Source organism: Giesbergeria sp. (assembly GCF_028686475.1).
Taxonomy (GTDB): Bacteria; Pseudomonadota; Gammaproteobacteria; order Burkholderiales; family Burkholderiaceae_C; genus Simplicispira.
This window is the reverse complement of the sequence record NZ_JAQUCA010000022.1, coordinates 1-50,255: the sequence shown is the minus strand read 5'-3', so window position 1 is coordinate 50,255 and position 50,255 is coordinate 1. Positions and strand designations below refer to the sequence as shown.

Here is a 50,255-nt window from a genome sequence, read left to right as displayed (position 1 = left end):
CCAGCGGCGCAAGGTTGTTATGGACACACCTAATGCCTTTGCTGCTTCTCCTATACTTATTAATCTGTTCATAATGGATAGATTAGCGTAGATTTGAGTAGATTCATTGAGTTCTGCTGCTAACCCTCAACACCCAAGAGGACATTGCCAACTATCTAACCTTGGTGCTGGAACGAGACGATATGCCAGCGTTTTATCACGCACTTAACGTGGTGGCCCGTGCGCGGGGCATGACGGCAGTGGCGGCGCAATCGGGCCTGACCCGCGAGGCACTGTACAAGGCACTGCGCCCCCAATCACAACCACGCTTTGACACCATTTATCGTATCTGCAAGGCTCTGGGTGTGCGTCTGGTAGGCAAGCCGATTGAAAAATAAGGGAGTATTTTTTGCAAAAGCTCGAAGAACAAGAAGCCCACGAAATCCTCAAAGTGACGCACTATTGCGATGAACCTGAATCCGTGAATTCATGTCAAAAATCTCCAGTTTCCCTATTGAAATCAATAGTTTAGGCTCCAAATACTGTTCACCCAGCAGGTGAATCCCCATGCCCAATTTCATTCTCAAACAGTTGCCCTACGACCTGAGCGCCCAGGCCGGTCTGGCCTTGATTGGCAAGTACCTCCAGCGCATCAACCTCAACCGTCTGGTCGATGCTCAATTTCCGGGCAGTGGCGATGAATCTGCTGCGCCTGATAGGCCAGCACACGCTGCACGAACCCGAAGCGCCGATGCGCCATGAGGCCCAGCGTCGGCGCATTCGTACCGTGATGCAGGAGATGATGTTCAAAGCAGCCCGCATGGTGCACCACGCGCGCCAGTGGGTGCTGGGACTGGGTAAAAACGACGCGGCCTTTACGGTGTTTGAGCGCCACTGGCGGCAACTGGACGACACGGCGTAAGCCAGTCCCACCGATGGAGGGAGCAAGCAAGTAAACAATGTATTCAATCAAACACCGATGCAAAGCGGAGAGCCTCTCCGAGGGGGTCGCCTGCCCGCTTGCGCCCTAGATAGCCAAAATACCCGCTTTGTGGTGCGATTGGAGTGACAAAAAGCACGCGAACAGCGGCGCAGGAGGGCATTAGGGTGCAATGCGGGTGCATATTTGCAGAAAAAATCGGCTGAGGCCGGGGTGGCCGGGAGGTGCTTTTTTTGTCACGGATTCAGGATCTATTCTTCAACAAGCCGTCAGTCAATGCGGCACCACAGGCAGCCCCGCAAAGGCACTGGGCACAAAGGCCGGAAACTCTTCCGGATCAAAGGCTTTATCGCCTGCCGGGTCGGCTACGCCGGTAGCTTGCAGCGCCTTGAAATCAAAATGCCGACTGTCCATAAAGTGCGAGGGCACCAAGTTTTGCAGCGCCACCGCCATATTCTCAATCCGGCCCGGATACTGGCTTTGCCAATCGCGCAGCATTTGGCCCATTTGCTGGCGTTGCAAATTTTCTTGGCTGCCGCACAAGGTACACGGAATAATCGGGAAGGCGCGCAACTGCGCCCAACGGGCCAAATCGGCCTCGGCCACATAAGCGAGCGGGCGAATCACCAAATGGTTGCCCCGGTCGCTTACCACTTTGGGCGGCATACCCTTGAGCTTGCCGCCAAAAAACATATTCAGCAAGAAGGTTTGCAGCATATCGTCGCGGTGGTGGCCCAAGGCAATTTTTTTGCAACCCAACTCATCAGCCAGCCGGTACAAAATGCCCCGGCGCAAGCGCGAACACAGGCTGCACATGGTTTTGCCTTCGGGGATGTGCTTTTTCACCACGCTGTAAGTGTCTTGGGTTTCGATATGGAACGGCACGCCCAAGCGTGTCAGGTACTCGGGCAGCACATGGGCCGGAAAACCGGGCTGTTTTTGGTCTAAGTTGACGGCCACGATGTCAAAGCGTGGCGCGCCCCGGCGTTGCAGTTTGAGCAAAAAATCCAACAGGCCATAGCTGTCTTTGCCGCCCGAGAGGCAAACCATAATGCGGTCGCCGTCTGCAAGCAGGCCAAAATCATTCACCGCTTGGCGCACTTGGCGGTACAGGCGTTTTTCTAGCTTGTGCTGCGCGTGGGAGGGGCTGTCGGAGGCTTGGGATTCGGTGGAAGTGTGCATGGTGATGGGGATGGGCCAACAAAAAAGCCAGCGCGCCTGGCAGGCGGCTGGCTGGCGGCAGGCGCAAGCGCTGGCTATTATTTCAGCAGCGAGAGCACGCCCTGTGGAATCTGGTTGGCTTGCGCCACCATCGCCGTGCCGGCCTGTTGCAGAATTTGCACCCGCGACAGGTTGGCGGTTTCTACCGCAAAATCGGCGTCCATAATGCGCGAACGCGAAGCGGACAGGTTCTCTGAGGTGATATTCAGGTTGTTGATAGCGGTTTCAAAGCGGGCTTGCATAGCACCCAGCTTGGCACGCTCGCTGCTGACAAAAGCCAAGGCCGAATCGACGGTTTTGAGGGCATTGGTGGCGTTTTCAAAAGTGGTGACATCCAAGTCAGAAACACGTTGCAGTCGAGACGCTCCCGCATTCAATACGCCACCGCCATCCGTGACATTGAACGACAGGTTAGAATCTAGCGTAAGGTAACCACTGGTGGTTACAAATTGATCATCACCAATAGTAGGCAATTGTACAGCGGCTCCTGAAAGTGTTGGGTCTCCAGTTCCATCATATGACTGACCATCAGCTCCCAGTTTGTAAATGTCAATGGTCTCAGCATTAGTAATATTGGTGATCGTACCGACTGAAATATCATTACCACTGGCATTGGTCAGAAGCAACTGCTTGCCATCAGAGGATAGGCTAGCGGTGATGCCGGTTTTAGCGGTCTGCTCATTCACAGCTGCCACAGCAGGAGCCAAACGATCGGAACTGGTCGTTCCTTCTAAATTAAAGGCAATGGTTACTGGCTGAGTATTGTTAGAGACCAAACTGAGCGAGAAAGCACCGCTGACTGGATCAGTAACACCATCACTAAACACCAGTGCTGCTTGGGTACGCGCGGTGGCCGTCACCCCAGTCTTATCTGAAATGCCGTTGATCTTGTTGGCAATGCTGGCAGCCGTTTCAGGATCTTCCACAGCCACTCCACTACTGCTAGGCGATCCACTAATCTGAATGGTACCGCCACCTGCAATTCCGTTAGCGGGAGGGAGTAAAGGAACTGCAAGAGGATCATATGCAGCAGGTCCTGCTGGTGGCATGCCAAACCCACTCACTGCCGTATTCTGGTTATTACCATAGGTAGCAGCCCGCATATTGGCGGTGTTGGCAATAATCGTTTGGTTGGCATTGGCCCCCACCTGGAATTGAGCGGTACCAAAAGTGCCATCCAGCAACTTTTTGCCGTTAAATTCGGTGGTCAAGGAGATACGATCCAACTCGGCCACCAATTGGCTTACTTCTTGTTGCAGTGCTTTGCGGTCACTGGCACTGTTAGTAGCATTGGCCGATTGCACCGCCAACTCGCGCACCCGTTGCAAAATATCGCCGGAAGCTTTCAGCGCCCCTTCGGCCACTTGCGACAAAGAAATACCATCGTTGGCATTGCGTGCAGCTTGGTTGGTGCCACGGATTTGGCTGGTAAAACGCTCCGAGATGGCCAAGCCAGCGGCATCGTCTTTAGCGGTGTTGATACGCAGCCCGGAGGACAAGCGGTTGATCGACGTGTTCAGCGACGCTTGGCTGGTGCTCAGATTGCGCTGCGCGGTCAGGGAAGCGACATTGGTGTTGATAGTGGATGCCATCGCATAACTCCTACGGGGGACAGAGGTGTAAACAAATACATCTGCCGGTTTTGCGTAAAGCTGCCCGGCGGACTGGGGTGAAACAATGAAGGTGATTGTGGAGATGCTGGCGCAGCGTGTTCGCTCGATAAGCGCCAGAAACCCGCGCCAATTGCAGGCAACAAACCCGCCAGCGCCCCACAATCACAACCGCCACCGCCACAATTCCACCCATGAGCCACGCCATCACCCTGTCACGCAAAAAGCTTCCCATCGGCATCCAAACCTTCGCGCTGATTCGCCAAGACAACTGCTACTACATGAACTACTCCACGCCTATGCGTTGCAAAGGATGGAGTTTCACGGGAGCCATAAACTCCCGTCTCGGCCAGTTCCTGACCGGATATGGATTCCAAAGCCCAGCGCAACACTACACGCGCTGAAGCCGTATCACTGTTCTCTTGATGCCCGCATTGTTCGCAGCAGTGCATTCTTTGTGAGAGCTGCTTTTTGGCCACATGCCAGCACTGTTCAATGGCCAAGTCTATCTGTTCGAGTTCAAAGTGCTGGAGCTGGTGCCCCAAGGCAAGGCATTGGAGCAAATTCGCCAGCGCGGCTACGCTGATGAATACCGCAGTCGGGGCGAGCCTATCCACCTCATCGGTGTAGAGTTCAGCAAGGAAAAGCGCAGCGTGGTGGGCTTTGAGGTCGAGACCTTGTAATGCCGCCCGATGCCTGCCTTGGCTTGCGGCTACTTTGTGCGCCAATCTTGCAATTTTTCCTTAAGTTTTGGCTGCACTGTCCGAAAATCTCTCTACCAGGATGCAACAGCGTTGTTATCGGAGCGCTAGGCCAGTGCAAGCAGGCCAAAGCCGGTGCATACTGTGGTTTCCTTGTTGGCGGCAACGCCATCTTTCAGTCGTTTCTTTAGGAGATTTGTTATGGCATCCACCATCAATAGCAACATTGCTTCCCTGACCGCGCAGCGCAACCTCAGCACTAGCCAGTCTTCCCTCAACACTTCTATCAGCCGCCTGTCGTCTGGTTTGCGTATCAACAGCGCCAAGGACGACGCTGCTGGCTTGGCCATTTCTGAGCGTTTCACCAGCCAAGTCAAGGGCACCAACCAAGCTATCCGCAACGCAGGCGATGGCATCTCTTTGGCGCAAACCGCCGAAGGCGCGCTCAAGTCTTCTAACGATATTTTGCAGCGCGTGCGTGAACTGGCGGTGCAATCGGCCAACGCCACCAACAGCTCCAGCGACCGCAAGGCCCTGCAAGAAGAAGTCAACCAGCTGGTGTCTGAGTTGGATCGCATCTCGCAAACCACCGAGTTCAACGGTAAAAAGCTGTTGGATGGTTCGTTTGGTAGCCAACAATTCCAAGTGGGTGCCAACGCCAACCAAACCATCGCGGTCGGCACCGCCAACATGCGTACCAGCAGCTACGGTAACAACCAGATGGCTGCCAGTGGTTTGGGCGCACAATCTACTGCTAACAACGGCATGACGCCTGCTACGGCCAAAATTTATGGCAGTGCTGGCAGTGCTACGGTGGACGTTGGTGCCGATGCCACAGCCAGAGATATTGCTGGCTTGGTCAATGCCCAAAGCGATAAGACGGGTGTCACGGCCACCGCTATCACCAAGGCCGAACTTTCTTTTGATACTTCGGGCACCTATTCGCTCAACTTGAAGTCTGACAATGCCACCGCTACACCAGTCAACTTCAATATTTCGGCTACAGGTACTGCCGAAGGTTTGGCTGCTGCTGTCACTGCCATCAACGATGTATCATCCAAAACGGGTGTCACTGCCGCTGTCAACAAGGCAGGTACCGCCATCGAGTTGACCAATTCCTCCGGTAATGATGTACAGGTGGGCAACTCTGGTGCGGCTAATGCGGGTGTTGCTTCCTTGGCCAAGCTGGATCAGTACGGTACCGCAGAAGCCTCTCCAATTGCTGCTACCGATACAGGAGGTGCCTTAGGAACACTGGCTACCGTAGGAGGCATTGTTACTTTGGATTCCAGCAAAGGCTTTACTGTCGCTGACGGTGGTGATGCTTTGGGTGGTAGCGTTGACGATGGTACGGGTACCATCGCGGCCACCACCGGTTCTGCTATGAACACCGTGGCTGATTTAGACATCACCAGCTTTGACGGTGCCACCAAGGCCCTCAAAACCGTAGATTCGGCTATTGCCAACATCAGCAGCGAACGCGCCAAGCTGGGCGCTATGCAATCGCGCTTTGAAACTGCCATCGGCAACCTGAGCAATTCGTCGGAAAACATGTCTGCGGCCAAGTCACGCATCCAAGATGCCGACTTTGCGGTAGAAACCGCCAACCTGTCGCGCGCCCAAATCTTGCAACAGGCTGGCACTGCGATGGTGGCCCAGGCCAACCAGCTGCCGCAAGGCGTGCTGTCACTTTTGCGATAAGCCGCAGGGGCTGGAGGGGAGTTTTTCGGCTGTTGCCACCCTAGGCTCCTCCTCTTCTTTCTCGTCTGAAGCCTACCGCAAAGCGTTGCAACCCGCCGAGTGGCAGAAAAAAGAAAAGAGGGAAGAAGGGGGAAAAAAAGCCAAAGAAACGAAGCAGCACGAAAAAGAAAAAACCCGCTCCGAGAAGGCAAAGGAAGCGCAAGCGCCAAACAAGAAGCCTGCCGATGCCCTCTCGCCCCACGTCCAAACCCGCAGTCCTGCGGGTTTTTCGTTGGAGCAGTCATCCCCTTCAGAGGCAGGCACCATCGACGCCAGCCAAGCGCAGCAGGCAGCCCAGCTGTCGCGCACGCAAATGGTGCGAGGCACCGACGCAGCCCTGACAGCCCAAGCGCGTCGTCTGTCTCCTAACGTGTTGGTTTTGTTGTATTAGTCGATTCGTCGATGCCTTGCAAGTATTTTTTTGCGGCGGTGGCCACGGTGCCGCCGCCTTTTTTATGGCACTTTTGGCCCCAAACAAGGTCAATAGCTTGCGAATTGGCGGGTTTAGGCGTACGTTTACCACGGTTTACGGCGCTGGCGTAGCGCCATAATTTCCCTTGAAATTTCAGGAGTTTTGATATGGCATCCATTTCATCAATCGGTGTAGGTAGTGGGCTGGACGTTAAGTCCATCGTTTCCCAGTTGGTGGAACTGGAAAAGCGGCCACTGCAAAAGCTAGAGCTGCAAGCGGCCACCGTCAATGCCAAAATTTCGGCCTTTGGCCAAGTGAAGTCTTTAGTCTCTACCCTGTCCGACGCGGCCAGCAAGCTTACCAGCGTCACGGGTTGGAATGGTGTGACCACCAGCTCCTCCAGTAGTGAATTTGTCAGTGCTACAGCGGTGGGCGGCACCTTGCCCACCAGCTTTAGTGTCGAAGTAACCCAGCTGGCCAAAGCGCAATCTACGGCTTCTAACTCTATCAGTGGCATTGTCGGCTCGGGCACCATGACGATTGCATTGGGCAAGTGGGATGCAGCTGGCCCCGGCGCTAGCGGTGCTTTTACCGGCAACACGCCAGCATCGTCGGTGGATATTACGGTATCGGCCACCGACACCGTGGCCGATATTGCCAGCAAAATCAACGGTGCTAATGCGGGTGTCACGGCCACTATCCTGACCGATGCCAGCGGCCAACGTTTGCTTTTAAGCGGCAAAAATACTGGCGAAACAGCAGGTTTTAACGTAACCACCACGGGGGGAACTCCGGGTGGGCTTGACCGTTTGGCCACTACCGCCATTGATGCCACGGCTGGAGCCGTACAGGCTGCTGCCAATGCCACGGCCAAGGTCAACGGCCTGACGGTCACCTCTAGCACCAACACTTTTGCCAATACCGTAGCCGGTGTCACTTTCAAGGCCGAAAAAATGCCCGAAACTGGCACCAAGACAGTACAGATTAACGTCACCAAAGACAACAGCGCCGTCAAAGCGAATATCACGGCCTTTGTCGATGCCTACAACGCCGTCAACTCTTACCTGTCCGAGGCCACCAAATACGATGCGGCCACCAAACAGGCCGGTTTGTTCCAAGGGGACTCTACGGCAGTCAGTTTGCAAAACTCCTTGCGGGCAGTGATGCAATCGACCTCCAAAGGTTCTGGTGTCTATAAAACCTTGAGCGATATTGGCGTGGGTGTGCAGCGTGGCGGCAATTTAGAGATTGATTCTGCCAAGCTATCGGCTGCCTTAGAAAACCCCGACGAGCTGAAAAAGATGTTCCGTGGCTCCGATGCCGTGGCCAGCGGCATTGCCGCCGGTATCAAATCATTGGCCACCGACATGCTCAGTACCGATGGTTTCTTCAAAACCAAAGATACCTCGCTGCAACTGTCGCTCAAGCGCAATAGCCAAGACCAAGACCGCGTCAAAGAGAAGGCCAACACCCTAGAAAACCGCCTCAATGCGCGTTACAGCGCTTTGGATTCGAAGATGGCCACGCTCAATGCCCTCAATTCTTACGTCAGCCAGCAAGTCACGGCTTGGAATAAGCAAGGCTCTAACTAAGGCATAGCACTTTAGTTTGAGACCATTTGGCCGATATTTACCACTATTATTCTTCCGTAAGGATTGACAGCATGTTTGGCCCCAATCGCAACCGTGCCGCTTCTGCTTATCAGCGTATCAACGTTGAGACCAGTATGCACACAATGGATCAGCACCAGCTGGTGCATCTGTTGTACCAAGGCGTGCTGGAGGCCATCACCGCAGCGCGGGGTGCCTTGGCGCGCGATGATGTCGCACTCAAATGTAACAGCATTGCCAAAGCAATGCGGATTATTGAAGAAGGGCTGGCCACCGCCCTGGACCGCGAAAACGGTGGCCAAATCGCTCAAAATTTGAGCGATTTGTATGAATATTGTTTGGCCCGCTTGGTGCAGGCCAACATCCACAACGACGATGCTATCTTAGAAGAGGTCGCCCGCATTATTGGGCCGATTGCCCAAGGCTGGAGCGACATGAAAAACCCCGGCGCAGCCAGCTCTGCACCGGACAGCGTGCCGCCAGTCGGCCACACGGTGACAAGCGAGGGTTGAGCCATGCCAGAAATGTTAATCGACTATTACAAAGCCATCGAGGCCAGCAGCGTCAAGATGTTAGAAGCCGCCCAGCACAAAGATTGGGATGGCGTGGTGCGCTACGAGACGGCTTGTGCGGTGCTGATTGAGCAGTTGCGTACCAAAGCCAAACAGCTGGAGCTGCTGCCCGAGCATCGGCACGAAAAAATACGCATCATGCAGCGCATTTTGCACAACGATGCACAAATTCGCTGTCTGGCCGAGCCTTGGCTGACCCAGTTTGAACAGATGTTTGCTGGCCAGCCCCAGCTGATTCACTGACATCACTGTATTGCCTCGCAATGCACTGCGCCGCCAGTCCCTGTTGTTGGGGGCTGGCGGCGCAAGTTTTTGGGGGTTAGATTTTTGCGCGGCTATCGCCTAGCCAACAAAAAGCCCGTCCTGTGGTACACACAGGGCGGGCTTTTTGCAGTGCAAACTGGGAGGGGGGTAGGGGCAAAAAAATGGGTTCAATGGATGGATGCCTCCTCAAGCGTGGCGCAAACGTGCGGCTCACACCTGCATGTTCATGATGTCGGTATAGGCTTGCACCATGCGGTTACGCACATGCAAGGAGGCTTGGAAGCCGATTTGCGCCTTTTGCATGGCCAACATGGTCTCTTCTAAGCTGACGTTGGGGTTTTCTAGCTGCACTTGGCGCTGCAAGTGTGTGGTTTGGTTTTGCGCGGCACTGACCGATTGCAAGGCATCCTTAAAGGCTGTGCTAAACCCTAAGTCCTCAACGTTGCTGCGTTGACCGGTCTCGGGGGTGCGGCGTAGGGGTGCAGTGCTAGGAGATGGCGCGGAGGGAAAGACAGTGCGGATGTCCATGATAGTCTTGCTCTGAAAAGGTGGCGATGGCAGTGATGGTAGGCACAAGTGCAGCGGCTATCCGGGCAAATAACAAGCCAAAGGCCGGGCTTATCCGCCGAGTGCAAGGGCGGCCAGTTCCCATAATCGGACGCACGCAAAGTCCGTGTATCCGGGCGCTGTCCTATTGGAATAAAAAATGTCTGCCATCGCCGAACTCCCTGCCAATGCCAATTCGCCACCTGCTCGGCCTGTCTGGTTGCAGCGTCTGTCTGCGCTAGACAACGGGCAACGCCTGCGCTTAGGGGGCGGTGTCGCCCTGCTGGTGGCGGCGGTGCTGGTGGCCTTGATGCTCAACCGCCAACCCGATTACAAGGTGTTGTTTTCTAACCTGAGTGACAAAGATGGCGGTGCCATCGTGGCGCAGTTGGCGCAGATGAATGTGCCCTACAAATACACCGAGGGCGGCGGAGCGATTTTGATTCCCACCGACCGGGTGCACGATATTCGCCTGCGTTTGGCTTCGCAAGGGCTGCCCAAAGGCTCGGTGTCGGGTTTTGAACTGACCGAAACCAATCGCTTTGGCACCACACAGTTTCAGGAGCGCCTGAACTTTCAGCGCGGCCTAGAGGGCGAGTTGACGCGCTCGATTCAATCTTTGGCATCGGTGCAAAGTGCGCGCGTGCATTTGGCGCTGCCCAACCAAAATGGATTTTTTCGGGAGCAGCAAAAGCCTTCGGCTTCGGTGCTGGTAAGTTTGTATCCGGGGCGCATGTTAGACAAGGCCCAATTGGCTGGCATTGTGCATTTAGTGGCCGCCAGCGTGCCCGAGTTAGAGCCTACCGCCGTGAGTGTGCTGGACGATACTGGCAAGCTGTTGTCCAAATCGCCCGATGGCACGGATGACAAAGGCTTTGATGCCCAGCAGCTGATGTACGTGCAGCAGATTGAGCAGATGTACACCAAGCGCGTGATGGACATTTTGGAGCCGGTGGTGGGGCGTGAAAACGTCAAAGCCCAAGTGACGGCAGAGATTGATTTCAGTCGCACCGAATCCACCCAAGAGCAGCACCGCCCCAACCAAAACGCCGAAGCGGGTGCTATCCGTAGCCAGCAGGTATTAGAGAGCAGCACCAACCAAGCCGACCCTGCCCCCCCTACGGGCATTCCGGGTGCTGCTACCAACCAGCCGCAAGCGCCACAACCGGCGGTTGCCCCCATCAATGGCCCGAATCCCGCCCCCGGCGCTGCCGGTGCAAGCAAAGCCATCAGCAACAGCAAGCGCGAGTCCATCACCAATTACGAAGTGGACAAAACCATCCGCGTCACCCGTGGCAACAGTGGTCAGGTTAAGCGCTTAACGGCAGCGGTGGTGGTCAACTACCAAAACGCCGTGGATGAAAAAGGCGTGCCGATTACCAAAGGCATGACCCCGGAACAAATTGCCCAAATGACCGCCTTGGTGCGCGAATCCATCGGCTTTAACCCCGAGCGTGGCGATTCGGTCAACCTGATGAACACCCCGTTCCAAGCCGACAATGCCAAGGCCGAAGCCTTGCCGCTGTGGAAGCAACCCGAAACCCTGGAGCTGGCACGCAGTTTTGCTTGGCCAGTGGGGATTGCTTTGTTTGCTGGTTTGGTCTTGTTGGGCTTGGTGCGTCCGGCCATCAAGGCACTGGTACCGCCCCCGCCCAATGCCGATGGCAGCCCACAGCAGCCCTTGGATGCGCTAGAAGCTGAAATCCCAGACCGCCCTGCCCTGACCGCACCGGGCGACCTGACACCAGAACAGCATCGCTTAGAAGAGGCGCGCGCCTTGGCCCGCCAAAACCCCATTGCAGTTGCTAACATTGTGAAAGCTTGGGTGAATGGCGAATAAAGCTGGCCCCCTACTTGCATAAGAATGGATTTTTATCATGGATGACCAAGGGCTGAACGACGCTGCCGTGTTTTTGATGTCTCTGGGCGAGGAAGAAGCCTCCGAGGTGTTCAAGCATTTTTCGCCCAAAGAGGTGCAAAAGCTGGGCGAGGCCATTGCGCGGATGCGCTCAGTCTCGCACGACAAAGTCAATGAGGTGGTGCTTAAATTTACCAATGCGGCGGCGGCGCAAAGCCTGTTGGTGTCCGATACCAGCGACTATGTGCGCTCGGTATTGCGCCGCGCTTTGGGTGACGATAAGGCATCCTTGCTGATTGACCGCATCTTGCAAGGCGGTGATGTATCAGGGATTGAAAGCCTCAAGTGGATGGACCCGCTGTCGGTGGCCGAACTGTTGCGCAACGAGCACCCGCAAATCATCGCCGCTATTCTGGTGCATTTGGATTATGAACAGGCCGCTGCGGTACTCAAGCAGTTTACCGACCGCCAGCGTAGCGAGGTGATGCTGCGTGTGGCCACGCTAGAGGGCATCCAGCCGGTAGCCCTGAAAGACTTGAACGAGGTATTGTTCAAAGTGCTGGCCGGGGGCGACAAAATTCGCAAAACCTCGCTCGGTGGCGTTAAAACAGCGGCAGAAATTATCAACCTGCTGGGTTCCAACATCGAGTCTTCGGTGCTGGAGTCCATTAGCAGCCACGACCCGGAGCTGGCACAAAAAATCATGGACAAGATGTTCGTGTTCGAGCACATGGTCAAGCTCGACGACCGTTCTATCCAAGTGGTGCTGCGCGAGGTGGCTTCCGAGACCCTCATCATTGCCCTCAAGGGTGCTTCGGGCGAGTTGATGAACAAGTTTCTCAACAACATGTCCAAGCGTGCCTCGGCGGCGCTCAAAGAAGACTTGGAAGCACGCGGCCCCCTGCGCTTGTCCGAAGTGGAAGAACAACAAAAGGAGATTATCAAAATTGTGCGTCGTCTGGCCGACGAGGGTCAGGTGGTAATCAGCAGTGGTGCCGAAGACAGCTATGTCTAAACCCCGTAGCGTTTATGCCCGCTTCATTCCGCGTGAAGAAGTGGGGCATGTGGTGCCGGTGCAATTTTCTACGATGGAGCAGGGCGGTTTTTCGGCCCTGAGTTTTGGCCTTCCAACTTCTGCCCTAGAGCAAAAAGCCAAAGAAGAAGCCCAGCGCCAGCAGCAGCGCCAGCTAGAGCTAGAGCAGCAAGCCCTGCAACAGCAGCAGCAATACCAACAGGAGCTAGAACAGGCGCGCCAAGAAGCCTACGATTTGGGCGTAGAGCAGGGTTTGGCCGAGGGTCTAGAGCAAGGCAAGCAACAAGGCCAAGCCCAAGCCACGCAAGAATGGCAACAACGCATGGACGACTACGTGCAAGGCCAAGGCAAAGAGGCGGCGGCGCGCTTGGATGCCGTGGTGCGCGAGTTGGATGCCGATTTGCAAGCCATGCAAGGCTATTTGGCCCAACATGTGCTAGAGCTGGCCTGTAGTATTGCGCGCCAAGTGGTGCGCCAAGAGCTGCACATCAACCCCAAAGCCCTAGAGCCAGTGGTGCGCGAAGCGCTGGACATGCTGGTCACCGATGGCCGTCCGGCGACGGTGCGCCTCAACCCCGACGATTACGCGGTGGTGTCCGACGCCTTGCGCGCCGAGTTTGCCGATGGCAGCGTGCAATGGGTGGCCGATGCTGCCGTGGCCGCTGGCGGCTGTATGGTCGAATTGGCGGGTACAGTGATTGATGGCCATTTAGAAAAACGCTGGCAGCGTGCGGTGGCCACGCTGGGGCTAGAGTTGCCTTGGCAGATAGAACCCACCACTGTGCAAGGTCAGCCCCATGACCACTAAAGACCCCCAAGCCCCCCAAGACCGCACCGCCGCTTGGGCGCACTTTATGGACGGTGCCAAAGCGCGCGTCTCTAGCGGCATCACGCTAGAAACCCGTGGCACCCTGACGCGCCTGACCGGCTTGGTGTTAGAAGCCAAAGGCATTCGCGTGCCGGTGGGTTCGCAATGCTTTTTAGAAATGCCTGGCAAAGAGCCGGTACTGGCCGAAGTGGTCGGCTTTGAAGGCGAACGCGCTTTTCTCATGCCCGCTGGCGACATCCACGGCATGTCCAGTGGTGCCAGCGTGGTGCCAGCACCACCCTATGTGCAGGTGCCGCGTTTGGGCGAAGAAATACGCCCGATTAGCGCCGTCAGTATGTTGCGCCTGCCGATGGGCGATGGCCTATTGGGGCGGGTAGTGGACTCGCAAGGCATTCCGCTAGACCACGGTGGCCCGCTGCAACACGTCAGTGCCGAGCCCATGAACCGCCAGCCCATCAACGCGATGGAGCGTGACCCGGTGCGTACACCGCTGGATACCGGCGTGCGCGCTATCAACGCCCTACTGACCGTGGGGCGCGGCCAGCGTCTGGGTTTATTTGCTGGCTCCGGCGTGGGCAAAAGCGTGTTGTTGGGCATGATGGCCCGTTACACCCGCGCCGATGTGATTGTGGTGGGTTTGATTGGCGAACGCGGCCGCGAAGTCAAAGAGTTTGTTGAAGACATTTTGGGTGCCCAAGACCGGGGCCGTGCCGTGGTGGTGGCTGCCCCCGCCGATGCGCCGCCCCTGCTACGGATGCAAGGTGCCGCCTATGCCACCGCCGTGGCCGAGCATTTCCGCGACAAGGGCCAGCATGTGCTGCTGCTGATGGACTCGCTCACCCGTTACGCGATGGCACAGCGCGAGATTGCCCTGGCGATTGGCGAGCCACCCGCCACCAAAGGCTACCCGCCCTCGTGCTTTGCCAAACTGCCCGGCTTGGTCGAGCGCAGTGGCAATGGCTTGCATGGCGTCGGCTCTATCACCGCGTTTTACACCGTGCTGTCGGAAGGCGATGACCAACAAGACCCGATTGCCGATTCGGCGCGCGCGATTTTGGATGGCCACTTTGTGTTGTCGCGCGCACTGGCCGAAATGGGACATTTTCCGGCGATTGACATCGAACAATCGGCCTCGCGCGTGATGAACAACGTGGTCAGCCGTGAGCATTTTGAGCTGGCGCGCCGCTTTCGCGCGGCTTACTCGCGCTACCAAAAGGCGCGCGATTTGATTCAGGTCGGGGCCTACATGAGCGGTTCAGATCCCCAACTGGACGATGCTATTCGGCGCCAGCCAGCGATGGTGGCCTTCTTGCAGCAAGGAATGCACGAAGCCTCCTCCTTAGAAGACAGCTGTGCCATGATGGCGCAAATCCTCCAATAACGGCAGGCAAGGAACACCCATGTCTTCGGCATTGCGCGGCTTGATGGTGGCAGTAGATGCTGCCGAGCGCCAACGCGACGAAGCGCGGCGCTTACTGCAAAACACGCGCAGTGCCCAGATGGCAGCGCAAGGCCAATTAGACCAGCTGCAAGCCTACGCCAACGAGACCGAAGGCCGTTGGGGGATGCGTGCCAATGCCATGATGGCCCCCGAGGTGATGTTTCACCATTACCAATTTATGGACCGTTTAGGCCATGCAATGGGTTTACAAACCACGGTGGTGCAACAACACAGCTACCGGGTAGAGCAAGCGCAACAAGTGTTATTGCAAGCCGAATTGCGCCTGAGCAGTTTGCAAAAATTGGTGGCCAAGCGCCGCCAAGAAATCGAACTGGTCCAAATGCGCCGTGAGCAAAAACAAACTGATGAACGTGCTGCCCAGCAGTACTTTCAGCAACGCAAACCCCTGTAAGGGTCAGGAGCCGAAATCATGGAAAAAATGCACGTAGCGCCCTCTGCCAACCACGCCGCCTCTGGCACCACTGCCGCCAAACAGCGTGCATCCCAAGGTGCGCCAGGCCAAGCGGCAAGTGCCGGTGATTTTTTAGGTTTATTGACTGCTTTGGGCGATAGCCTTTTGTCTGGCAGTGAGACAGATACAGCAGGCCAGGGATTGTTGTCCCAAGCAGACCAGCAGTTGCCTTCAACCCTGGCAACGTCTATAACGTCCAACGCAGAAACCGCTCCCGGTGCGTTAATGTCCTCTTTGTTGGCCTTGCAGGCCGGGTTTACGGGTGCTGCCAATCCAACGCAGCTATCCCAAACCCAAACCCAAGCGCCTGCTGCTCTGCAAAGCATGGCGACCGTGCAATTGGGTGCAGGAAAAAATCACAATCCCTTGTCCACCCTCCCCACTTCAACAGCAACGGCAGGGCTACCACTGGCCACAGGGCAGATGCCAAACGCCATGCAAACCTTCTTGGGTGAAGGGGTTGCCGCCGGTTCGCGTAGCGTAGCGGCGCTCAGCAGCGGCGGCGAACTCGGCCTGGTGGCACAAACGGCTGCCTTAGATGGCGCGCTGGAGAGCGAATCAGCGCAAACGCTTGGTTTGGGCAAAAAAATACCGGGCCGCAATTTTGCCGCTGCCAGCAGCGTCCCTACCACCGAGGCTTGGGCAGGGCGCAGCGCAGCCAGCCAGCGTTTAGATGCGCTAGAGCAGCGCAGCACCGCCCAAATGGCCAATGCAAGCAACGTCGCCCCCACGCTGGTGCAGACGGCCATCAACAACGCGCAACCACAGCCAGCGCACGACTGGCTACCTGCGGGCAACCACCTGCCCAGCACCTTCAATGAAGCGACTGCCGCACCAAGCAGCGAAACGCTAGGGGGCCTGTTGGCCGGGCAAGGCCAAGGCGCAGGGCGTGGCAACGAGGGCGGGCGTGGCACCTCTGCTGGCCAAAACCCCGATGCCCAAGGGGTGTATGGCCTGAGCGGCCCCAGCACCGATGCCGCAACGCTGGCAGAAAACCCGATGTTCGATTTGGCCAACGCCTTACCGACCGAAGACAGCGTGGCCGAGCAGGTGTCTTACTGGGTGCATCAAAATATCCAAAATGCCGAACTCACGGTAGAGCATGACGGGCATCCGGTACAAGTCACGGTCAGCCTGAACGGCAACGAAGCCCATGTAAGTTTTACCAGCGACCAAAACGAAACCCGCGCCCTGCTCGATGCCAGCCAGGCCCAGTTGCGCGCCCTGCTAGAGAGCCAAGGGCTGGTATTGTCGGGCATGAACGTGGGCGAATCTGCCACCCAAGGCCAAGGCAACAACCCCAGCGGCCAGCGCGGTGGCGCGCCCACAGACGCGCGCACCACCACCGTAGAGGCCCACGCTCCAACGCCACGCCCACGCAGCGCCGACATCATCAGCGACAAGGCCGTGGATATTTTTGTTTAAGCTAGGCGATATAGGCCATAGGCTTAGAGAATGCCAAGGCTTTGGCGTTTTAATCTGGCTATTATCCAAGGCTTACTGTGCCCATAATGCACCTCATTTACTGCCGCCAGCCCATGCCCAGCATAGGGCCTAAGCTGGCGTTTGTTGCAAGGAAATTTCATCGTGCCATCTAACCCCCCGGCTGACGACTCTGCCGCCCCGCCTGCCAAGGGCAAGAAAAAACTGCTGATTATTGGCGCTGTTGTGTTCGTGTTGCTGCTCGTCGGTGGCGGCGGTGCTTTTTGGATGATGTCTAAAGGCGCAGCTGGCGAAGAAGGCGAAGCCGCACAGGCCGAATCCAAGGCCACGGTGCCCACCTTCTTACCCCTGGAAAACATGGTGGTCAATTTGGCCGATGCGGGCGGCGAGCGCTTTGTGCAATTGGGCATTACGCTAGAGGTAGGCGACGAAAAAACCGCCGACCAGCTCAAAAAGCTCATGCCCAGCGTGCGTAGCACCATTTTGATGCTGGTATCCCAGCGCACCGCCGAAGACCTGTTGCGCCTAGAAGGCAAAGAAAAGCTGGCCACCGACATCCAACGTGAAGCCGGCAAAGCGCTAGGCTTTAAGCCTCCTGCCGCACGGGCTGCCCCCGAGGAAGAGGAAGAGGCACCACGCCGACGGCAAAATCCGGTGCGCCGCGTGCTGTTCTCCAGCTTTATCATCCAATGATGCCGATAGGGTCGCCGCCATGAGCGAATCATTTCTATCCCAAGAAGAGGTCGATGCCCTTCTGGAGGGCGTAACGGGTGAGAGCCAAAAACATGCCGAAGAAGTGCATGAAGAAGGCGAAGTCCGCCGCTATGACATCTCTAGCCAAGAGCGCATTGTGCGCGGGCGTATGCCGACGATGGAAATCGTCAACGAGCGCTTTGCCCGCAACTTTCGTATTGGCCTGTTCAACTTTATCCGCCGCAGCCCAGAAATCTCGGTTGGCACGGTGGCTGTGCAACGTTACAGCGCTTTTTTGCGTGAGCTGGCCGTACCCACCAACTTCAACATTGTCGCCATTCGGCCCCTGCGCGGCAGTGGCCTGATTGTGTGTGAGCCGTCCATCGTCTTTGGCATCATCGACACCCTGTTTGGCGGGGTTGGCAAGTTCCAAACCCGCATTGAAGGGCGCGATTTTTCGCCCACCGAGCAGCGCATCATCAACCGCTTGGTGGATGTGATTTGTGCCGAATACAAAAAAGCTTGGCATGGCATCTACCCGCTAGAGTTAGAGTACCAACGCTCGGAAATGCAGCCGCAGTTTGCCAACATTGCCACCCCGAGTGAAATTGTGGTCTCAACCGCGTTTCAGTTAGAAATTGGCGACTTGGCCGGGGCCATCCATATCTGTATGCCCTACGCCACGATGGAGCCGATTCGTGATGTGCTGTACTCCTCCACCCAGGGCGACTCGATTGAAGTAGACCGCCGCTGGGTACAGGTATTGACACGCGAAATTCAATCGGCAGAAGTCACGCTGGTGGCCGAGCTGGCCCGGGCCGATGCCACGGTAGAACAATTGTTGGCCATGAAGCCGGGCGACTTTATCGAGTTGGATCGCGAGCCGCGTATCCGTGCCTCGGTGGGTGGCGTGCCGGTGTTCAGCTGCCAATATGGCACCCACAACGCGAAATATGCAATTCGCATCGAAGAATGTCTACGCACCACAGACCTGAGCTGGATGGGAGATAAGAATGGCAAATGAAGAAGAAAACAAGCCCGCAGGCGATGATGCTTTTGCTGGCTGGGCCGAAGCCCTAGAAGAGCAAAAAAAGGTGGACGACAAATCGTCTGGCCTCAACACCGAACAGGGCGGCCCTTTAACCGGCGAGCCTCTGCGGCCTTTTGGCCCGACAGTAGATGCCGCGCCCGCCATCAACGACATCAACATGGTGCTGGATATTCCGGTGCAGTTGTCGGTAGAGTTGGGGCGCACCAAGGTGCCGATTAAATACATTTTGCAACTGGCCCAAGGCTCGGTGGTCGAGTTGGACGCGCTGGCCGGTGAGCCGATGGATGTGCTGGTCAATGGCTACCTGATTGCCCAGGGCGAGGTGGTGGTGGTGAACGACAAGTTCGGTATCCGCCTGACCGATGTGGTCACGCCCTCAGAGCGGCTACGCCGCGTCAGCCGTGGCGGATAGCGGTAGCATCACCCAGACCTTGCTGGTGGTGGTGCTGTTTATTGGCGCAATGGCCAGCGCACCGTGGTTGTTGCGCCAGTGGCAGCAGCGCCATGCCGCCCAAGCCCCAGCCGGGGTAGCAGCCAAGGTGCTATCGGTGGTGGCGGTGGGGCCACAGCAGCGCGTGGTGATGGTAGAAATTGCCACAGAGCAAGAAAAAACCCGCTTAGTGCTGGGTGTCACGGCGCAAAACATCAGTTGTCTGCATGTGCTGCCGCCTTCGGTGGCCCCGGTGTCTTTTGCCCATGCCGTGGCCCAAGCCACGCACGCCACCCCAGCCACGCCAGTTGGCAATGCCAAGGATGCCAGCCATGCCTCAGTCTAGGCATTTCCATTGGCTGGGTGCTGCCAGCGTTTTAGGTTTGCTGGCGCTGCTGGCCTTGCCCAGTCCGGCGCTGGCCCAAGCCGCTGGCAGTTTGCCGGTGTTGGTCGGCTCGGGTGGCTCGGGCACCAGTTTCTCGGTGCCGATTCAGACGCTGCTGTTTTTTACGGCACTGTCTTTTTTGCCCAGCATTTTGCTGATGATGACGGGTTTTACGCGCATTGTGATTGTGTTGTCGCTGATTCGGCAAGCGCTGGGCACGCAATCATCGCCACCGAACCAAGTCATTATTGGCTTGTCGCTGTTTTTAACCATGTTTGTCATGGGGCCGACGCTGGACAAGGTGTACCAAGATGCCTATGTGCCCTATACCACCAACGCTATCAGCTTTGAGCAGGCCGTGGCCAAGGCCGAAGCGCCGATGCGCTCGTTCATGCTGAAACAAACGCGCCAGTCGGACTTTTCTTTGTTTGCCAAGCTGGCCAAACTAGACCCCAGCACCACAGCAGAGACCGCTCCGCTGCGCGTACTCGTGCCCGCCTTTGTCACCAGTGAACTGAAATCGGCCTTTCAAATTGGCTTCATGATTTTTATTCCATTTTTGGTGATTGACATGGTGGTGTCGAGCATTTTGATGTCCTTGGGCATGATGATGCTGTCGCCGGTGTTGGTGGCTTTGCCATTCAAGCTGATGCTGTTTGTGCTGGCCGATGGCTGGAATTTGTTGGTCGGCTCTTTGGCTGCCAGCTTTGTTACCTAGATGGGCGAGAATTTTCCATGACCCCCCAAATGGTTTTGACTATCGGGCGCGAGGCCCTGACCTTGCTGCTGATGATTTCTATGCCGGTGCTGGGTACCGTGCTGGCTGTGGGCCTGCTGGTGAGTATTTTTCAGGCGGTGACGCAAATCCACGAGGCCACATTGGCCTTTGTGCCCAAGCTGGTGGCCGCCATGCTGGTATTTGCGCTGGCTGGCCCGTGGATGCTCAGCACCTTGGTCGATTACATCCGCCGCACGATTGAATCCATTCCTGGCATCATGGGCTAAATGGGTTCTACCGGCCTCATCACCTTTACCGAGGCACAACTGGTCGGCTGGCTGTCGCCGATTTTGTGGCCGTTTTTGCGCGTGCTGGCATTGTTTACGGCGGCACCGCTGTTTTCTATCCGCGTCATTCCCGCACGGGCCAAGGTAGGCTTGGCTTTTTTTATTGCCCTGTGCGCGCAGCCGATGCTGATAGACCAGCCCGTGGTAATGTTCAACGGCCCGGCGGCACTGGGGGCAGTGATGCAGCAATTGGCGATTGGTTTGGCTTTGGGCTTTGCCGTGCGCTTGGTGTTTGCCTCAGTCGAGCTGGCGGGCGAAATTATTGGCCTGCAAATGGGTTTGAATTTTGCCTCGTTTTTTGACCCGAGTAGCAATACCCAAATCAGCGCTGTGGGGCGTTTTTATAGCCAAATCGCGCTGCTGCTGTTTGTGGTGATTAACGGCCATTTGCTGCTGATTATGGCGGTGGTCGAGAGTTTTACGCATTTTCCGGTGGACGGAAACTTTTTGTACGCCCTGGGGCGCATGAAACTGCACGAGCTGGGCGCTTCGCTGTTTTCCAGCGCCATGTGGATTGCCCTGCCGCTGATGGCGCTGCTGTTGTTTGTCAACCTGACGATGGGCATTATTTCGCGCGTGGCCCCGCAAATGAATATTTATGCCGTGGGTTTTCCGGTCACGCTCACGGTGGGTTTGTTGGGCATTACCGCCACCTTGCCGATGTTAGAGCAGCCGATTTTGACGTTGTTACAACAGGCGATTGACCTGTTTGCCAGCAGGCGTTAGTGCCCTTGATGAAAAGAGCCAGTGCAGAATTCGTAGGTTGGGTTGCGTGCAACCCAACATAACCCTGTGCAGTGTAAAAGGGTTTCACTCGTGCCGCAGCGCCTCAATCGGGTCCAGCCGTGCGGCCCGTCGGGCAGGGAAATAACCAAACATCACGCCAATGCCCGCCGAGAATACAAACGACAGCACGTTCACGCCCAAGTTAAACACATAGGGTATGCCCATTACCCCGGCCAAGGCGACCGAAGCCCCGGTGGCCAGCACAATGCCGATGATGCCGCCCAGACAGGCCAGTACCACTGCCTCAATCAAAAATTGCAACAGCACCTCGCGCTCCAAGGCTCCAATGGCCAAGCGCAGACCAATTTCGCGCGTGCGTTCGGTCACGCTCACCAGCATGATGTTCATGATGCCGATACCGCCCACCAGCAAACTGACCGCCGCCACCGCGCCCAGCAGCATCGTCATGACTTTGGTGGTGCCGGACATGGTCTCCGCCAGTTGTTGCGTGTCGAGGATGTTGAAGTTGTTTTCGTCGCTGGCGGCCAGTTTGCGCCGCTCGCGCAGCAATTGCGTCAAACTGGCTTTGACGCGCTCGGGGTCGCTATCGTCTTGCATGGACACCAACAGGGTTTGCACGCGCGTGCTGCCGGTGACGCGCCGTTGCAGCGTTTTGAGCGGTAACAATACCACTTCGTCTTGGTCGTTCCCAAATGCGCCTTGGCCTTTGGCGGCCAGCACGCCGACGATTTCGCACGACATTTGGCGCACGCGCAGTTGCCCGCCCACCGCATCGCCATCGCCAAACAGTTCGCGCCGAATGGTTTCGCCAATCAGGCAGACAGCAGCGCCAGCGCGCAATTCGTCGTCAGAGAATTCTCGGCCCAAGCGCACGCTCCAGTTGCCAGTTTGCAACCAGGCGTTGCTGCTGCCAATCACGCTGCTAGTCCAGTTGCGGCCCCCAGCCACCACGGTGGTGTTGGTGCGCCCTTCGGGGGCCACGGCCAAAATGCCGCCAATTTGTTGCGCGATGGCATCGGCATCCACATCTTTGAACGAGGGCGCGCCGCCCCCACCAGCACCCGGCCCCATGCGCTGGCCGGGGCGTATTTGCAATAAATTGGTGCCCAGCCCAGCAATTTGGTTTTGCACCGCCAGCGTGGCACCATTGCCCAGCGTGACCATCGTAATCACGGCACTGACGCCAATCACGATGCCCAAAATGGTCAGAAAAGAGCGCATCAGGTTGCGCCGAATGGAGCGCAGCGCCAGCAGCAAGGTATTGAACAGCATTAGCCAGCCTCCGCGTTTTTAAGACCCGCCGGGTGCGGGTTCGGGGTGTCGCTGTCCACCAAGCCATCGACAAAATGCACGATGCGCCGGGCATAGGCGGCCATGTCCGGCTCGTGCGTCACCATCAGCACCGTAATCCCCTGCGCGTGGTTGAGCTGCCAGAGCAATTCCATGATTTCATGGCTGCGCTGGGTGTCCAAGTTGCCGGTGGGTTCATCGGCCAGCAACACCGCTGGTTGTGTCACGATGGCGCGCGCAATCGCCACGCGCTGTTGCTGGCCGCCCGAGAGTTCTGCCGGGGTGTGGTGTTCCCAACCCGCCAAGCCCACCGAGGCCAAGGCCTGCCGCGCGGCGGTATGGCGCTGGGCGGCTTTCTCGCCCCGGTAGAGCAAGGGCAACTCAACATTTTCTTGCGCCGAGGTGCGCGCCAGCAGGTTAAAGCCCTGAAAGACAAAACCAAAATACTGCCGCCGCAGCAGGGCGCGCTGGTCGCGCGTGAGGGCTTCGACATGTTCGCCGCGAAACAGGTACTCGCCGCTGGTGGGGCGGTCTAGGCAGCCTAAAGTATTCATGGCGGTGGATTTGCCCGAGCCACTCGGCCCCATGATGGCGACAAAATCGCCTTGGGCAATCGCCAAATCTACCCCTTTGAGCGCCTGAAAGGCCAAAGCCCCTTCGCCATACACCTTGGTAATGCCGCGCAGTTGAATCAGGGGCTGGGCGGTGCTGCTGCTGGCCGTCATGGCGCGGCCTTGTTGCTGCGCTGGTCGGTAATCACGGCCATGCCGGGTTCTAGGCCCTCGGCACTGACTTCTGTCAGGCGGCCATCGCTGATGCCAGCGCGCACCTGTACGGCCTCAGGCGCACCGTTTTTCAGCAACCAAATTTGGCGCATTTTGCCCACGCTGCTACCGGCTTCACCGGCTTTGCGTGTACCTTGTCCGGCAGCGCGTGGCGGGCGCGGCATCAGCTGCGAGACCAAACCACCGCCACTGCTGCCACTGCCAGCGGCTTTGTCGGCGCTCTCGGTGCTGCGCGGCGTAAAGCGCAAGGCGGTATTGGGCACGAGCAAAACTTGGTTGCGTTCGGTGGCGGTGATGGTGGCAGCGGCCGTCATGCCGGGGCGCAAGCTACGGTCTTGGTTGTCCACATCCAGCCAAGTGATGTAGGTGACGACGTTGTCGGTTTTGGTGGAGCCATAGGCCACGCGGGTGATGCTGGCTGGGTACTTGCGCGAGGGGTAGGCACTGACGGTAAAACTGGCTTTTTGGCCTACCTGCACGGCACCTACATCGGCCTCATCCACATTCACTTGCAATTCGAGTTTGCCCAGGTCTTCGGCCAGCGTCATCAAGGTAACGGCTTGCAGCGAGGCGGCCACGGCATTGCCCGGCTCGACCGTGCGCGATAGCACCACGCCATCAATCGGGGAGCGAATCGAGGCTTTGCCCAGATTGGTTTCATCGGTCGAGAGGGCCGCTTTGGCATCTTCGACACTGGCGCGGGCGCTGGTGGCTTCGGCTTGGGCGCGGGCCAACGTGGCGCGGCCCGTGTCGAGTTCGGCCTCGGAAGGAACTTTGCCGCCGGACAGGCGCGCCACTTCTTCTAGGCGGGTCAGATTGGCGCGTGCCTCTTGCACTGTGGCGGCGGCTTGGGCCTGCCGGGCGTGTGCCGAGGCCAAATTGGCGCGCGAGCGCAAGACTTGCGCCGACAGCTTGGCGGTGTCTAATTCCACCAGCAATTGGCCTTTTTTGACTTGGTCGTTCACATCCACCAAGACCCGGCGCACCGTGCCGGATAGTTCACTGCCGATATTGACCGAGCGCGTAGGCTGCAAGGTGCCGTTGGCCGCTACGCTCAAGGTGATGTCGCCCCGGCGCACTTCCTCAGTCACAAAACGCGGTGCGGCTTGGGCTTGCTGGCGTTGCTGCCAGTACTGGTAAGCGGGCACGGTCAGCGCCAGCGTCGCCACACCGGCCCACAGCCACGGGCGTTGCCACCAGCGGCGGCTGCTGGCGTTGGTGCCGAGCAGGGCTTGCAGGCCCGCCGCAGGGGCCGAAGGGGTGGCGGCAGTGTGGGCATCAGGAGCAGTCATGGGAGCATTCAGAAAAAAGAGGCGCTAGGCGCAAACAGACAACAAGGCTCAGGCGTGGTTTAGGCGGGTATCCAGCCACCGCCTAGCGCCTTGTACAGGCGCACATGGTCGGCGGCTACGCTGGCGGCGGTGCTGGCCACGCTGTCTTGGGTGGATAGCAGCGTGCGCTGGGTTTCTAGCACCGCTTGAAAATCAATCAGGCCACTGCGGTAGCGTTGTTGTGCCAACAAGGCGGCGTTTTCTGCCGCTTGGGCAGCGGCTTGCAAGTGCGTTAGCCGTTGGCGGTCGCCTTGCAGGGCGACAAGGGCATCTGCGACTTCTTGCAGTGCCGTTAATACGGTGGCTTGGTAGGCGCTGCGCGCTTGCTCTAGCGCCGCTGCTTGTACCTGCACTTGGGCGCGGGCAGCACCGCCATCCAACAAGGGCACCGAGACACTGGCCAGCAGCGCATTGGCCACGGCAGCACCGGTGCCCAGCGTGCCCAAAGTCAGGGCGCTCAGGCCTATCGAGCCACCTAGCCTGAAGCTGGGATAGCGCGCTGCATCGGCCTGTGCTACGCGCGCCAAAGCAGCGCGAATACGCTCTTCGGCCGCGCGCACATCGGGGCGCTGGCGCAGGGTTTCGGCGGGCAGGGCCACGGCCAAATCGGCGGCGGGTTGTGGTACGGGGCGGGCATCGGCCAGCAGGGCCTCTAAGGCGGTCGGGGCTTGACCCGTGAGTACCGCCAAACGGTGCCTTGCTTGGGCCAAGCTGCTGTGCAGTTGCGGGATTTGCGCTGCGGTTTGCTCCATACTGGCGCGCGCCTGCTCCAGCACCAAGGAGGTACTTAAACCCGCCTGCACGCGCCAATCGGTCAGTTGCCACGTTTCGCGCTGGCTGGCCAAGTTGCGTTGGGCAATCTCCCATCGGGCTTGCAAGCTCCGCAAGCTGATGTATTGCAATGCCACCTCGGCGGCCAGCGTGACTTGGGTTTGCGCCAAGCTGGCTTGGCTGGCTTGGGCATCGGCTTGGCTGGCCTCGATACCGGCGTCTAAGCGGCCCCAAACATCCCACTCCCAACTGGCATCCAAGCCCACCTGAAAACGGTTGCTGCTCTGGTGGTTGGCCCGGTTGCGCTGCGCCGAGGCGCTGGCATCGACACCAGGGGCCAAGTTGGCGGTTTGCACTTGGACTTGGGCGCGCGCTTGGCGCAGTGCGGCTTGGGCTTGGCGCACCGTGGGGCTGGCCTGCAAAGCCTGTTCTATCAGGGCGTGCAAGGGGGCATCGTTCCAATCTTGCCACCACAGCGCTAAGGGGCTGGCGGGGGCCGCCTGCGCTGCTTGTGCCGCTTGTGCCTCGGGCGGCGCATCAGCCCATGATGGCCAGCGGCCAGCAGGACTGGCACAAGCCGTACTCAACAAAGCCACCAGCAGCAAGGGTACGAACCTAGCGGGCGGTGAAGAGCAAGCACGGCGAGAAGAAAGCAGCAGAGACATAGCGCGCACCAACAACCGTTATAGGGAAGCCGATTGTGCCGCCCTTGCTTGTCTGGGGTGTGGCGGCTGCATAAAGTTGCATAAACTGCCCTAGGGCACCACGCGCCAAATGACATCGGCGCTAAAACCGCGTGCAGCTAAAAAACGCATTTGGCGCAAGCGTTCGCGTGGCTCGGTGGCGGCTTGGCCAAAACGCTGTTGCCACAGGGCTTGGGCGCGCTCTTGCTCGCTGCCCTCGGGGCTTTGTTGCAGTTGCGCCAAGGCTTGTTGCACCGCATCGGCATCCACACCTTTGGCACGCAGTTGTTGGCGCAGGCGTAGCGCCCCCATGCGCCCGGCTTTTTGGTGCAGCACCGACTCTATCAGCCGCTCCTCGTTGATAAAGCCCTGTGCCTGCAAATAGTCCAGCAGCGCGGGTAAGTCATCGCCCTCTTGCACATGCGGGGCCAGCTTGCGCTGCAACTCGGCGCGCGAGTGTTCGCGCGCGGCTACATAGCGCAAGGCCCGGCCTTTGAGCGACCAAGGCGGACGCGCCAAGGCCATCAGTCGGCGCTGTTGTTGTTACCGGTGCTGCTGGCAGCGCTATCGACTGGCAGCGCGGCTGCCGCCTTGGCCTCGGCTGCTTTGCGACCACGCGGCGCCGGTGCTGCTACGACATCGGCGCTGCTGTCCGGGTTGCTGGGGGCGCTGCTGGCTGGCAACAGGGCAATGCCCAAGCTGGCGCGTACTTTGTTTTCAATCTCGTAGGCCAGGGCGGGGTTTTCGCGCAAAAATTCACGCGAATTGTCACGGCCTTGGCCGATTTTTTCGCCGTTGTAGGCATACCAAGCACCCGATTTTTCGACCAATTTGGCCGCTACACCCATGTCGATGATTTCGCCCTCGCGCGAGATGCCTTCGCCAAACAAAATATCAAACTCTGCCGTTTTGAACGGGGGCGCGACTTTATTCTTCACTACCTTGACTCTGGTTTCATTGCCCAGCACTTCTTCGCCCTTTTTAATCGAGCCAGTGCGGCGGATGTCCAAGCGCACGCTGGCATAAAACTTGAGCGCGTTGCCGCCGGTGGTGGTCTCTGGGCTGCCAAACATCACGCCAATTTTCATGCGAATTTGGTTGATGAAAATCACGGTGCAGTTGGTTTTTTTGATGCTGGAGGTCAGCTTACGCAGTGCTTGGCTCATCAGGCGCGCTTGCAGGCCGGGCAGGCTGTCACCCATATCGCCTTCCAGTTCGGCCTTGGGCGTGAGCGCGGCCACCGAGTCCACCACAATCAAATCTACCGCGCCCGAGCGCACCAAGCTATCGACAATCTCTAGCGCCTGTTCGCCGGTGTCGGGCTGGCTAATCAGCAGGTCTTCGAGGTGTACGCCCAGTTTTTGCGCGTATTGGATGTCAAGCGCATGTTCGGCATCGACAAACGCACACTGACCGCCAATTTTTTGCATTTCGGCAATCACTTGCAGCGTCAGGGTGGTTTTGCCCGACGATTCGGGGCCGTAAATTTCAATCACCCGGCCACGCGGCAAGCCGCCCACACCCAAGGCAATGTCTAGCCCCAAAGATCCGGTAGAGACGACTTGGATGTCTTCAATGACCTCGCCTTCGTCCAAGCGCATGATGGTGCCCTTGCCAAATTGCTTTTCGATTTGGGCCAAGGCGGCGGCCAAGGCTTTGGCTTTTTCGCTGTCGGCGGGCATACTGCGGGTGGTGGGGTTGCTCATGGACTATCTCCTGAAAAATCAAAGGTTTGGCTGGTAAGCCGGGTTCCAGGGAAACAAAGTGTGGACTGGCTTGAACGCAAGTTTAGCGGATGCTTAGAATAGAAAAACCATTTTTTTAGTCAGTTTGCCTGACTATATCCATGCCTGAAAATTTCTCTCCTCCCCGGCCAGACGACGGTTGGCGACAAACCCACTTGGGCCGCCTGATGGGCCATGCCTTGCGCCGTTTTGATGCGCGCGTGTTAGAACTGATGGCACACGATGCCGAGGTGCCGCTGGCGCTGTCGAACTTGGCCGCGCGCAAGCAAGTCAGTGCCGCGCATATCCACATCACGCGCCATCTGTCTTTGCAGGGCGAGCGTCTGACCGATTTGGCCCAACGGGCGGGCATGAGCAAGCAGGCGATGGCCGATTTGGTGGACCAATGCGCGGCTTGGGGGCTGGTGACGCGCCGCCCTGACCCGCACGATGCCCGCGCGCGGCAGGTGTGCTTTACCCCGGCAGGGCTGGCGTGGTTGCAAGCGTTTCACGATGCAGTCGCCCAAGCCGAAGCCGAATTTCGTGCCGAGGTGGGGCCAGACATTGCTACCGTGGTGGCGCTGGGCTTAGAAGCCTATGCGGGCAGTTATACGCCGCACTAGGCCCCTGTTTAGCGCGGCCACAACACCCACAGGCGCAGGTTCTGCTTCAGCCGCCCAGCAATATCGCCTGCTTGGCTGCCCCAGCCGGTAAAGTAATCGGCACGCACCGCCCCGACAATCGCGCTGCCGGTGTCTTGCGCCAGCACCAAGCGTTGAATGTGGCCGGTGGGGCCACTGGAGGCCATCCACACTGGCGTGCCATAGGGGATGCTTTGCCGGTCCACGGCAATCGAGCGCCCCGGTGTCAAAGCCACCCCTTGCGCCCCTTTGGGGCCAAACTCTTTGTCTAAACCCTGCAAAGGCTCCTCTTTGAAGAACACATAACGCGGGTTGCTCCAGAGCATTTCTTGCACCCGCTGCGGGTTTTGGGCAATCCATGCCTTGATACCGGGCCAAGAGGCATCACGAATCAAGTCTTGGTCTAGCAACCAGCGCCCCACGCTGCGGTAGGGGTGGTCGTTGGTACCGGCAAAAGCCAAACGTACCAAGCGCACCCGGCCATCTGGCTCGGTAATCCGCAAGCGCCCGGAGCCTTGGATGTGCAGCACCAGCGCTTCTATCGGGTCAGATACCCAGGCAATTACGCGGCCTTGCAAAGCGGTTTGGGCTTCGGGCAGGGTATCAATTTGCTGGCGCGAATACCACGGCTTGCGCGCGCCCAAGTTGGCCGGAGGGCTGTAAAGTGGCACGTTGTAACCAGCGCTGGGCAAGCGCGTAGCATTCATTTCTGGCTCGTAATAGCCCGTCAATAGGCCATCGACAGCGCCATTGTTGGTTTCGACCCGGTAGGGCTGCAAACGCTCAAACAAAAAAGCGCGCTGCTCTTGCGGTGTGCCAATGCTCAGGCGGCGCACCTGTGGGCACAGGGTTTGAAAGGCCGGATGTGGGCGCTCGCAACTACGAACCCAAGCATTCCAAGCTTCGTGCAGTGCGTCTTCGCTCAGGCCGGGCAACTCTTGCCAAGGCACGGGCACCCAGCGGCTGGCCGATTGGGTAATGGAGGGCAGGCCCAGCAGCGCGGGCGGTGGCAAAGGGACATAAGCAGGCCCTGGGTAAGGCGGCTCGGGGGATGTGGTAGAACAAGCGGCCAGCATGGCGGCTACCACAGCGGCCATGCCAAGGCGCAAGGATGCGATGGTCATGGGGGGCGATTGTGCTTGAACTGCTTGCGCGCCCGTGCTATTTTGTGCCATCGTTGCACACTATCAATTCAATTGAGAGGAAATTTTTTTATGAATCTGCGTCAACACCTTCTCTTGGGCACCACAATCAGCGCCTTGTTTTTGAGTGGCTGCGTCACCATGTCAGACACCCAACGGCGCACTGCCACCGGGGCAGGCGTAGGGGCCTTGGCGGGTGCCGTGATTAGCTCTTCTACCGGCGGCAAAGCGGGCACCGGTGCCGTGATTGGTGCGGGCGTTGGTGCCTTGGGTACCTATATCTGGTCGCAAAACATGGAGCGCCAAAAGCGCGAAATGGAGCAAGCCACGCAAGGCACCGGTATTGCTGTCTCGCAAACTGCTGACAACCAACTCAAGCTGGACATCCCCAGCGACATCTCTTTTGATGTGGGCCGCTCTAACGTCAAGGGCAACTTTGCCCCAGTGCTAGACCGTTTTGCTGCCAGCTTGCGCGCCAACCAAAGCACCGATGTCCGCATTGTGGGCCACACCGACAACACCGGCAGCGATGCCGTCAACAACCCCCTGTCGTTGGAACGTGCCAACAGCACACGCAGCTACCTGACCACCCGTGGCGTGAGTGGCGCGCGCATCCAAACCGAAGGTCAAGGCTCTTACCAACCGATTGCCAGCAATGCCAGTGCTGATGGCCGGGCGCGCAACCGCCGGGTAGAAATTTTTGTCGGGGAACGTACCGGCAATTAATGTGGCCATTCGTAGGTCGTGGCGTGCGAGGCGGGCTTGCACGCCAGTACCTCGCGTACTCGGCGCATCACCTGGGCAAAATCAACCTTTGAGGGTCTGCTCTAGCACATGCAGTTGTTGATTTAACTCGGTCAGTTGTTGGCGCTCGGCGCTAATTTTGCGGACCGCGTGCAACACGGTGGTGTGGTCACGGCCACCGAACAGCTCGCCAATTTCGGGCAGGCTTTTTTGCGTGAGTTCTTTGGCCAAGTACATGGCAATTTGGCGTGGCCGCGCAATGCTGGCCGGACGCTTTTTGCTGTACATATCGGCCATCTTGATTTTGTAAAAGTCGGCCACGGTCTTTTGGATGTTGTCCACGCTGATTTGCCGGTTTTGAATCGAAAGCAAGTCGCGCAGCGCTTCGCGTGCCAGTTGGATAGAGATTTCTTTGCGGTTGAAGCGTGCATAGGCCATGACTTTACGCAAGGCCCCCTCTAGCTCGCGCACATTGGAGCGCACATTCTTGGCGACAAAGAAAGCCACATCTTCGGCCATTTCGGTGCCTTCGGCGCGCGCTTTGTTGATCAGGATGGCGACGCGCATTTCCAACTCGGGCGGCTCCATCGCTACCGTCAGGCCAGAATCAAAGCGCGACACCAGCCGGGCGTGGATGTCGGCCAAGCCCTTGGGGTAGGTGTCGCTGGTCATGACGATGTGGCTTTTTTTTGCCAGCAGGGCCTCAAAGGCGTTAAAAAATTCTTCTTGCGTGCGGTCTTTGTTGGCAAAGAACTGCACATCGTCAATCAACAATAAATCCAGAGAGTGGTAGCGCTCTTTGAAGTCGTCAAAGGTTTTGCGTTGGTAGGCTTTGACCACATCCGAGACAAATTGCTCGGCGTGGATATACAGCACGCGCGCTTGGGGGCGCTCGGCCAGCAGGTGGTTGCCTACGGCATTCATGAGGTGGGTTTTGCCTAAACCAACACCGCCGTAAATAAACAAGGGGTTGTAGTGCTGGCCCGGCATACTGGCCACATGCAGCGCTGCCGCGCGCGCCATGCGGTTGGCGGTGCCCTCAATCAGGGTGTCAAAGGTGAGGGCCGGATTGAGCCGGTTGCGCTGGGCTGCGCTGTCTGGGGCCAAGGCAGCGGGCGGGGCCGATAGCGATAGCGCCACATCGGCATCCAACGGGGTAAAGCCCGCGCTGGCCGGTGCCGGTGCCAGCGCACGGCGCACTGGGGGTGGGCGCTGCGCCAAAGTGAGTTCCAGGGTGATGGGCTGGTCGCCCTGCAAATCTTGCAACAAGGCGGCAATGCGGCCTGCGTATTGGGCGCGCACCCAATCGAGGGTGAAGCGGTTGGCGACATACAGGGTGATGCGTGAGCAGTCTGGGGCAACTTGGGCCGTAATGGGCCGAATCCAGGTGTTGAACTGCTGCACTGGCAAATCTTGCGCCAGCTGTTCTAGGCAGGTCTGCCACAGCGCCTGACCGGCATCGGCAGGGGTGGGCCGGGCGGTGTTGCGGTGGGGTTCCTCGGTCATGTCGGGGCCATTTTTTTTGTGGATAAGAGGAACAAACTGGGCTACTTATTTTAGCTTATCCCAAGGTTATCCACAATTTTTTTGGCACGAGGGGCCACCAAAAACCGTGGCATCATTGCTTGACCGGCGCAAGCCTGCGATAATTTGCGGTTTCCCTGAATGTGTTTCAGGGCAATTATTTCAACCGTCCCGGCCCACAAACCGCACTTTCATGCGCTTGGGTGGCCGACTGAATCCCCCAAGGAGCCCCCCATGAAACGTACTTACCAACCTTCCAAAACCCGCCGCGCCCGTACCCACGGTTTTCTGGTACGCATGAAGACCCGTGGCGGTCGCGCTGTAATTAACGCGCGCCGTGCCAAGGGCCGTAAGCGCCTGGCCGTCTAATCGGTAAGGTGTTAGAGCGCTCCGCAGTGAGCGGCGCCAAGCGCCCAAGCGGGGTGTTTCTATGCAGCGACTAAAAACGCGGCCTCAGTTCCAAGCGGCGCTGGCCGGTGGCACGCTGGCGCGCACCCCCCATTTCGCCTTGCATTGCTTGCTGCTACCTACCGCAGCAGAGTCTGCTACGCTGGATGCAGCTTCAGGGTCTGTGGGTAATACACAGGCCCTTTTTGCCGTGGCCCCGTTGTGGCTGGGCGCGATGGTGCCCAAGCGCTGGGCGCGCCGTGCCGTGACGCGCAATGCCATCAAGCGGCAAATTTACCATGTTGCCCCCCACTGGCAGGCGGATTTACCCGCCGGTGCTTACGTGGTGCGCCTGCGTACTACGTTTGACCGCCAGCAATTTGTCAGCGCCCAATCGGTGCTGCTCAAGCAAGCCGTGCGCGCCGAGTTGCAACAATTGTTCGCACGCGCGGCGGCCCGCTATGCCCCGCCAGCCCCCAGCACCGGGGGCAGCGCATGATGGTGCAGCGCCTGTTGATCGGGCTGGTCAAGGGCTATCGCTTGTTGCTCAGTCCGTGGCTTGGCTCGGCCTGCCGCTTTGAGCCTACTTGCTCGGCCTACTCCCTGCAAGCCTTGCAGCAGCATGGTGCGGCCAAGGGCAGTTACCTGACCCTTGCCCGCTTGGCACGTTGCCATCCTTGGTGTGATGGTGGCCATGACCCGGTTCCAGCCGATGCGCCGCGTGCCAGCCGCTTGTTTTCACGGTTGATTGCACCAGCCACCTCTTCATCCTCAGCAAAAAAATCTCCATGAACGACATTCGCCGTACCATTTTGTGGGTGATATTTGGCTTTTCTATCATCTTGTTGTGGGACAACTGGCAGGTACACAATGGCAAGCAGGCCACTTTCTTTCCTGCCCCGCCTACTGCCAGCTCCACTGCGGCCAGCGCCAGCCCTGCTGCTGCCACAGCGTCCAACGCCAGCCCTTCTAGTTCTTCGGGTCCTTCCAATCCTTCTAGCGTCCCGACGGCCAGCAGCGCCAGCAGCGCCGGTGTCGGCATGGCAGCAGTGCCCGGACAGGCCACTGCGCCAGCCGCTCCGGCAGCCAAGCCACGCGAGCGCCTAGAAGTCACTACCGATGTTTATCGCTTGGTGTTTGACAGCGAAGGCGGCTCTTTGGTGCAGGCCGAATTGTTGCAACACGCCGACATCGCTGACCGCACGCGCAATTTTGTGCTGTTTGATGAGAGCGCCCAGCGCGTCTATATGGCGCAAACCGGCCTGATTGGCGGCGACTTTGCCACGCACAAAACCCCCATGACGGTAGCCCCCGGCGCGCGCAGTTTGGCCGAAGGCGAGAATGAACTGAAAATTCGCTTTGAATCCGCAGTAGTGGGTGGTTTGCAGTTGCTCAAAACCTGGACGCTCAAGCGCGGTGCCTACGATATGGCCCTGACGCATGAAATTCGCAACACCAGCAGCGCACCACTGACCCCGCAGTTGTATTTGCAACTGCTACGCGACGGCAACAAGCCAGCGGGCGAGTCCTCGTTTTACTCTACCTTCACCGGTCCAGCGGTCTTCACCCAAGAGAAAAAATACCAAAAGGTCGAATTTAAGGACATCGAAAGCGGCAAAGCCGAATATGCCAAAGACAGCGGCGATGGCTATGTCGCGATGGTGCAGCATTACTTTGCCAGCGCTTGGTTGTTGCCCGAAGGCACTAAGCGTGAGATGTTCATGCGTAAAGTGGACAGCAACCTGTACTCGGTCGGCATGATTACCCCCTTAGGCAGCATTGCCCCCGGTGCCAGCCAAACCCTAGAAGCGCGCCTGTTTGCTGGCCCGCAAATCGAAACCAGCCTCGAAACCCTGGCCCCCGGCCTAGAGTTGGTCAAAGACTACGGCTGGTTGACCATTTTGGCCAAACCCCTGTATTGGCTGCTAGACCAATTGCACAAAATGCTGGGCAACTGGGGCTGGGCGATTGTTGGTCTGGTGTTGCTGCTCAAAATCGCTTTTTATTGGCTCAATGCCAAGGCTTATGCCAGCATGGCCAAAATGAAAGCCATCAACCCCAAAGTGATGGAGATGCGCGAGCGCCTCAAAGACAACCCGCAGCAAATGCAGCAAGAGATGATGCGGATTTACCGCGAAGAAAAGGTCAATCCGATGGGTGGCTGCTTCCCCATCATGGTGCAAATTCCGGTTTTCATTGCGCTGTACTGGGTTTTGCTCTCCAGTGTCGAAATGCGTAACGCACCCTGGATTGGCTGGATTCACGACTTATCCACACCCGACCCGCTGTTCATCTTGCCCCTGTTGATGACTTTAAGTTCGCTCTTGCAAACCGCGCTCAACCCAGCGCCGCCCGACCCAATGCAGGCCAAAATGATGTGGTTGATGCCGCTGATTTTCAGCGTGATGTTCTTCTTCTTCCCGGCGGGTTTGGTACTCTACTGGTTGACCAACAACGTGTTGTCGATTGCCCAGCAATGGATTATCAACACCCGTATGGGCGTGCCGCCACAATTTAATCTGCCCAAGTTCAAGTAACCGCTTGCATCGCAGTAGCACCCGAGGCCGCGCAAGCGGCCTTTTTTCCGCGTTTTTTATCTTGCTCGTCCCATGCTGTCACGCCACCACGACCCCATCGCCGCTATTGCCACCGCTCCGGGCCGGGGGGCCGTGGGCATAGTGCGCGTCTCGGGCAAAGGCTTAGCACCGCTGGTGCGTCAACTCTGTGGTCGCCCCCTGAAGCCGCGCGAGGCCACCTATCTGCCCTTTCGGGATGCCCAAGGCCAAGCCATAGACCAAGGGCTGGCGCTGTACTTTCCTGGCCCGCACAGCTACACCGGCGAAGACGTGTTAGAGCTGCAAGCCCACGGCGGCCCCGTAGTGTTGCAACTGCTGCTGGCCCGCTGCCTAGAAGCCGCGCAGACCCCAGACCCGGCCAGCGGCCAAGCCTTGCTGCCCTATTTGCGCTTGGCACAGCCGGGCGAATTTACCGAGCGCGCCTTTCTGAACGACAAAATCGACTTGGCCCAAGCCGAAGCGATTGCCGATTTGATTGATGCCAGCACCGAAGCTGCTGCCCGCAGTGCCAGCCGCTCGCTGGCGGGCGTGTTTTCACAGCAAATTCATACCCTGCGCGATGCCCTGGTTCATCTGCGGATGTTGGTCGAGGCCACCTTAGACTTCCCCGAAGAAGAAATCGACTTTCTGCGCCAAGCCGATGCCGATGGCCAACTGGCCCACCTGCGCCACACCTTGGCCGGGGTGTTGCAACGCGCGCAGCAGGGGGCCTTGCTGCGCGAAGGCATCAAGGTAGTGATTGCAGGCCAACCCAATGCCGGTAAAAGCTCGCTGCTCAATGCCTTGGCCGGGGCTGAATTGGCTATCGTCACGCCCATTGCAGGCACCACGCGCGACAAGGTACAACAAACCATCCAAATTGAAGGCGTACCGCTGCACATCATCGACACCGCTGGCCTGCGCGACAGCAGCGACGAAGTCGAACGCATTGGCATTGAACGCGCTTGGACGGAGATTGCCAGCGCCGACGCAGTGTTGTTTTTACACGACCTGACACGCAGCCCAACCCCAGACTACCAAGCTGCCGATGCTGCCATTGCCGAGACCATGCGCGCCCGCCTACCGGCCAGCGTGCCGGTGTTGAACCTGTGGAATAAAAGCGATTGCTTGCCGCCCGAGCAGCCCTTGCCAGAGGCAGGTATCTTGCTGTCTGCGCGCACCGGGGCCGGCTTAGACAGCCTGCGCCAGCAACTGCTGCAATTGGCCGGTTGGCAAAGTGCGGCGGAAGGGCTATTCATTGCCCGGGCGCGCCATGTGCAAGCCCTGCACAGCGTGCGTGACCATCTGGACAACGCCACGCAGCAACTGCAAGGCCACAGCCCAGCGTTGGACTTGCTGGCCGAAGAACTGCGCTTGGCGCAAAACCACCTCAGTGCCATCACTGGCGAATTTAGCTCGGATGATTTGCTCGGAGTGATTTTTTCTAGCTTTTGTATTGGCAAATAAACTTCACCCAGTGCGCTGGAAGCCTCGGGGTTCAGCCCGAGGTCGAGAGCGCGGATGCCGTAGGCGTCCTAACGCGAAATAAGTAGGAAGACGACCATAGAACCCCTCTGCGTTTAAGCATAATGCACAGCATGGATTGCACCAAAACTCTGCGCCTACGAATTAAAGACAAGCACGCCAAAGTGCTGTCTGCGATGGCGCGTGAGGTCAATCAGGTCTGGAACTTCTGCAACGAAACGAGCCACCGCGCCATCCGTGAGCGCCACCAGTTTCTCAGTGGCTACGACCTGCAAAAGCTAACCAACGGTTTCAGCAAGTGCGATGGCATACACATCGGTTCGCCCACCGTGCAGCAAGTGTGTGAGGACTACGCCAAGGCCCGCAAGCAATTCAAAAAAGCCAAGTTGCGCTGGCGTGTCTCTAACCCCCAAAGCAGCAAATACAGCTTGGGCTGGATTCCTTTCAAGGCGCGGGCCTTGCAATACAAGGCAGGGCAAGTTGCCTTTGCAGGTCAGAAATTCAGCCTCTGGGATAGCTACGGCTTGGCAGACTATGAGCTACGTTCTGGCAGTTTTAGCCAAGACAACTGGGGGCGTTGGTATCTCAATATCGTAGTCAAGGCGCAAGCCAAGCCCACAACGGCAACGGCCAGTGTGGGCATTGACTTGGGCCTGAAAGACTGCGCCACGGCATCAAACGAGAAAAAAGAGCATGGCCGCTGGTATCGCCAGCATGAATTGGAACTGGCTAAAGCACAGCGGGCGCACAAAAAGGACCGGGTCAAAGCCATCCACGCAAAAATTGCCAATCAGCGCAAAGACGCGCTGCATAAATTTAGCACCACGCTGGTGCGAGAAAACGCCGCCATCTTCGTGGGCGACGTAGCCAGCGCAAAGCTGGTGAAAACCAAGATGGCCAAAAGCACGCTGGATGCAGGCTGGGCTATGCTAAAGACGATGTTGGAATACAAGAGCCATCAGGCCGGTATCGTCTTTATGGAAGTGAACGAAGCGTACACAACCCAAACTTGCTCGTGCTGCGGGGTTATCCCCGCCAGCAGTCCGAAAGGTAGGGCGGGTTTGCGAATAAGGGAATGGACGTGCAGCGACTGCGGAGCGGAACACGACCGCGATGTGAACGCAGCACGGAACATTCTTGCGGCGGGGCATCGCCGTCTAGCAGTAGGAATCTTCGGGGTTTAGCCCGGAGAGGATGTCAACACCATTTCACGGCCAAACTGAGCAATACACTCAGTAGCACCGTGCTGGCCAGTGGAATAAACCACTCACGTCCCAATAGCCGAAACGAAAAATCACCCGGCAAGCGCCCCAGCCCCAGCTTACGTAGCCACGGGGCCAAGCCGTTGATGAGTACCAAGGCCAAGAAAATAACGATTAGCCAGCGAATCATAAAACGTTACGCAACACGGTTTCGCCGTTGTTGACGCTGGCCACGATAATGTTTTCCATCTCCAAGCAGTCCACCAAATAGGGTGACTGCGTAGCGATGAAAATTTGCCGCTTCTTGGATAAGCGCTTGAACATTTCTGCCACCAAGGTGATGGATTTGATCCGGGCGGGCTGTGCTTCTGCCATCACACGTCCTGCACCATTAAATCTTTCAGCGTCGTGACATCTTTGAACGCGACACCGTCGGCCAATTCAAAGTGCTTGTATCCGCAGACAATTTTCAGATTTTCCGTTGGGCGGCGTTGGGCCTTGACCGTGGTGGATTTGGTCTCAGCCACAAAGTACACGCGGGTGTCGTTCTCCAGCACCACAGCCCAGTCAGGGTTATAGCTCCCGAGTGGGGTGGGAATTTTGAATTTTCTTGGGAGTTTGAAGAAGAATTTGACCCGTTCATCCACGCTGCAATCGTGCGCGAACTGGCTTTCGGTATCGCTGTCGCTCAACACGCAAGAGAACGCCTCACCTATCGGAGCTTTTTGTTCGTCCAAGGGCTGGGCCTGCAACAAGGTTTTGTCGATGGGGGTGCTCATCTCGTCTTGCGCTGGCGGATACACACTGCTTAAATAAGTCTCCAGTTCCTCGTCAAACAAACTCATTTCATAGCGGCGGCCATTGATAGTGTGGTATTCAACGCCATCGACCATCAGCGTTTGCAGGCATGTCCGAATGGCTGAAATAGCCAAATCCAAAAATGCTTGGGCATTGACCAGTAGCTCCCCGATGCGCCCCGAGCCATCCAATATGGCAAAGATGGTGGATCGGGACAGATGCACGCGGTTCTGGATGTAGGCGTACACATCTGGCACCGTCGTACTATATTGCTTGGCCGCTGTGTCTCCCGTTCCAATATGCACGCCCTCTACACCGTCGGCACGCATGACAATTCTGGCTTTGTCTGCGCGAATCTTTGGCGGGCACACCTTGGGGTATTGGTTCAAATCACGCAACGCCTCCACACACTTGTCAATCAATTGAGGCGTGTCTAGTTTCACACTGTAACGGGTTTGGTAGTTGATTTTGTCCCAGATGGCTTTGAACAGTGCGGCCTCTGGCGCCGACAAGTCTTTGCGCTGGATGCGGGCCTTGGCGCGGGCATTTTTGATGCGTTTCTCAAAGCCTACGCCGGTTTCTTCTTCAATCTCTTGCTGCAAGGCCTTGGCAAAGGCTTCGTAGCTTTCGTTGGGAATGACCGTTAATACGTTGACCCGTTTATCCTGCACACGTTGGCCGTGTTGGTTCACGCACAGGCGCAGGCCACGGCCAATTTCCTGACGCTTTTTCATGGCGCTCTTGGTTTCGTTGAGGGTGCAAATCTGGAATACATTGGGGTTGTCCCACCCCTCGCGCAGCGCCGAATGGCTGAAGATGAACTGCAATGGCACTTCCACACTCAGCAGCCGCTCCTTGTCTTTCATGATCAGTTGGTACGTGCTATCGTCTTTGGCCACAGTTCCCGAGGTATCCACCCAAACCGTTTTAGCCTTGGTGCCCTTGCCCTTTTTTTCACCCGAGAAATAACCGTCGTGTACTTCGCTGGCTGTGTATGGAATCAGTCCACGGTACTGGGGTTTGCTGGCGTACTTGTTAAACGCCTCCTCAAACCAAAGGCCAAATTTCCCCAACGATGGATTACCGTCCTCATCAAAGGCACGGTAATTGGCCACTTTATCGATAAAAAATAGGCTTAGTACCTTCACACCTATGGGCTGAACATTTTTCAGCTTGGCAAAGTGGGCGGCCACGGTGCGCTCAATCTGAAACTTCATCACATCGTCTGCCAAGCCACCTTGCGACTCGTTGATCCGCAGCACGCGCCCGCCAGAAAATTCAATCTCGCCATCGTCGGCACGAATTTCGTTGAGGATATAACCATCCTGATAAACATCGCGTCCGGCTGATTTTTTAAACAAATCTTCGCCCAATTTCAAGGTTAACTCCTTGCGTTTGGGGCCATTTTTGTCGTTGACATCCAGCCGCACCTTGGCAGTGATCCCTTTGGCCTTGGCCTCGATGCCCACCAGCTCGACAAATGCCTGGTTGTGCTCATCGTCGGCCAGCACGCCGTCCACCTCAATCTGTTTGACCAGCCCCAAGTCATAAGCCTGCACAGGGTTGAGTGAATACAAAAGGTTGTAGGGGTTTTTATGTGTGGCCGAATAGCGCAACGTACAGAGCGGATTCAGTTCCATCAGCGCACGGCGGCGCACATCAGTTTCAAAATTCTGCGGTTCGTCCACAATCACAATCGGATTGACCGACTGGATGTATTCAATCGGCGCAAAGGCGCGCTCGCCCTTTTGCTTGATTTTGTTGTTGTCTTTGGTAAAGCTGTCAATGTTGATGACTAGCACAGAGAGTGCATCGCTTTGGGCAAAGTGGCGCAACTCGGTCAGTTTACCGCTGTCATACAACATGGGCATACAGGGTACGTTAGCGTAATCGGCTGCAAAGTGGCTGCGCGTGACCTCTAGGTTTTTTATCGTTCCTTCGCGGATGGCCACACTGGGTACCACCACCACGAACTTCTTAAAACCGTAGAGCTTGTTCAGCTCGTACAGGGTTTTAATGAAGGTGTAGGTTTTGCCGATGCCAGTCTCCATCTCAATCGTGAAGTTCAGGGAGCAAAACGTCTCTTTGCGGTTGTCCGACAACGATGCCACCAGTTCACCCGACACTGGCAAACCGTTGGCGGTTTGCACGGCCTGCACATTGGCCAGCACCTGCTCGGCAGACAGCGTGAGCGCGTTGCCAACGCTGCCGTCGGCGGCGTAAGCCACGCTGCCGCTTTGCCCTGTCAGGGCAAAGTCACTTTGGGCCAGTGCTTGCCCATTAAACACTTTCACCACCGACTCAACGGCTTTGGCCTGATAGTCTTGGTGCGAAAACTGTAGTTTCATGTTGGCCCCTCAAATCACCGTCAGGCCAATCTCTAGCCCGGCCAGCTCCAGTTGCAAGTTGGCCAGCAGCTCGTCGGCCTGGTCACCCACAAAACAAGAGTTGAGCAAAATGACTTGTGCGGGCTGGGCTTTGACCATCTCGTCTTTCAGGGCTTGGGTATAAGGCTCAAAACACAGCCACAGGGTGCGGTTGTCCTCCAGCAGAACGCGGTGTACCGTGACACCCGCAATCTGTTTGGGTTTGCTGATGGCGTGTACGCCCAAAGCCCCCAAGCCGTTTTTTAGCAGCAATTCGGCCAGCATGGCGGTTTGCGCGTCGGCGGCTTGCGGGGCTGGGCGGTTTTTTTCGGCACTTTGGAACAAGGCCAGTTGATCGCGCAAAGTGGCCGCATCATTCACATTGCTGCGCCACACCTTGAAATTGGAGGGGGCCAGCGTGAAATGGGCGCAGGCCAAGCCTTGTGTGGTTAAAGGTTGTTCGGCTTTGAGTTTGGCGATGACTTTGTCGATGCGGGCGCGGGTAATATCGGCAATGGTGCGGTAACCGGCTTTGTAGGCTTCGCTGTCTTCAGCCAAGACTTCGGGCATTTGCACGCTGATGCACTGGCGGGTGCCGCCGTCTTCGGCGTTTAGCTCCATAACGGCGTGGGCGGTGGTGCCGCTTCCAGCGAAGAAATCTAAAACAATATCTTCAGAATCGGTAGCTGTGGAGTGGAGAATCAAATTTGAAATAAGATCGACTGGTTTAACAGTATCAAATCCAACCTTTTTATTTAAAACTTCATTTAATGTATTTTTTCCGGTCTCAGCAGTACCACAATCTTCAAAATGCGACCAAAATGGCTTGAGAATTTCTGACGGTTCGTCATCAGGGTATACAGCCACCTTTATTTTACCATCAACTATCTCAATAGAGTTTTTAGCGATTAGCTGATTGACTTCATCTCGTCCAATTTTCCACCGCTGCCCTTCCGGAGGAGTGACACCAAGGATTTCGAACTTCATAGTATCTCTTTTCTTGGTACCGACATCAGAATCCAATATATCTTTTATGCGACACAACCCCTTTTTTCCCATAAATTTATATTCTCTAACACCCTGTGAATCGAGTTTAAATTTATAAACGCCTGATTTTTTATATTTAGAATAACATAAAATATATTCAACTTTGCTCTGAAGCTGATATCTTGCGTCCCCTGAGTTTATAGGCTTCGTTTTTTTACCCAGGTAATTAACCCTAGAAAATTATCCCCTCCAAACACTTCGTCTATGAGTATTTTTAGATTATTTAACTCATTGTCATCAATACTGATAAAAATCACCCCATCATCGCGCAATAAATTCCGCGCCAAATACAAACGCGGATACATCATGGATAACCATGCACTGTGGTATTGGCCGCTTTCCTTACTGTTCTTTTTCCACAGACTTTGCTTGTTCAAATAGCCTGCCTCGTTCTTTTCGCCGGTGCGTTTTTGGTATTCGTCCAGCGTTTCCGAATAATCATCAGGATAGACAAAGCTGTCGTTGCCGGTGTTGTACGGCGGGTCGATGTAAATCATCTTCACCTTGCCGTAATAGCTTTTTTGCAATACACGCAGCACTTCCAAATTTTCGCCTTCAATCAGCATGTGTGGCGCGTTGGGCGGGTTGCTGGCGGCGGGCAGCAAGGTGTGGCTGCTGGTTTTTTGAATCTCGCGGCGGGCGGCAGCTTTGCCCGCCCAGCTTAGTTCGTAATGTTCACTACCCGCAATGTGCTCTTGGCCCAACAATTCCTTGAGTTTGTCCAAGTTAATTTGCTGGTGGTCGCTCAACACTTCTGGCGCGGCTTGGCTTAACAAGGCCAACAGTTCGGCCCTGCGTTGGGCAAGGGCATCGGGGCTGTGGCCCAGTTCGTTCAAATGGTTGGCTTGGTGGTCTGGCATGGTTGGTTTTGCTTGAAATGTTTGATTGGGAATGGCTGCAGCAGATGGATGGGGCGCTGCGTGGCGGCCTGGCGCGTTATTGCACCTGCCAGCGCACGCTGAACAGCGTCTCGTGGCTTGTCTTTTCTTGTAGGCGCTGCTGGAGCGAGGCTATCAGCTCATCGCGCTTGGCGATGATTTCGTCTTCTACCTCAAAAACTTCTTGCCGTTGGCGGCGTTGCTTGCGCTCTTGCTCAGACAGTTCGCGCTGGATGTTGTCCTGTTCTTGCAGCGTGGCGGCTTTGCGGGCATCGCGCTTGAGCTGCGCGATGCGGGCTTTGGTGTTCTTCAGGGCTTCTTCGGCGGCCAGCAGTTTGTCGTCGGCCCAGCGTTCTAGTTTGTCGCGTTCTTCATTAAACAGACGCTGGTTGGCTTCCAACACCTTGGCAATAGTGGCGGCCACCGCGCGTTGGCTGTTGGCCAGCAGGGCTTCGGGCGCGGTGGTGCTCAAGGGGGGAGGCTTGCCTGCGGCTGGAATGGCCATCAGCTTTTCGCAGGCTTCCTGATCCAGCACCTGTCCATCGTCGGTGAGGCCAGAGAACAGCAGCGCCTCGGTAGTCTCGAAGGCCGTCACCTCCAGCCGGGCCAACGTCAGCCAACCGGACTGGCCGCGCAGTTTCTCGATGACCGAGACACGCGCGCCGTGTTGGTCATAGTCCAGCTTCACGGTGGCGACGGGCGTGGCCGCGTTCAGGCTGGTAGCAATGCTCCATTCCCCCAGCGGGTGGCTAAGGCGGTAGGCGTGTGCCAGCATGTCCGGCTGCGCCGCCCCACGAATAAGCTGGTAGCGGCCCACGGGTGCCAGTTGAGCAATACCCGCTGGCGGCGTAGTCAATGAGAACGCGTAGGACTGCTCGTCAAAGCGTGCGCGGTCATGGAGGGCATAGCGGGTAACACCCCAGAACCAGCGCCCTAACTTGTCTAGTCGCGCTTGTGCGTCCTCTAGGCGCAGCTTGAGGCGGTCGTGAACATCTTCATCGAAATGCTCCAGTAGTTGCGACTGGGTGTCTTGGATGCGGTCGGCGATGGACTCTTCTAGCTCCGCTTGCAGGGCATTAAAGGCAGCCTCTATTTGTTCGGGTTGCCGACAAGTGTCGTAGATCTGGAGGATGCGTTTCTCAAAATCGAGGCCGCCTTCGATGCGGCCCAGCACTTCGTCGCTGGCACCAAACACACCCGAGAACAGATTGAATTTCTCGGTGAGCAGTTCCAGCACGCGCTGGTCGGCCTGATTGCGGGTGTTAAGAAAGTTGATGACCACCACATCGAAACGCTGGCCATAGCGGTGGCAGCGGCCAATGCGCTGCTCGACGCGCTGCGGGTTCCAAGGCAGGTCGTAGTTGATGATGAGCGCGCAGAACTGCAGGTTGACACCTTCGGCAGCTGCTTCGGTGGCAATCATGATTTCTGCGCCGGTGCCGTCGTCTTTACGGAAGTGGTCAATCAGAGCGGTGCGTCTGTCCACCTGCGGCGAGCCGGTGACGCGATCCGTGCCTTGGTATTCTTGCAGCCAGCGCTGGTAGATGGCGGTGGATTCCTCGTGGTTGTTAGTACCGCTGAACAACACTAATTTGCCCTCGTGACCGTTGGCCGAGAGAAAGCGGTGCAAGTACTCCTGCGTGCGTTTGGACTCTGTGAAGATGATGGCCTTGCGCGGCGCGCGCAGCTTGGCCATCTTGCCGAAGCCCAGATTAAGCGCCTTCAATAGCGCCTGCGCCTTGGTGTCGGTTTGCAGCGCTTGGGCGGCATCGACGAATGCAGTCAGCTCCGCAATCTCGGCGGTGATGGCTGCGCGGACGGTCTGGGAATCTTTTGCAGCGCCCGTCTTATCGTCTTCCGCTGGCGTGGGCGGAGGTGCTTCGGCATCTTCGTCGGCCTCGCTGGCTTCCTCTTCCAGATAGTCCTGCTCCAGGTCGTCCTCGGCAATAAGCTGTTCGACCAGTTGGCTGCCGTCGTCTTCCGTTTTGTCTGCCGTGAGCAAGCCCTGCAGGCGCTCGCGAATGGTGACCAAGGTGGCAGCAACGGCGTGCGAACTGGAGGCCAGCAGCTTGCGCAAGATCAGCCCCGTGAGATGGCGTTGCTGCTTAGGCAGGGCGTAGGAATCTTCCTTTTGCAGAAAGGCCGAGATGCGCTCGTACAGCGCCTGCTCGTCATCAGTGGGGTTGAACGGCTGGGTGAGGGCCTTGCGCTCGGTGTACTGGATGTACTCCAGCACGTCACGGCGCAGTGTGCGTTTGGCGAAGCTGGCTAGACGCTCACGCAGCTCGTCCAGGCCGGTGCCGCTGTTCATGAATTGCTTGCGGAAGGCAGCTTCGTCGCCGAACAGGTGCTCGTCGATCAGCGTGGACAGGCCGTACAACTCCATCAGCGAGTTCTGCAGCGGCGTGGCGGTGAGCAGCAGCTTTTTGCGGCCTTGCAGCGCGCGCTTGAGCGCCTGCCCGGTGCGGTTGCTGGCGCGGTGCGCATTGCGCAGCTTGTGCGCTTCGTCGATGACCACCACATCCCAGGGGATGGCACGCAATTCAGCCTCCAGCTTGGCGGCGAACTGGTAGGACATGATCACGACCGCCTTGCCAACCTGCCGTTGCAAGGTGGCGAGCAGGTCGCCCGCAGACTGCTTGCGCAGCGAAACGGCATCCACCACGGTGGTGGGCACGGCAAACTTGTCCTGCAGCTCCTGCGCCCATTGCTTGCGCAGGCTGGCCGGGCATATGACCAAGAGCCGACGACGACGCTCGGCCCAGTACTGGCAAACCACCAGCGCGGCTTCAATCGTCTTGCCCAGCCCCACTTCGTCAGCCAGCAGCACGCCCTCCTGCAACGGATTGCGAAGTGCGAACAGCGCCGCCTCGATCTGGTGCGGGTTCAAATCGACGCTGGCATCGAACAGCGATTGGGAGAGGCGATCTACCCCATCGGCAGCGTGTCGCCGCGTCAGCTCGTGGGCGTAGTACTTGGCGTGATAGGCAGAAATCAAGGGGTTCCTCCATCGCCGCTCTAGTTGCTCAGTACATACCCGGAAGTAGTGGCACGTAGTTTCATCTTGGCCTAAAGCCGGTGCGTGCGGTCGCCACGGGCAAAGCCCACGGCATCCCAAGGCTGGCCTTTGCACAAGGCCAGCACCTTGAACAGCTCGCCCATTTCGTGTTCCATCAGGAGCTTGGCCGCTTGCACCCGCTGTGCCAAGGCTTGTTGGTCTAGCTTGGCGGCAATGCCACAGTTGATGAGGAAATGCGCTTGCGTGGTGTAGCCCAAGACGCTCCAGTTTTGGCCTGCGGGCAGGGCTTGGTCTTGGGCTGCCAGTGCCATTGCGGTAAAGTTGACGTGGGCGGTGATGTCTTTCAGTCCCACATCGAGCAGCGGGTTATCGTCAGATTGGTGGGCGCGGTGGCACATCACGGTACCCATGTGGCGCTGCGGGTGGTAATACTCGCTCTCGCCAAAACCATAATCAATGAAAAAAGCTGCGCCGCGCGTCAGGCGGTCGCCCAAGGTGTGGATAAAGGCTTCGGCTTGGACGTGGATTTCGGTCAGGTAATCGTGCGGACCTTCAATTTCTAGCGGTGGCCGCAACGCGGTGGCTTGGTCGGCCCAGATGAATTGGTCATCATCGTCCAGCGCCACGCCGCGCTCATGCCAAGCGCCATCCTGTGCGCCGCCGTGGCGGGCCAGCAATTGCACCGGCATGGCATCTAACACTTCGTTGCCCACCACCACGCCTTCAAACTGTGCGGGCAGGGCATCGAGCCAGCGCACTTTGTCGGCATGGGCGGCCAACAGCGTTTGTTGGCGCGCGCGCAAACTGCCCGACAAATCGACAATCGTGTAACGCTGCACGGCTGCGCCCAAGGTGTCCAACAATTGCAACGCCAATGCACCCGAGCCTGCGCCAAACTCCCAGACTTCGTGCGTGCCGGTGCGCTCTAGCGCCTCGGCCACCTGCACGGCCAAGGTCTGCCCAAACAAGGGCGACAACTCCGGGGCCGTGACAAAATCGCTGCCCGATTGCGGCAACAGGCCGAACTTGGTGCTGTCGTTGGCGTAGTAGCCCAAACCGGGCGTGTACAAGGCCAAAGCCATAAAGCGGTCAAAGCCAATCCAGCCGCCAGCGGATTGAATAGCCTGCACGATATGCTGGTGCAGGGCGGTCGTTAAATTGGGGGTTTCTGTGCTCACGGCTCGTATTTTCTCTGAATCGATACCGGGCGGGTGGCGGCCAGTTGGGCCAGCACGCCCTGCATATCGTCCAAATCAATCGCTTGGCCCATGCTACCATCGTCATTGACCCAGCGCATTCTGCTGCCGTCGGGCGTGAGGAACAACACTTTGCCATAGTGTGGTGGCGAATGCTTGGCTTTGTTAGCGGCATCCTTGGTGCTTTCTTTGGTTTCTAGCAGGCGCAAAATTGGGCCATCGTCGGGGTGGTGGCGCACACAGACGACAAAATCCGGGTAAAAATAGTTGTCGTGTTCTGCGCGCACTACGCGCACGGCATAGGGTTTGTTGCGCGGGTTACGGTGCCACCACAGCACAAAGCTGGCCCGGTCTAGCGCGCGCGAGAAGGCATTTTCTAACTGGTTGCCAAACCAAGTGGCATCAAACTGGCCCTGCACCAGCGCACCGTCAGCCACGGTATGGGTTTTATCGGCCAGCCATTGCCGGTCGTCCATCAACAGCGCTTGCGCTATGCGTTGCCCATCGGCTTGTGATGGCGGTAACACGCCATAAATGTTTTTGTCCGAAGGCTCTAAGGCAATGCCTGCCGGAAACACCATCACATCAGGCAGCGGTTGGGCATCCACCAGTTTGGCGCGGCGGGCTACTTCGCTGAACATCTCTTCGCACAGGGTTTGCCCTTGTTTCAGAATGACCCAATGGGCGGCATCGCGGGCTAGGCGGGTGCGTTCGACTTCGGTAGGTTGTAGCTCTTCAGGCAGGTCTTCTACTGCCTCGTTGATATCGGGGCGCAGACGGCTGGCCAGCACCTGCACGATGATTTTGTAGTCTTCTTCCTCGGCTTGCGGCAAGGCACGCAAGGCGGCCAGTGCCTCACGCGCCAAGGCGTTGCGGTCGGTCACGATTTGGATTTCTTCGTTGTAGCTGGTTTGGGTGGTTAGCTCAGTGTGGCGCTCGATGTCTTTGATGCGGTTCAGGGCTGCTTTGACCGCCATGACGCGCAAATTGCCGGTGTCCAACGCCAGCCGGGTGGCCACGGCGCGCGAGATTTCCGACATGTCCTCTAACTCGGGTTTTTGTTCAGTTTTTAGGCAGGGCGGCAACTGCGGCAAACCTGGTTTGCGTGCATAAACGCGCAGGTTGTGTTCTTGCAACTCGGTTAGCACTTGGGCGCGGGTTTTCAGGCTGGGCGTAGTCTTGCGTGCCAGCGGCAGGCGCACCACTTCATCCAGTGGATAGGCGTTTTCTTCTTCCTGCAACTGGGGCGAATTTGCAGCTGCGCCCGCACTGTACTGGAATAGCCCGGCTTGCGCCTCGTCGCTTACTGCTGCTAGGGGCACAGCGGGTGCAGGTGCTGCTGGTTGCTGCTCTGGCAGCGGTAAATCAAAGGCTACCGGGGCTTGCTCCGTGGGACGATTGGTATAGACCACGGCCCCAGAGACCGTTTGGCGTGCCAAGAGTTTTTCGGTTTGCCCTTCTAGCTCGTTGTGGATGGCGCTGCTGGCCTGCACTGCTGCCTCAAACCCGGCTTGGGCTTGGGCGTTGGCCAAATAGACGTAGGCGGTGTTGAGTTCTGGCGGAATCTGTGCGCGCTGGGCAAAAGCATCGCGCACTGGGCGGGCTACGCGCATGACACGGCCAACAAACTGCATGGCAAAGTCGGGGTCATTGACGTGCTTGGTGCTGGCCAGCACAAAAGCGCGCGGCGCATCAAAGCCGGTGCCAGCGGCCTGCTTAAAAATCAGCACCCGCTTGCTGGTGTTGTTGGCAATGGCGGCCATCATCACCGGGTCGGGGGTGTCGGAGGTGTGGCAGCCGATAGCATCGGGGGGCACGCCGCACAGGTGCATCAGGTCGTGGGCGGCTTCTTTTACCGCGCCGTCTCCATTGGCTACTTGTACCAGCAGCAGCGGCACTACGGGGATGCCCGCCGCTTGCAAGGCTTGCTCTATTTTGCGGTTGCGCCGCCAGCTTTGGCGCAGCACGGTACGGTGCAGGTCGGCAATTTGTGACAGGGTTTGGCCGAGGCTGTAAATGATGGCCTCAATGTATTGTTTATTGAGCCGCGCTTGCACCACTTCATCACGCGCCACGGCAAAACCCACTTGGGCGCTGTAGCCTGCATGGCGCAGAAAATCATTGAGCCGCTCATCTTTGGGCGTGGCCGTGGCCATGAGCAGGTAATCGGCGCGCAGCCAGTGGGCAAACTTGCCAAACTCGGTGCCTTTGTCGAGGGCAATATGGGCTTCATCGACTACCAGTCCAATTTGCAAGCCTTGCGCGCGGGCGCGGGCGACAAAAGCGGCCAACGTGCGTGTTTCGTCGTCGCCGTCGGCATCGTAGCCTTTGGTGCGCCACTGGGCACGCGCCACCGCTTGGGCGGTAGAGAGCAGCACCATGCCGGGGTGGGCTTCTTGGTTGCAGCCTGCTTGCAAGCCACAGGGGGCCAAGCTGCTGGCGTTGGCACGCAGCGCGTCTTCGGTTTGCTGCACCAGCGTGACAAAGGGTACAAACCAGAACCACAGCACATCGCGTTGGGCGCTGATACGCTCCAGCACTTGGCCCATGACCAATGTTTTGCCCGACCCGGTGGGCGCACGCAACAGGCAGGGCGGCGAGGGCTGGCCCAGCAAAGCGGCGCTGATGCCGGTGATGAGTTCGGCCTGAAACCTTTCCGGCTGCACGCTGCTGCTTTGCGCGGGCATGGCCATGCTGGCCATTGCTACGGGGGTGATGGTGGGGTGCGTCATGCGGCATCTCCGGCGGCGAGCGGGGGGGGTGGTGCGTGGGTTGCGTTGTTTGGGCGCTTGGCCTTTGAGCAGCGCATCGGCCAAGGAATAGGCCACGGCCTGCACGCCACGCGCTTGCAACAGCGCGGGCAGGGCTTTGGGGCGGCTGCAAAACACCGCCAGCCGGGTAGCGCCATACTGGGCGGGCAATTGCGCCAGCGCGTCGAGGGTGGCGGCGTTGGTGTTGTGGCACAGCACGGTAAGCCAGTCGCCCTGAAGGCCAATGGGGTGGATGGCGGCGGCGGGGCTGCTAGGGGGCGCGGTGCCAGTTTCGCGCAGCGCCAGCAGCAAATGGGCCTGTTCTGGCGTGAACTCTAGCGGCACATCGGCCGGGGCGATTTTGTCCAGTTGCAGGTAGGCAAAGCTAGCGTTGTAGCCTTGGCTGGTGATGACGCGGCGGATGCGTTCGGCGCAGACATCGCGGCACAGGTTTTTGTTGGGTTCTTTGGCGGTGGCTTCGGTGCTGCTGCACAGGATGAAACGGCGCTGGCCGCCATCTTGGGCATTCAGGGCCAACACCGCATGGCCGGTGGTGCCGCTACCGGCAAAAAAATCCAACACGGTATCGCCGGGGCGGGTGGCTTGTTGTAGCAGTCCCTGAATCAGGGATAGGGGTTTGGGGTAAGAGAAGGCATTTTTGCCAAGAATTTCATTGACAGATAATTCACCTGTTCCACTACGCTGAGACATCAGTGTTAAAACAAGATCCTGAATCCGTGACAAAAAAAGCACCTCCCGGCCACCCCAGCCTCAGCCGATTTTTTCTGCAAATATGCACCCGCATTGCACCCTGATGCCCTCCTGCGCCGCTGTTCGCGTGCTTTTTGTCACTCCAATCGCACCACAAAGCGGGTATTTTGGCTGTCTAGGGCGC

51 protein-coding genes are annotated in these 50,255 nt (G+C 57.7%); 31 read left to right on the top strand and 20 right to left on the bottom strand.

From position 1 onward, the window contains the following. The first annotated feature begins 113 nt into the window (after positions 1-113). The 3 genes from PHX60_RS13050 (at position 114) to PHX60_RS13040 (ending at position 901) form a co-directional block, all read left to right on the top strand. Positions 114-377 (top strand): addiction module antidote protein, encoded by a 264-nt coding sequence (locus PHX60_RS13050; protein WP_300078488.1) that lies wholly within the window; start codon positions 114-116, stop codon positions 375-377. 169 nt (positions 378-546) lie between these two features. Continuing rightward, positions 547-741, top strand: a complete 195-nt coding sequence (locus PHX60_RS13045) for a hypothetical protein (protein ID WP_300078475.1) — start codon at positions 547-549, stop codon at positions 739-741. Next, positions 677-901 carry a hypothetical protein gene (locus PHX60_RS13040; RefSeq protein WP_300078473.1) on the top strand — a complete coding sequence of 75 codons (225 nt, stop codon included), beginning with the start codon at positions 677-679 and terminating at the stop codon, positions 899-901. Before PHX60_RS13045 ends, PHX60_RS13040 begins: the two co-directional genes overlap by 65 nt. Positions 902-1,192: 291 nt before the next feature. Here the strand turns inward: PHX60_RS13040 and ttcA are convergent, their stop codons facing one another. Then, entirely contained in the window at positions 1,193-2,101 is a 909-nt protein-coding gene (gene ttcA, locus PHX60_RS13035) for a tRNA 2-thiocytidine(32) synthetase TtcA (RefSeq protein WP_300078471.1), read from the bottom strand. A 77-nt stretch (positions 2,102-2,178) separates the two neighbouring features. Continuing rightward, on the bottom strand, positions 2,179-3,732 hold the full coding sequence (locus tag PHX60_RS13030) for a flagellin (protein ID WP_300078468.1): 1,554 nt from the start codon (positions 3,730-3,732) through the stop codon (positions 2,179-2,181). A gap of 212 nt (positions 3,733-3,944) precedes the next feature. Here PHX60_RS13030 and PHX60_RS13025 point away from each other — a divergent pair, with 212 nt between their 5' ends. The 4 genes from PHX60_RS13025 (at position 3,945) to PHX60_RS13010 (ending at position 6,582) form a co-directional block, all read left to right on the top strand. Beyond that, on the top strand, positions 3,945-4,154 hold the full coding sequence (locus PHX60_RS13025) for a hypothetical protein (protein ID WP_300078466.1): 210 nt from the start codon (positions 3,945-3,947) through the stop codon (positions 4,152-4,154). Positions 4,155-4,229: 75 nt separating this feature from the next. Continuing rightward, on the top strand, positions 4,230-4,433 hold the full coding sequence (locus tag PHX60_RS13020; RefSeq protein WP_300078464.1) for a PD-(D/E)XK nuclease domain-containing protein: 204 nt from the start codon (positions 4,230-4,232) through the stop codon (positions 4,431-4,433). 219 nt (positions 4,434-4,652) lie between these two features. Beyond that, positions 4,653-6,152 (top strand): flagellin, encoded by a 1,500-nt coding sequence (locus PHX60_RS13015; RefSeq protein ID WP_300078462.1) that lies wholly within the window; start codon positions 4,653-4,655, stop codon positions 6,150-6,152. A gap of 85 nt (positions 6,153-6,237) precedes the next feature. Continuing rightward, positions 6,238-6,582 carry a hypothetical protein gene (locus PHX60_RS13010; RefSeq protein ID WP_300078460.1) on the top strand — a complete coding sequence of 115 codons (345 nt, stop codon included), beginning with the start codon at positions 6,238-6,240 and terminating at the stop codon, positions 6,580-6,582. On the opposite strand, the gene PHX60_RS13005 is transcribed toward PHX60_RS13010, so the two are convergent. After that, a complete protein-coding gene (locus PHX60_RS13005; RefSeq protein WP_300078458.1) occupies positions 6,557-6,781 on the bottom strand; it encodes a hypothetical protein in 225 nt (74 codons plus the stop codon). The genes PHX60_RS13010 and PHX60_RS13005 overlap by 26 nt on opposite strands. Here PHX60_RS13005 and fliD point away from each other — a divergent pair. The 3 genes from fliD to PHX60_RS12990 all read left to right on the top strand — a co-directional run bounded on the left by fliD (position 6,771) and on the right by PHX60_RS12990 (position 9,028). After that, positions 6,771-8,195 carry a flagellar filament capping protein FliD gene (fliD, locus tag PHX60_RS13000; protein WP_300078455.1) on the top strand — a complete coding sequence of 475 codons (1,425 nt, stop codon included), beginning with the start codon at positions 6,771-6,773 and terminating at the stop codon, positions 8,193-8,195. The genes PHX60_RS13005 and fliD overlap by 11 nt on opposite strands. Positions 8,196-8,266: 71 nt before the next feature. Further along, positions 8,267-8,725 carry a flagellar export chaperone FliS gene (gene fliS / locus PHX60_RS12995; RefSeq protein WP_300078453.1) on the top strand — a complete coding sequence of 153 codons (459 nt, stop codon included), beginning with the start codon at positions 8,267-8,269 and terminating at the stop codon, positions 8,723-8,725. Positions 8,726-8,728: 3 nt separating this feature from the next. After that, positions 8,729-9,028: a flagellar protein FliT gene (locus PHX60_RS12990; RefSeq protein WP_300078451.1), complete on the top strand. Its 300-nt coding sequence runs from the start codon at positions 8,729-8,731 to the stop codon at positions 9,026-9,028. Positions 9,029-9,259: 231 nt separating this feature from the next. Here the strand turns inward: PHX60_RS12990 and fliE are convergent, their stop codons facing one another. Then, the gene (gene fliE / locus PHX60_RS12985) at positions 9,260-9,577 is read right to left on the bottom strand and encodes a flagellar hook-basal body complex protein FliE (RefSeq protein WP_300078449.1); all 318 of its coding nucleotides are present in this window, start codon (positions 9,575-9,577) and stop codon (positions 9,260-9,262) included. 178 nt (positions 9,578-9,755) lie between these two features. Here fliE and fliF point away from each other — a divergent pair, with 178 nt between their 5' ends. From fliF to fliR, 13 genes are all read left to right on the top strand, one after another. After that, a complete protein-coding gene (gene fliF, locus PHX60_RS12980) occupies positions 9,756-11,435 on the top strand; it encodes a flagellar basal-body MS-ring/collar protein FliF (protein WP_300078446.1) in 1,680 nt (559 codons plus the stop codon). Between the two features lie 37 nt (positions 11,436-11,472). Further along, entirely contained in the window at positions 11,473-12,468 is a 996-nt protein-coding gene (gene fliG / locus PHX60_RS12975; protein ID WP_300078443.1) for a flagellar motor switch protein FliG, read from the top strand. Continuing rightward, positions 12,461-13,294, top strand: coding sequence for a FliH/SctL family protein (locus tag PHX60_RS12970; protein ID WP_300078441.1), 834 nt, complete (start codon positions 12,461-12,463; stop codon positions 13,292-13,294). The genes fliG and PHX60_RS12970 overlap by 8 nt, the downstream gene beginning before the upstream one ends. A gap of 46 nt (positions 13,295-13,340) precedes the next feature. Next, positions 13,341-14,696 (top strand): flagellar protein export ATPase FliI, encoded by a 1,356-nt coding sequence (fliI, locus tag PHX60_RS12965; RefSeq protein ID WP_300078486.1) that lies wholly within the window; start codon positions 13,341-13,343, stop codon positions 14,694-14,696. Between the two features lie 19 nt (positions 14,697-14,715). After that, entirely contained in the window at positions 14,716-15,168 is a 453-nt protein-coding gene (fliJ, locus tag PHX60_RS12960; RefSeq protein ID WP_300078439.1) for a flagellar export protein FliJ, read from the top strand. Between the two features lie 18 nt (positions 15,169-15,186). Then, positions 15,187-16,653: a flagellar hook-length control protein FliK gene (locus PHX60_RS12955; RefSeq protein WP_300078437.1), complete on the top strand. Its 1,467-nt coding sequence runs from the start codon at positions 15,187-15,189 to the stop codon at positions 16,651-16,653. 162 nt (positions 16,654-16,815) lie between these two features. Then, entirely contained in the window at positions 16,816-17,364 is a 549-nt protein-coding gene (locus PHX60_RS12950) for a flagellar basal body-associated FliL family protein (RefSeq protein ID WP_300078435.1), read from the top strand. A gap of 19 nt (positions 17,365-17,383) precedes the next feature. Then, entirely contained in the window at positions 17,384-18,388 is a 1,005-nt protein-coding gene (gene fliM / locus PHX60_RS12945; protein ID WP_300078433.1) for a flagellar motor switch protein FliM, read from the top strand. Then, positions 18,378-18,827 carry a flagellar motor switch protein FliN gene (fliN, locus tag PHX60_RS12940; RefSeq protein WP_300078430.1) on the top strand — a complete coding sequence of 150 codons (450 nt, stop codon included), beginning with the start codon at positions 18,378-18,380 and terminating at the stop codon, positions 18,825-18,827. The genes fliM and fliN overlap by 11 nt, the downstream gene beginning before the upstream one ends. Next, positions 18,778-19,191: a flagellar biosynthetic protein FliO gene (locus PHX60_RS12935; protein WP_300078427.1), complete on the top strand. Its 414-nt coding sequence runs from the start codon at positions 18,778-18,780 to the stop codon at positions 19,189-19,191. Before fliN ends, PHX60_RS12935 begins: the two co-directional genes overlap by 50 nt. Next, entirely contained in the window at positions 19,178-19,948 is a 771-nt protein-coding gene (fliP, locus tag PHX60_RS12930; RefSeq protein WP_300078424.1) for a flagellar type III secretion system pore protein FliP, read from the top strand. The genes PHX60_RS12935 and fliP overlap by 14 nt, the downstream gene beginning before the upstream one ends. 17 nt (positions 19,949-19,965) lie before the next feature. Further along, positions 19,966-20,235 (top strand): flagellar biosynthesis protein FliQ, encoded by a 270-nt coding sequence (gene fliQ, locus PHX60_RS12925; RefSeq protein ID WP_300078423.1) that lies wholly within the window; start codon positions 19,966-19,968, stop codon positions 20,233-20,235. After that, positions 20,236-21,021: a flagellar biosynthetic protein FliR gene (gene fliR / locus PHX60_RS12920; RefSeq protein ID WP_300078420.1), complete on the top strand. Its 786-nt coding sequence runs from the start codon at positions 20,236-20,238 to the stop codon at positions 21,019-21,021. Between the two features lie 84 nt (positions 21,022-21,105). Here the strand turns inward: fliR and PHX60_RS12915 are convergent, their stop codons facing one another. The 6 genes from PHX60_RS12915 to recA form a co-directional block, all read right to left on the bottom strand. Beyond that, positions 21,106-22,314 (bottom strand): ABC transporter permease, encoded by a 1,209-nt coding sequence (locus tag PHX60_RS12915; RefSeq protein ID WP_300078417.1) that lies wholly within the window; start codon positions 22,312-22,314, stop codon positions 21,106-21,108. Then, complete coding sequence (locus PHX60_RS12910) at positions 22,314-23,057, bottom strand: ABC transporter ATP-binding protein (protein WP_300078414.1); 744 nt, start codon at positions 23,055-23,057, stop codon at positions 22,314-22,316. The genes PHX60_RS12915 and PHX60_RS12910 overlap by 1 nt, the downstream gene beginning before the upstream one ends. Further along, the gene (locus PHX60_RS12905; protein WP_300078411.1) at positions 23,054-24,409 is read right to left on the bottom strand and encodes an efflux RND transporter periplasmic adaptor subunit; all 1,356 of its coding nucleotides are present in this window, start codon (positions 24,407-24,409) and stop codon (positions 23,054-23,056) included. Before PHX60_RS12905 ends, PHX60_RS12910 begins: the two co-directional genes overlap by 4 nt. A 59-nt stretch (positions 24,410-24,468) precedes the next feature. After that, on the bottom strand, positions 24,469-25,884 hold the full coding sequence (locus PHX60_RS12900; RefSeq protein ID WP_300078408.1) for an efflux transporter outer membrane subunit: 1,416 nt from the start codon (positions 25,882-25,884) through the stop codon (positions 24,469-24,471). A gap of 90 nt (positions 25,885-25,974) precedes the next feature. Continuing rightward, positions 25,975-26,427, bottom strand: coding sequence for a recombination regulator RecX (gene recX, locus PHX60_RS12895; RefSeq protein ID WP_300078405.1), 453 nt, complete (start codon positions 26,425-26,427; stop codon positions 25,975-25,977). Further along, on the bottom strand, positions 26,427-27,608 hold the full coding sequence (recA, locus tag PHX60_RS12890) for a recombinase RecA (protein ID WP_300078402.1): 1,182 nt from the start codon (positions 27,606-27,608) through the stop codon (positions 26,427-26,429). The genes recX and recA overlap by 1 nt, the downstream gene beginning before the upstream one ends. Positions 27,609-27,748: 140 nt before the next feature. Here recA and PHX60_RS12885 point away from each other — a divergent pair, with 140 nt between their 5' ends. Beyond that, positions 27,749-28,249, top strand: a complete 501-nt coding sequence (locus PHX60_RS12885; protein WP_300078399.1) for a MarR family winged helix-turn-helix transcriptional regulator — start codon at positions 27,749-27,751, stop codon at positions 28,247-28,249. Between the two features lie 8 nt (positions 28,250-28,257). Here PHX60_RS12885 and PHX60_RS12880 read toward each other — a convergent pair whose 3' ends face one another. After that, the gene (locus PHX60_RS12880) at positions 28,258-29,391 is read right to left on the bottom strand and encodes an MltA domain-containing protein (protein WP_300078396.1); all 1,134 of its coding nucleotides are present in this window, start codon (positions 29,389-29,391) and stop codon (positions 28,258-28,260) included. A gap of 96 nt (positions 29,392-29,487) precedes the next feature. On the opposite strand from PHX60_RS12880, the gene PHX60_RS12875 reads away from it, so the two are divergent. Then, a complete protein-coding gene (locus PHX60_RS12875; protein WP_300078484.1) occupies positions 29,488-30,135 on the top strand; it encodes an OmpA family protein in 648 nt (215 codons plus the stop codon). An 81-nt stretch (positions 30,136-30,216) separates the two neighbouring features. Here PHX60_RS12875 and dnaA read toward each other — a convergent pair whose 3' ends face one another. Further along, positions 30,217-31,659 carry a chromosomal replication initiator protein DnaA gene (gene dnaA, locus PHX60_RS12870; protein WP_300078392.1) on the bottom strand — a complete coding sequence of 481 codons (1,443 nt, stop codon included), beginning with the start codon at positions 31,657-31,659 and terminating at the stop codon, positions 30,217-30,219. A 252-nt stretch (positions 31,660-31,911) separates the two neighbouring features. Between dnaA and rpmH the strand changes: the two genes are divergently transcribed. From rpmH to PHX60_RS12840, 6 genes are all read left to right on the top strand, one after another. Further along, positions 31,912-32,046, top strand: a complete 135-nt coding sequence (gene rpmH / locus PHX60_RS12865) for a 50S ribosomal protein L34 (RefSeq protein WP_005798102.1) — start codon at positions 31,912-31,914, stop codon at positions 32,044-32,046. A gap of 61 nt (positions 32,047-32,107) precedes the next feature. Then, the gene (locus PHX60_RS12860) at positions 32,108-32,563 is read left to right on the top strand and encodes a ribonuclease P protein component (RefSeq protein ID WP_300078389.1); all 456 of its coding nucleotides are present in this window, start codon (positions 32,108-32,110) and stop codon (positions 32,561-32,563) included. Continuing rightward, on the top strand, positions 32,563-32,856 hold the full coding sequence (gene yidD / locus PHX60_RS12855) for a membrane protein insertion efficiency factor YidD (RefSeq protein WP_300078481.1): 294 nt from the start codon (positions 32,563-32,565) through the stop codon (positions 32,854-32,856). The genes PHX60_RS12860 and yidD overlap by 1 nt, the downstream gene beginning before the upstream one ends. Further along, positions 32,853-34,601 carry a membrane protein insertase YidC gene (yidC, locus tag PHX60_RS12850; RefSeq protein WP_300078387.1) on the top strand — a complete coding sequence of 583 codons (1,749 nt, stop codon included), beginning with the start codon at positions 32,853-32,855 and terminating at the stop codon, positions 34,599-34,601. Before yidD ends, yidC begins: the two co-directional genes overlap by 4 nt. A 72-nt stretch (positions 34,602-34,673) precedes the next feature. Then, a complete protein-coding gene (mnmE, locus tag PHX60_RS12845; protein ID WP_300078385.1) occupies positions 34,674-36,086 on the top strand; it encodes a tRNA uridine-5-carboxymethylaminomethyl(34) synthesis GTPase MnmE in 1,413 nt (470 codons plus the stop codon). Positions 36,087-36,217: 131 nt separating this feature from the next. Next, the gene (locus PHX60_RS12840; RefSeq protein WP_300078383.1) at positions 36,218-37,288 is read left to right on the top strand and encodes a transposase; all 1,071 of its coding nucleotides are present in this window, start codon (positions 36,218-36,220) and stop codon (positions 37,286-37,288) included. Positions 37,289-37,301: 13 nt separating this feature from the next. Here PHX60_RS12840 and PHX60_RS12835 read toward each other — a convergent pair whose 3' ends face one another. The 8 genes from PHX60_RS12835 to PHX60_RS12800 all read right to left on the bottom strand — a co-directional run bounded on the left by PHX60_RS12835 (position 37,302) and on the right by PHX60_RS12800 (position 50,071). Further along, positions 37,302-37,496, bottom strand: coding sequence for a DUF2905 domain-containing protein (locus tag PHX60_RS12835; protein ID WP_300078380.1), 195 nt, complete (start codon positions 37,494-37,496; stop codon positions 37,302-37,304). Further along, the gene (locus PHX60_RS12830) at positions 37,493-37,681 is read right to left on the bottom strand and encodes a hypothetical protein (protein WP_300078378.1); all 189 of its coding nucleotides are present in this window, start codon (positions 37,679-37,681) and stop codon (positions 37,493-37,495) included. The genes PHX60_RS12835 and PHX60_RS12830 overlap by 4 nt, the downstream gene beginning before the upstream one ends. Beyond that, a complete protein-coding gene (locus tag PHX60_RS12825; RefSeq protein ID WP_300078376.1) occupies positions 37,681-40,452 on the bottom strand; it encodes a DEAD/DEAH box helicase family protein in 2,772 nt (923 codons plus the stop codon). Before PHX60_RS12825 ends, PHX60_RS12830 begins: the two co-directional genes overlap by 1 nt. Positions 40,453-40,461: 9 nt before the next feature. Then, the gene (locus tag PHX60_RS12820; RefSeq protein ID WP_366144388.1) at positions 40,462-41,610 is read right to left on the bottom strand and encodes a DNA methyltransferase; all 1,149 of its coding nucleotides are present in this window, start codon (positions 41,608-41,610) and stop codon (positions 40,462-40,464) included. Positions 41,611-41,654: 44 nt separating this feature from the next. After that, positions 41,655-42,377: a site-specific DNA-methyltransferase gene (locus PHX60_RS12815; protein ID WP_300078374.1), complete on the bottom strand. Its 723-nt coding sequence runs from the start codon at positions 42,375-42,377 to the stop codon at positions 41,655-41,657. 76 nt (positions 42,378-42,453) lie between these two features. Continuing rightward, positions 42,454-45,393, bottom strand: a complete 2,940-nt coding sequence (locus PHX60_RS12810) for an SNF2-related protein (RefSeq protein WP_300078372.1) — start codon at positions 45,391-45,393, stop codon at positions 42,454-42,456. A gap of 71 nt (positions 45,394-45,464) precedes the next feature. Further along, positions 45,465-46,601: an SAM-dependent methyltransferase gene (locus PHX60_RS12805; RefSeq protein ID WP_300078477.1), complete on the bottom strand. Its 1,137-nt coding sequence runs from the start codon at positions 46,599-46,601 to the stop codon at positions 45,465-45,467. Then, on the bottom strand, positions 46,589-50,071 hold the full coding sequence (locus tag PHX60_RS12800) for a DNA methyltransferase (RefSeq protein ID WP_300078370.1): 3,483 nt from the start codon (positions 50,069-50,071) through the stop codon (positions 46,589-46,591). The genes PHX60_RS12805 and PHX60_RS12800 overlap by 13 nt, the downstream gene beginning before the upstream one ends. Positions 50,072-50,255: the final 184 nt, after the last annotated feature.

Bases quoted from the DNA above. Each gene is read 5' to 3' on its own strand.
- PHX60_RS12990 (WP_300078451.1), top strand. From the start codon at position 8,729: ATGCCAGAAATGTTAATCGACTATTACAAAGCCATCGAGGCCAGCAGC.
- fliI (WP_300078486.1), top strand. From the start codon at position 13,341: ATGGACGGTGCCAAAGCGCGCGTCTCTAGCGGCATCACGCTAGAAACC.
- mnmE (WP_300078385.1), top strand. From the start codon at position 34,674: ATGCTGTCACGCCACCACGACCCCATCGCCGCTATTGCCACCGCTCCG.
- PHX60_RS12910 (WP_300078414.1), bottom strand. From the start codon at position 23,057: ATGACGGCCAGCAGCAGCACCGCCCAGCCCCTGATTCAACTGCGCGGC.
- PHX60_RS12830 (WP_300078378.1), bottom strand. From the start codon at position 37,681: ATGGCAGAAGCACAGCCCGCCCGGATCAAATCCATCACCTTGGTGGCA.
- fliF (WP_300078446.1), top strand. From the start codon at position 9,756: ATGTCTGCCATCGCCGAACTCCCTGCCAATGCCAATTCGCCACCTGCT.
- PHX60_RS12900 (WP_300078408.1), bottom strand. From the start codon at position 25,884: ATGTCTCTGCTGCTTTCTTCTCGCCGTGCTTGCTCTTCACCGCCCGCT.
- fliJ (WP_300078439.1), top strand. From the start codon at position 14,716: ATGTCTTCGGCATTGCGCGGCTTGATGGTGGCAGTAGATGCTGCCGAG.
- PHX60_RS13005 (WP_300078458.1), bottom strand. From the start codon at position 6,781: ATGGATGCCATATCAAAACTCCTGAAATTTCAAGGGAAATTATGGCGC.
- fliD (WP_300078455.1), top strand. From the start codon at position 6,771: ATGGCATCCATTTCATCAATCGGTGTAGGTAGTGGGCTGGACGTTAAG.
- PHX60_RS12815 (WP_300078374.1), bottom strand. From the start codon at position 42,377: ATGCCAGACCACCAAGCCAACCATTTGAACGAACTGGGCCACAGCCCC.
- PHX60_RS12835 (WP_300078380.1), bottom strand. From the start codon at position 37,496: ATGATTCGCTGGCTAATCGTTATTTTCTTGGCCTTGGTACTCATCAAC.
- PHX60_RS13025 (WP_300078466.1), top strand. From the start codon at position 3,945: ATGAGCCACGCCATCACCCTGTCACGCAAAAAGCTTCCCATCGGCATC.
- PHX60_RS12935 (WP_300078427.1), top strand. From the start codon at position 18,778: ATGTGGTCACGCCCTCAGAGCGGCTACGCCGCGTCAGCCGTGGCGGAT.
- PHX60_RS12860 (WP_300078389.1), top strand. From the start codon at position 32,108: ATGCAGCGACTAAAAACGCGGCCTCAGTTCCAAGCGGCGCTGGCCGGT.
- fliE (WP_300078449.1), bottom strand. From the start codon at position 9,577: ATGGACATCCGCACTGTCTTTCCCTCCGCGCCATCTCCTAGCACTGCA.
- PHX60_RS13030 (WP_300078468.1), bottom strand. From the start codon at position 3,732: ATGGCATCCACTATCAACACCAATGTCGCTTCCCTGACCGCGCAGCGC.
- PHX60_RS12825 (WP_300078376.1), bottom strand. From the start codon at position 40,452: ATGAAACTACAGTTTTCGCACCAAGACTATCAGGCCAAAGCCGTTGAG.
- dnaA (WP_300078392.1), bottom strand. From the start codon at position 31,659: ATGACCGAGGAACCCCACCGCAACACCGCCCGGCCCACCCCTGCCGAT.
- PHX60_RS13040 (WP_300078473.1), top strand. From the start codon at position 677: ATGAATCTGCTGCGCCTGATAGGCCAGCACACGCTGCACGAACCCGAA.
- PHX60_RS12880 (WP_300078396.1), bottom strand. From the start codon at position 29,391: ATGACCATCGCATCCTTGCGCCTTGGCATGGCCGCTGTGGTAGCCGCC.
- PHX60_RS13015 (WP_300078462.1), top strand. From the start codon at position 4,653: ATGGCATCCACCATCAATAGCAACATTGCTTCCCTGACCGCGCAGCGC.
- PHX60_RS12905 (WP_300078411.1), bottom strand. From the start codon at position 24,409: ATGACTGCTCCTGATGCCCACACTGCCGCCACCCCTTCGGCCCCTGCG.
- ttcA (WP_300078471.1), bottom strand. From the start codon at position 2,101: ATGCACACTTCCACCGAATCCCAAGCCTCCGACAGCCCCTCCCACGCG.
- PHX60_RS12970 (WP_300078441.1), top strand. From the start codon at position 12,461: ATGTCTAAACCCCGTAGCGTTTATGCCCGCTTCATTCCGCGTGAAGAA.
- yidD (WP_300078481.1), top strand. From the start codon at position 32,563: ATGGTGCAGCGCCTGTTGATCGGGCTGGTCAAGGGCTATCGCTTGTTG.
- fliN (WP_300078430.1), top strand. From the start codon at position 18,378: ATGGCAAATGAAGAAGAAAACAAGCCCGCAGGCGATGATGCTTTTGCT.
- PHX60_RS12955 (WP_300078437.1), top strand. From the start codon at position 15,187: ATGGAAAAAATGCACGTAGCGCCCTCTGCCAACCACGCCGCCTCTGGC.
- recA (WP_300078402.1), bottom strand. From the start codon at position 27,608: ATGAGCAACCCCACCACCCGCAGTATGCCCGCCGACAGCGAAAAAGCC.
- PHX60_RS12840 (WP_300078383.1), top strand. From the start codon at position 36,218: ATGGATTGCACCAAAACTCTGCGCCTACGAATTAAAGACAAGCACGCC.
- fliP (WP_300078424.1), top strand. From the start codon at position 19,178: ATGCCTCAGTCTAGGCATTTCCATTGGCTGGGTGCTGCCAGCGTTTTA.
- fliR (WP_300078420.1), top strand. From the start codon at position 20,236: ATGGGTTCTACCGGCCTCATCACCTTTACCGAGGCACAACTGGTCGGC.
- PHX60_RS12800 (WP_300078370.1), bottom strand. From the start codon at position 50,071: ATGTCTCAGCGTAGTGGAACAGGTGAATTATCTGTCAATGAAATTCTT.
- rpmH (WP_005798102.1), top strand. From the start codon at position 31,912: ATGAAACGTACTTACCAACCTTCCAAAACCCGCCGCGCCCGTACCCAC.
- fliQ (WP_300078423.1), top strand. From the start codon at position 19,966: ATGACCCCCCAAATGGTTTTGACTATCGGGCGCGAGGCCCTGACCTTG.
- fliS (WP_300078453.1), top strand. From the start codon at position 8,267: ATGTTTGGCCCCAATCGCAACCGTGCCGCTTCTGCTTATCAGCGTATC.
- yidC (WP_300078387.1), top strand. From the start codon at position 32,853: ATGAACGACATTCGCCGTACCATTTTGTGGGTGATATTTGGCTTTTCT.
- recX (WP_300078405.1), bottom strand. From the start codon at position 26,427: ATGGCCTTGGCGCGTCCGCCTTGGTCGCTCAAAGGCCGGGCCTTGCGC.
- PHX60_RS13020 (WP_300078464.1), top strand. From the start codon at position 4,230: ATGCCAGCACTGTTCAATGGCCAAGTCTATCTGTTCGAGTTCAAAGTG.
- fliM (WP_300078433.1), top strand. From the start codon at position 17,384: ATGAGCGAATCATTTCTATCCCAAGAAGAGGTCGATGCCCTTCTGGAG.
- PHX60_RS12915 (WP_300078417.1), bottom strand. From the start codon at position 22,314: ATGCTGTTCAATACCTTGCTGCTGGCGCTGCGCTCCATTCGGCGCAAC.
- PHX60_RS13045 (WP_300078475.1), top strand. From the start codon at position 547: ATGCCCAATTTCATTCTCAAACAGTTGCCCTACGACCTGAGCGCCCAG.
- PHX60_RS12885 (WP_300078399.1), top strand. From the start codon at position 27,749: ATGCCTGAAAATTTCTCTCCTCCCCGGCCAGACGACGGTTGGCGACAA.
- fliG (WP_300078443.1), top strand. From the start codon at position 11,473: ATGGATGACCAAGGGCTGAACGACGCTGCCGTGTTTTTGATGTCTCTG.